This window comes from Acidovorax sp. GW821-FHT10A04 (assembly GCF_059415825.1).
The window spans coordinates 1-56,094 of sequence record NZ_JBWKNZ010000004.1 but is presented as its reverse complement, the minus strand read 5'-3'; the positions used below and the strand labels follow the sequence as shown (position 1 = coordinate 56,094).

The window sequence follows — 56,094 nt, the reverse complement described above, 5'->3', positions numbered from 1 at the left end:
AAAGCCATAGGTGTTGAAGGCCACGTTGCGGTAGATGAGGCGCGCGCCGGCGTCGAGCTCGCTGGCCGCCATCAGCGGATCGAGCCCGGCCCAGGCGTCCACGCGCCCCTGCTCCAGCGCCACGCGGCCGTCGGCGTGCTGCAGACCCACGTGCTCGATGTCGCTGCGGCGCAGCTTCACGGTCTGCAGCGCGCGCAGGAGGAAAAGGTAGGGGTCCGTGCCCTTGGTGGCGGCGACCTTCTTGCCCTTGAGGTCAGCAAGGGAGCGGATCGGCGAATCCTTGCGCACCACCAGAGCCGTCCACTCGGGCCGGGAGAATATATAGGGTGTGCGGATCGGGTTGCCGTTGGCACGCGCGAGCACGGCAGCCAGGCCGGCGCTCGAGCCGATGTCGATGCTGTTGGCGTTGAGGTATTCGAGCGCCCGGTTGCTGCCGGCGCTGAGTACCCATTTGACATCGATGCCGTCCTTCTTGAACTCCTGCTCCAGCCAGCCGAAGCGGCGCAGCACCAGGCTGGTGGGCGAGTAGTAGGCGTAATCCAGGCGCACTTCCTTGAGTGCATCGGCTGCGCGCACCACGGCAGGCAGGGCAAGGGTGGTGGCACCGGCAGCGGCGGCGTGGAGAACGGAACGGCGTTTCATGGAAGGGCTCCAGCAAGCAAGGGGATGAAAAAAAAGCAGCACAGGCCCCGCCTGGTGAGGGCGCAGGGCCTGTGGCCACGCTCGGAGGCGCTTTAGAAGGCGGGAACCAGCGAGCCGTTGAACTTGGTCTCGATGAAGCTCTTCACCTCGGGCGATTGGTAGGCCTTGACCAGTTGCTTGGCCCAGGGCTTGTCCTTGTCGGCGCGGCGCACGGCGATCAGGTTGGCGTAGGGGCCCTGGGGCGATTCCTTGATCACGGCATCCTTGGCCAGGGTGAGGCCGGCCTTTTCGGCGTAGTCGTTGTTGATCGAGGCGATCGTCAGGTCATCGAGCGAGCGCGGCAGCTGCGCCGCGTCGAGCGGCACCAGCTTGAGCTTCTTGGGGTTCGAAACCACGTCCAGCGGCGTGGCATTGTTGTTCTTCACGGCCTCGGGCTTCAAGGTGATGAGCTTGGCCTCCTGCAGCAACAGCAGGGCACGGTTGCCGTTGGACGGGTCGTTCTGGATGCCCACCGAGGCGCCTTCGGGCAGCGCGTCGATGCTCTTGATCTTGCGCGAGTAGAAGCCCAGCGGCGCGGTGATGGTAAGGCCCACGGGCACGATGTCGAAGCCGCGCGCCTTGTTCTGGTTGTCCAGGAAGGGCTGGTGCTGGAAGGCATTGGCATCCAGGTCACCGGCCGCCAGGGCGGCATTGGGCAACTGGTAGTCGTTGAAGACCACGACCTCGATGGCCAGGCCGTCGCGGGCCGCGACCTTCTTGACGACCTCGAAGATCTGGTCGCCGTTGCCGACGGAGACGCCCACCTTGAGCGTCTTCTTCTCCTGCGCATGCAGGGCGCCATGGGAGGCGAAGAGGGCGGCAGAGGCCAGCGAGACGGCGGTGATCACCGCGGTGCGGCGGCGGAACATATTCAACATGGTGTCGGCATGAAAGGGTGAAGAAGCCGCCGACTGTGGCCGCGCAGCGCGCATTCCCCAACGAAGAAATGCGCGCAACCTTATGCGCGCACCACACAAGCGCGCCGCTGTGCAGCCGCTCTTACTTGAAATCCGCATATGCACGCGCCGAATGCGTCGTTCCCTCCGGCGCCGCGCGTTCCCATACTCGAGAGCTTCGATGTTCCGCCCCTTCCCGGCCTGCATGCCACCCGCGTGCCTGCCGACGGGCCATTCCCCTCCATGACTGCTGTCACCCCCCTGCATCCCCCGGCGCCCGGCACCGTGCCCGTGATCCGGCTCGAATCCGTCCAGAAGTCGTTCACCCTGCCCAACGGCGAGCGCTTCGACGCCGTGCGCTCCCTGTCCCTGGACATCCACGCCGGTGACATCTTCGGCCTGATCGGCAAGAGCGGCGCCGGCAAGTCCACGCTGCTGCGCCTGATCAACCTGCTCGAGCGCCCCGACGCCGGCCGTGTGATCGTGGGCGGGCGCGACCTGACCACGCTGTCGCGCAGCGAGCTGCGCGACACGCGCCAGAGCCTGGGCATGATCTTCCAGCAGTTCAACCTGATCCAGAACGCCACGGTGGCCGACAACGTGGCCTTCCCGCTCAAGATCCACGGCCACCATTCGCGTGCCGAGATCCACGAGCGTGTGCGCGAGTGCCTCAAGCTGGTGGGGCTGGAAGAGAAGATCGACAGCTACCCCGCCCAGCTCTCAGGCGGCCAGAAGCAGCGCGTGGCGATCGCCCGCGCGCTCGCCCCGCGGCCCAAGGTGCTGCTGTGCGACGAGCCGACCTCAGCCCTGGACAGCGAGACCACGCAGGAGCTGCTGGCCACGTTGCGCGACATCAACCAGAAGATCGGCGTGACCATCGTCATCGTCACGCACGAGCTGCCCGTGGTGGAGCTGCTGTGCCGCCAGGTCGCCATCCTGGAGCAGGGCGAGCTGATCGAGCAGTTTGCCGTGGACGCACCGCCCGCGCAGCGCCTGACCGCGCTGGGCCGCGAGATCGACGCCCTGGTGCGCCGCCGCGCGCGCGATGCACGTGAGGAAGCCACCGCCGCAGGCTATGCCGCGCACGCCAACGGAACGCAGGGAGTGGCCTATGCCTGAGAACATCGTCGCCATCCTGCCCGAGCTGGGCGTGGCCATCGGCCAGACCTTCTTGATGCTGGCCATCGGCCTCAGCGCCGCGCTGCTGATCGGCGGGCCGCTGGGCATCCTGCTGTTCCTGCTGAGTCCGGGCCAGTCGCTGGCCAACCGGCCGGTGTTCCTGGTGCTCAACTGGATCGTGAACACCGTGCGCTCCTTCCCGTTCATCATCCTGCTGGTGGCGCTGGTGCCGTTCACGCGGCTCATCGCAGGCACCTCCATCGGCCCGCTGGCCGCTGCGGTGCCGCTCTCGGTGGCGGCCATCCCCTACCTGGCGCGCCTGGTCGACCAGTGCCTGCGCGAGGTGCCCCGGGGCGTGATCGAGGCCGCGCACGCCATGGGCGCGAGCGAGCTGCAGATCATCTGGCGCGTGCTGATCGTCGAGGCCCGCTCCGGCCTGGTGCTGGCCTTCACGGTGCTGTCGGTGAGCTTTCTCTCCTACTCGGCGATTGCCGGTGTGGTGGGCGGCGGCGGCATCGGCGACCTGGCCATCCGCTATGGCTACTACCGCTTCCAGACCGACGTGATGGTGCTCACCGTGGCCTTGCTCGTGGTGCTGGTGCAGATCCTGCAGTTCGTGGGCACCACGGCCGCACGCCGGCTCGACAAGCGCTGAACACTTCTTTCCCCAGTTTTCTCCCGTATTCCCATGAAAAACGCATTGCTCCGCCGTTCCGTCCTCTCCCTGTCGCTGCTGGCCCTGTCCGCCGGCGTGCTGGTGCCGCTGCAGGCCAGCGCCCAGGCGGCCAAGAAGGAGCTGACCATCGGCGGCACCGCCGGCTCCAACATCGACCAGCTCAAGCAGGGCATCGTGCCCATCCTGGAAAAAAAGGGCTACAAGGTCAAGCTGGTCGAGTTCAACGACTACGTGCAGCCCAATCTGGCGCTGGCCCAGGGCTCGCTCGACGCCAACTTCTTCCAGCACCTGGTGTATCTCAAGAAGTTCGCGGCCGACCAGAAGCTCGACATCGTCGAGCTGGTGCAGGGCCCCATCGCGCCGCTGGGTGTCTACTCCACCCAGCGCAAGACCCTGGCCGAGGCCAGGGACGGCGACCGCTTCACCCTGCCCAACGACCCGAGCAACCTGGCGCGGGCCCTGGTGCTGCTGGAGCAGAACAAGCTGATCACGCTCAAGGCCGGGATCGACCCGATCCGCGCGTCCGAGAAGGACATCGAGCAGAACCCGCGCAAGTTCAAGTTCATCCCCCTTGAAGCGGCCCAGCTGCCGCGTTCGCTGGGCGATACCGAATACGCCATCATCAACGGCAACTTCGCGATTTCCTCGGGCCTGAAGCTGACCGAGGCCGTGGCGCTGGAGAAGACGCCCGACCACTACCTCAACGTGGTGGCCGTCAAGCGCACCGACAAGGAAGCGCCTTGGGCCAAGGACCTGGTGGAGGCCTACCGCTCCAAGGACTTCCAGGCCGTGGTGGACAGCAAGTTCCGCGGCTACGCCAAGCCAGCTTTCCTTCAGTAAGGGCAGGCACGCGATGGGCGCCCTGGTCGCATTCGACGTGCACGGCAGCTGGGGGACCACCCATGTCTGCGACAGCCTGCTGAAGCTGCACCTGCGTGCCCTGGGCGCCGATTTCGGCCGCCAGGACGACAGCAGCCTGCCGCTGCCCGAAGGCGCGCGGGGGACGGACTCCGCAGAGTCCATCCGCTTGCCGCTGCAGGCGGGTTCCTGGCAGGCCCGGTGGGGCGAATGGGGCCGCCACCAGGCAGATGGCAATGGCGTGCTCGTGCTCCGGGTGGTCGAAGGCAGCCTGCTGGTCTACCTGGAGTCGGGGCAGGGCCACAGCGCCGTGTTCTGCGAAGCCGGGGAATGGCTGGCACTGCCCGCGGGCCTGCCATTCAAGATGGATGCGGGGGAGGCACCCGAGCTCGAACTGCTCGTGCTGCCTGCTGCGACGGCCCGCCAGCCGGTGCAGGCGCCGCGAGCGGTAGCCACGCGCCGCAAGGCACTCCCCTCCCACGATGCGTTTGTCGCCACCCTGCTGGAGCTGACGGGCTATGCCGCCGAAGACTAGCGGCGATGGGACGCGGTTTCCTGGCCTGGGGTGGGTCGCCCTGGTCCTGCTGGCACTTCCTGTCCACGCGATTCCGAAGGACGACCGCCAGGCCTGCGAAGGCTATCGGGATCTGGTGTTGACCATCGCCCAGAAGGCCGATGCCGGGGTCAGTGAACAGCAGATGAAACGGCTGATGGCCGCCCAACCCGACCTCTTGCCGATGGTGGAGCTCATCTACGAGCAGAAGGCCCGACGCTCCAACAGCAATATTGCCGCCTGGCACTATGCGGCCTGCATGGCCGACGCGAAGAAAATGCGCCGGGGTGCCGGCGGCGGGGCCAACGGTTGATCCATCATATGGAGGGTCCTGGTCCAGCAGCTCCAGGCGAGCCACCACGGTGCGGGGGCGCACCAGGGCCCCGGGCGCAATCACCGAATTGGCGCCGATCCGGGCGCCGTCCCCGATCAATGCGCCGAACTTGTGCTTGCCGGTGGGGTGAAGCACCCCATTGCTGAGAACCCGGACTTCGGGGTCCGCGCGCTCATTGCGGAAATTGCACACCACGCTGCCCGCCTCGAGGTTGACACCGCTGCCGATCAGCGAGTCACCCACGAAATTGAAGTGCGCCAGTTTTTTCTGCGCGAACAGGAACGACGACTTGAGTTCCGTTCCCGGCCCCAGCACACAGTCGTCGCCCACCCAGTTGCCTGCGCGCAGGTAGGCACCGGATGCCACCAGGCACCGGGCGCCAAGGACCAGCGGGCCTTTCAGCACGGCGCCATCCTCCACCCTGGCGCTGCGGTGGCAGGCGATGTCTCCCTCGATGGCGAATTCATCGCCTGGCAGCGCCGCAAGCAAGCCCTGCACGATCTCCTGGGCTTGGCTGGTCCATTCCCAGGGGGGAAGGCCTTCCAGGTGCGCCAAGGGAGACGACGGGAGCGCCTGGACATAGTCGGCAAGGTGCAGCGCGAAGGGCATGGCATGGGCACTGGCAGGGTGCCAGGCCGTTGTCCTTTGCTTACTTCGAGAAATAGTCCGGCAGCCGGTAGCCTGCCCAGGTCGGGTTGGCCTTGAAGACCTGCTGGAATGCCGCCGACTGGTAGGCCTGGGCGATGTCCCGGGCGAACTTGGCGTTCTCGTTGCCGCGCTTGACGGCCACCACGTTCACGTAGGGCAGGGTCATGTTCTCCTGCTTGAGCGCATCGGTCAGCTTGAGGCCGGACGCCACGGCGAAGTTGCCCTGCACGGCAGCCAGGTCCGCATCGGCCAGCGAGCGCGGTGCCTGCGCGGCGTCCAGGGGCACCAGGCGCAGCTTCTTGCGGTTGGTGGCGATGTCGCGCTCGGACACCGTGATCGGGTTCACGTCGGGCTTGAGCTCGATCCAGCCGATGGCGGCCAGGATGTTGAGCGCGCGGGCGGCATTCACCGGGTCGGCGGGCAGGGTCACGGTGGCGCCGTCGGGCACCGACTCCAGTGTCTTGTGGCGCTGCGAGTACAGGCCCATGGGCGGCGTGGGCACGTGGATCACGGGCACCAGGTCGAAGCCCTGCTGCTTGTTGGTGGCGTTCAGGTACAGCGAGTGCTGGAAGATGTTGGCATCGATCTGCCCGCGCTCCACCGCATCATTGGGCTGCACGCCCTGGCTGAACTCCACGTACTTGATGGTGTAGCCCTGCTTCTTGAGCAGCGGCTCGATGCCCTTCGTGAACGCATCGCGGTACGGGCCGGGCATGAAGCCGATGCTCAGGTCGGCGGCACTGGCCAGACCGGTGAGCAGCAGCGACACCGCAAGGCCACTCAGGCGAAAGAGGGTGCGCGCACCGGGCGTGCGGGAGGAAGACAGCATGGGGACAACTCCGGAATCTGGAAAGTGACGGGTACGGGCAATCTACGGTGGCGGGGCACCCCGGCCAACGAAGATTTGTGTGCATGCTTATGTGTTGCATGCACTAGCCAGAGCAGGTCAGCGGGTGGTCTCGTGCACCGTCCGCCCAGCCACCAGGGTGAGGTCCGACCGGATCAGCGCGATCTCTTCGTCGGGCACGGCCAGGGGGTCGGCCGACAGCACGGCGACATCGGCCCACTTGCCGGCCTCCAGCGTGCCCTTGGCGCCTTCCTCGTAGCTGAGGAAGGCCCCGTTGCGCGTGATGGTCTGCAGTGCCTGCAGGCGGGTCAGCCGCTGGCCGGCGCCGATCACCCGGCCGGTGGTGCGCTCGCTGCGCACCACCGAGGCCCAGGCCGCGCTGAAAGGGGAGATGGGGATGTTGTCGCTCCCCGCTGCAACCGCGATGCCGGCCTCCAGCAGGCTGCGCTGGGGCAGGAAGCCGTTGCCCCCATCGGGTTCGTCGAGGTAGGTGGCGCCGTTCTTCCAGAGCATGTACATGGGTATCGTCGTGACCTGCAGCCCGAGCGCGATGATCCGGGGGATGTCCGCGGCCTGCACGCGCCCGATGTGCTCCACCACCCACCGCCGTCCGGCCAGGGGAAAGCGGGCATCGATGCGCTCGAACACGTCGAGCACCTCGGCCAGCCGGTCCACCACCACGCTGTGCACGCGCAGGTCGTGCTCGGCCGCCAGCCAGGCCTGCTCGCCAAAGTCCTCGATGCGGTTGGCCCACTCCACGAAGCCCGTCCAGCCGGTATTGGGCAGGGCGCGCCGCACCGCCTTGGCCGTGGCCGCCTGGCCGCCCAAGCCCAGGTAGATGCCGCTGATGGACAGCCAGGGGTCGCCACTGCCCTTGCCCCGGGCGTAGGAGAGCCAGTCGCGCATGGCCAGCTTCGCCTCGGCCACGTTGCCCCAGGTCGGGCTCACGCACAGGCGGGTGCGCATGCTCAGGCCGCCTTGCTCCCAAAGCGCGCGGTAGACGGCAATCGTCTCGGGGGCGGAGCCATGCCCCTCGTAGATGCTGGTGGTGCCGCAGGCGTGGTACAGCGGCAGCGAGCGGCGCAGGCCCTCCAGCCGGTCGGCGAAGGAGAAGGGCGGCACCTGGGTGAGGATGGAGAACTCGATGGCCGGGCGCTTGTTGGTCTCGACGATGACGCCGTTCGGCGCACCGTCGGGGCCCAGCACGATGTCCAGGCCCGCGCAATCGGGGCAAGTGTCGGCGGTGATGTGGTTGCGCTGCAGTGCCAGGGTGTTGAGCGCGCTGTGCCCGGGCGGAACGCCCCAGTTGCCGAACAGGCCGGGGATGTAGACCGGGTGGTCGGGTGCCGCCGCATCGAGTTCGTGCCGGTCGGGCATGCGCCCTTCGGCCAGGGTCGCCGGGCCGCCGAAGTAGTAGGGCGGCTGCCCCACCGGCATGGTAATGATCCATTGCCCCCGGGGCACCTTGCGGGCCTCGCTGCGCACCACGGCCAGCACGTCGGCAATGCTGCGCGCATGGGCCAGGCTGGGGCGCAGGGTCTTGAGCCCTTCGCGCTCCATGTGGGCGTGGGCATCGATCAGGCCCGGAACAGCCGTGCGCCCCTGCAGGTCGATGCGTCGCGTGCCCGGGCCCTGCAGGGCCAGGACCTCTTCGTCGCTGCCCACGGCCACGATGCGATCGCCGGCAATCGCCAAGGCCTGGGCCGGCGCGGCGCCCGGCACCATGCTGAGCACATGTCCGCCGGTCAGGACGAGGTCGGCCACGGTGGCCGAGGAAACGCTGCTCACCGCCGCGCCTCCGCTCCGTACCAGGGGAACAGCCGGTGCAGCAGCCAGGCGAAGAACTGGTCGGCCACGAAGCCGATGGCGCCCAGGTAGATCAGGCCCACGAACATGATGTCCACGCGGAACACCAGGTGCGCAAACGAAATGAGGAAGCCCAGGCCCTTCTCGGCACCCACCAGTTCCGCCGCCACCACGACCACGAAGGCCACCGAGGTCGCGTGGCGCAGCCCCGCAAACACGAAGGGCAGGGCGGCGGGCAGGGCCACCTGCGTGACGGCGGCCAGGCGGCTGGCACCCAGGGAGGCGGCCGAGCGCATGAACACCGGCGGAATGTCGCGCACGCCGATGAAGGTGTTGAGCCACACCGGGAAGAAAGTGCCCCAGGCGATCAGCGCCACCTTGGACACATCGCCCAGGCCGAACCAGACGATGGCCAGCGGAACGATGGCAATCGCCGGGATGGAGCGCAGCCCGTGGATCACCGGATCGCTCAGGTGCCGCAGCAGCCTGCTGCGGCCGGTGGCCACGCCGGCCACGATGCCCAGGGACGAACCCAGCAGAAAGCCCCACAGGGCGCGCTGCAGGCTGGCCCCCACATGGGGCCAGATCTCGCCGCTGCCCCAGGTCATGTCGGCAAACACCGAGGCGATGTGCGAGGGCGGCGGAAACATCTTCGGGTTCACGCCCGGCACGATGCGCGGCGCAATCTCCCAGACGGCCAGGAAGAGCAGCACCCCGGCGATACCGAGCAGCACCTGCCAGCGCAACGCGTTCAGGCGCCGGCCGCGCTCGCGCGCGATGAAATTCCGTTCGGCCTGCTGCTTGTCGCCAGGGGCTTGCGCGGCACGGCGGGGCACGGTTGGAGCCGTGCCACTGGGGGCACGCAGGATCGTTTCGGGCAGCGCGCTCATGCCGTGGCCTCCTGGGCGATGTCGGCAAAGGCTTCGTGGATCTGTGCATAGACGGCACCGAAGGCCGGGTCGCCGCGGTCCCGGGGGTAGGGCAGATCGATCTCCACGATACGCTGGATGCGGCCCGGGTGCGGGCTCATCACCACCACGCGCTGGGCCAGGAACACGGCTTCCTCGATGTTGTGGGTGATGAAGAAGACCGACAGGCCCAGTTTCTGCCAGATGCGCAGCAGCTCGTCCTGCAGGCTGGCGCGGGTCAGTGCGTCGATGGCGGCGAAGGGCTCGTCCATGAGCAGCACCTTGGGCTCGGTGGCCAGTGCGCGCGCGACCGCCACGCGCTGGCGCATGCCGCCCGACAGCTCGAAGGGAAAGCGGTCGGCCGCGTGCGACAAGCCCGTAAGGGTCAGCAACTCGTCCGCCTTCCGGCGCCGCGCACCCCGGTCCAGGCCTTGCTGCTTGAGGCCGAACTCCACATTGCGGCGCGCCGACAGCCAGGGGAAGAGCGCGTATTCCTGGAACACCACGCCCCGGTCCGGCCCCGGGCCCTGGATGGCCTGGCCGTGCACCTCGACACTACCCAGCGTGGGCTGCAGGAAACCCGCAATCATGTTCAGCAAGGTGGTCTTGCCGCAACCGCTGGGGCCGATGGCGCAGACGAATTCGCCGTCGGCAATGTCCAGGCTGACGTCGCTCAGCGCCCAGTGGATCTGGCCTGAGGCCGAGGCGTACAGCTGAGATACCTGGCGGATGCGCACCGCGGTGTCCGTCATCACCGCGCTCACTTGGAGAGGCTGACGCGGTCTGGCGCGGCGGCGCGCAGTGCATCGGGATAGACCAGGCGCTTGTAGAGCTGTCGCAGGTCCTCCTTGGGGCGCTGCGCCAGGCCGGACTCGATGGCCCATTCGCCGTTGAGAACCAGGTCGTCGATCAGCCGGTCATCCAGGCGCACGCCGATCTGCACGTTGGCGAGGCCCTCCTTGGTCGTCTCGACCGAGGTCTTGGTGCGCTCTGCCACCAGGCCAACTGCGTCGGCCGTGTTGCTGCGGTAGAACTTTTCCGCGTCCAGCAAGGCGCGCACGGCGGATTCCAGGAGTTTGGGGTCTCGCTTGACCAGCTCTTCGCTGGCGCTGAGCACATAGTGGCTCAGGAACACCTTCTCCAGACCGTCGGCCGGCAACTGGCGCACCTTGCCGTCACCGTTGGCGATGGCCTGCTGGCCGGCGTCCCAGCCCCAGGCAAAGGCATCGATGCCGCCCTGGGTGATGGCGGTGACGGCATCGGGCCCGCGCAGGTTGACCAAGGTCACGTCCTTGAGCGTGAGGCCGTGAAGCGAGAGATAGCGCGACAGGAAAAAGTGGCCGCTCGATCCCAGTGTGGTGGCCACGCGCTTGCCCTTGAGCTGGGAAGGCTTGTCGATGCCGCGGTCGGTGCGGGCAACCACCACCATGCCACTGGACAGGCGGGTGAATTCGGCCACGATGACTGACTGCACACCGTTGGCGCCGGCCAGGCCCACCACGCTGTCGGTGGTGGTGGCGAACTGGGCCTTGCCGCTCACGGCGGCATCAAAGGCCAGGCGGCCCGAGGTGAATTGCAGCGTGCTGGCGTCGATGCCGTAGTTCTTCCACAGGTTCTTGCTGGAAACCAGGTAGGGAATGGCCCAGCTGAAGCCCTGGCTCTCGGCGATGACGATCTTCTGCGCGGCAGCGGCAGACAGGGGGGCCGAGCCCAGGGCCAGGCCGGAAAGGCCGAGGCCCAGGTTGAATTGGCGGCGGTTGATTTGCATTTTTTTGAGCGGTTGGGAAAGGTGACGGGAAGGCGGGCCAGGACCTGCGCGGTTTCAGCCGTAGCCGTAGGGATCGGGCACCTGGCCCGTGAGCAGCCAGTGCCCGACCGCCTTCTGGCGGTAGTCGAGCGGGTCGTGCAGGGTGTGTACGCGCACGTTGCGCCAGTAGCGGTCGAAGCCGTACTGGCGCGCGGTGGCGCGGGCGCCGACGAGCTCGAAGATCTGCGAGGTCACGGCCAGCGCCGTGCGGCCTGCCTGCACCCGGGCCGCGGCGATGTCGATGGCCAGCTCGCCGCGCTGCGCCTCGGTGAGCTGATCGCCCGCGTCCCAGGCCGCCTGAAAGCGCTCCAGCGCCACATCGGCCAATGTGGTGGCCGCGCGCAGCTGTATCCACAGGTCACCGGCATTGAGCTGCAGTACCGGGTCGTCCGCCGCCGCTTCCACGCCGGCCATGGCCCAGGGCTGTACATGGCTGGCGACATATTCCACCGCGTTGCGCAGCGCGCCCTGGGCATTGCCCAGGTAGATCTCGGTCAGCACCAGCTGGCCGATCAGGTTGCGCAAGGTGGAACGGGCCGAGGAGGCCACGCCGGGCGGCCCCAGGATCTCGTCGCGGCGCGCGACCACGTTGTCGAAGTGCACGGAGCCGCTGTCGGTCTGGCGCTGGCCCATGTTGTCCCAGTCGTCGTTGATCGTGATGCCCGCGCGGGCGGTAGGGACGACGGCAAAGATCCGGTCGGTGGGGTGCTGGCCCAGGGTGACGGACAGGTTGAGCACGTCCGAGTCGCGCGCGCCCGAGCAGAAAGCCTTGATGCCGTCGAGCACGTAGCCATCGGGGTGGGCTGCCACCGCCAGGCGGGTGTCGCGCGCGTTCACCGCATTGCCCCAGAACCAGCGCTCCTGCACGGCCGTGCGCAGGTAGTGCTCCTGCTGGGCTGCCGAACCGAACAGCAGCACCGATGCCACCTGCAGGTGCTGGAAGCCGAACAGGTGGGCCAGCGAGCTGTCCACCGCCGCGATGCTGCGCACCATGCGGTGGATGTCGGGCCAGGGCAGCTCCTGGCCGCCGAAGCGGCGCGGAATGGCCAGCGTCAGCAGGCCGCTTGCGCGCAGCAGCTGGCGTTCATGGAGTGCGGAGCCGCCGGCCCGGTCGCGCTCGGCGGCAGTGGAAGCCAGGGTGGCGATGAGCTGTTCGAGCTCGGCGATCCAGGGGGCGGTGGTGGCAGGGGTGCTGGAAAGGTCGGTCACGGGGCAGGTCCGTCAGCGCAGGGTCAGCCCGGCGGTCTTGATCGCGCGCGAATAGCGGGGCTGCTCGGCCTGAAGGCTGGCCGCCAGGTCGGCGGCCGTGCCGCCGGCGATCTTGAAGCCCAGGTCTTCGAGCTTGGCACGCACGTCGGGGGCCTTGAGCACGGTCTGGATGTCCTGGTTGATCTTGGCCACGACCTCGGGCGGAGTGCCCGCCGGGGCGAAGTAGCCCTGCCAGCTTTCAACCGAGAAGCCCGCGGGGCCGCCGGCCTCGGCCACGGTGGGCACGTCGGGCAGCGCGGCGGAGCGGTAGCTGGTGGTGACGGCCAGTGCGCGCAGTCGCCCGGCGCGCACGAACTCGGTCACCGCAGCCAGCGTGATCAAGGTGGCATTGGTGTGCCCGGCCAGCACGTCCTGGGTGGCCGGGCCGCCGCCGGGATAGGGGATGTAGTTGACCTTGGCGCCGGTCTCCTGCGCCAGGATCTCGTGCGCCACGTGGGCGATGCCGCCGTTGCCGGGCAGGCCCAGGCTGATGCTCTCGGGCTGCGACCTGGCACGCGCCAGGTATTCGGCGAAGCTGTTCAGCCCGGTGCCGGGGTTCACCACCAGGATCTGCGGGTTGACCACGGCCTTGATCACGGGGGTGAAGGCCTTTTGCGTGTCGTAGGGCAGCTCCTTGAACAGGATGCCGTTCAGGGTGATGCCCTCACCCTGCTGCAGCAGGGTGTAGCCGTCGGGCGCGGCCTTGGCCACGCGCGCCGCGCCGATGGTGCCGCTGGCGCCGGCCACGTTCTCCACCACCACGCTCTGGCCCCACAGCACGCTGAGCTTTTCCGCCAGGGTGCGGGTGAGCTTGTCGGCGCTGCCACCAGGGGCCACGGGCACCACGATGCGCACGGTCTTGGAGGGGAAGCTCTTCACGTCGGCGGCATGGGCCAGGGGCGCATGCAGGCTGGCAAAGGCCGCAGCGGCGGCAGCGGTGGCGCCCAGGGCGCGCAGGAGGTGGCGTTTGTTCATGGCAATCGGGTGGGGCAGGGTGGGGAGGCGAGCGCCGGCGATGGCACTGCGAAAAGGCTCCGCCGCAGGGGCAGATGGAATGGAGCGAGCGTAGGAGCCCAGGCCCCGGCCGTGAACGAAGCTTTCCGAATATCGATAGTCGGCAGCTGCTCGGCAGCGCGGCGCCGGCGCCAGTGCATATCCATAGGCGGTTTGCTTCGTTGCCGGGCGCGTGCCCTGGCGCCTAAGGTGGGGCCACCCTTCTCACCCCACCCGCCACGCATGCGCGGGCCACCCCCATGACACAGACCGACATCCGCCTCGACTTCAGTGGCAGCGACCTGGCCAGCCAGCGCGGCCATGCCGTCGCGGGCTTCATCCGCACCGCCCGCCGCCTGCTGCCCGACCCCGTGCGCCCCACGGCAGAGCAGTTGCGCGCCGTGGCCGTCGCCCTGCAGGAGCTGGGCCTGCAGAAGGGCCTGTTCCCTGCGGACCACTTCCCGGTGTCGGCCGAGCGCCCGGCGCAGGTCTACCGGCTGTTCGAAGACCTGGACGGCCACTTTGCGCTCTACGCCTCGGCCGCGCTGCCCGGCAAGTTCCAGCCGCCGCACGACCACACCACCTGGGCGCTGATCGCCGGGGTGGCGGGCAACGAGCGCAACGTGTTCTACCGCCGCGAGGTGACGAACGAGCCCGGGCGCGACCGCCTGAGCGCAGAGCGCACGGTGGACGTGGTGCGCGGCGTGTCCGTCACGCTCTCGCCCACCGACGTGCACACCATCGAGCTGGTGGGCGACGAGCCGGGCCTGCACCTGCACTTCTACGGCCTGGGGCTGGACCGCCTGCACGGCCGCGTGGTCTTCGAAGGCACCGAGGGCGGCAGCTACCGCACCTTTCCGCCACCGGCATCGATCCGCCATGCGGCCATCACACCGCCCGCGCTCAAGGCGGCATTGGCCGACGGCGAGGAGATCGCCGTGCTGGACGTGCGCGAGGCCGGGGTCTTCGTGCGCCGCCACATCCTGTGGGCCGCGCCTGCGCCGCTGTGGCGGCTGGAGGGCCTGATCGACCGGCTGGTGCCGCGGCGCGGCACGCGCATCGTGCTGGTCGATGCCGACGAAAGCCTGGCCCACCAGGCGGCGCTCAAGCTGCTGCGGCTGGGTTGGGCCAACCTATCGGTGCTGCAGGGCGGCACCGATGGCTGGGAAGCCGCGGGCTACGAGGTCTTCAGCGGCAGCAACGTGGCCAGCAAGGCCTTCGGCGAGGTGATCGAGGTGCAAAAGCACACGCCCAGCATCGATGCCGACGACCTGCAGCAGCGCATCGAGCGGGGCGACGACCTGGTGGTGGTGGACAGCCGCACGCCCGAGGAGTTTGCCGACTTCAGTCTGCCGTTCGCGCACAGCCTGCCGGGCGCCGAGCTGGTCTACCGCATCGGCGAACTCGCGCCCAGCCCGGACACCCTGGTGGTCGTCAACTGCGCGGGGCGCACGCGCAGCATCGTGGGCGCGCAGACGCTGATCGATGCCGGCATTCCCAACAAGGTGGTGTCGCTGCGCGATGGCACCATGGCCTGGCTGCTGTCGGGGCGGACCCTGGCGCATGGCCGTGCGCCCTCCCTGCCGGAGCCGGCCGCCCAGACCGTGGCCGAGGCCCGTGCCCGTGCCGAGCAGGTGGCGGCGCGGGCCGGCGTGCGCCGCATCGATGCGCTGGACCTGGCGCTGCTCGAGGCCACCGCGAACGAGCGCACGCTCTACCGCTTCGACGTGCGCACCCGTGAGGAGTATGCGGCAGGCCACCTCGAAGGCTGGCGCTGGGCGCCCGGCGGCCAACTGGTGCAGGCCACCGACGAGTACCTGGGCACGCGCCGCGCCCGCGTGGTGCTGGCCGACTGGGACGGCGTGCGCGCGCTGACCACCGGTGCCTGGCTGGCGCAGCTCGGTGGCCTGGAGGTGCTGGTCTACAGCCCGCCCGCCGGCGCCACGGTGGTCACCGGGGCCGAGCCCGTGCGCGTGCTGCGCTCGCAACCCGCAGCGCCTGCCGTGTCGGCCCACCAGGCTGCCCGGCGCGTGCAGGTGGGTGCCCTGGTATTCGACGTGGAGCGGCGTGCCGCCTTCGAGCGCCTGCACATCGATGCCGCGCGCTTTGCCGTGCCCGACCGCCTGCAGGAGTTCCTGGCCCAGGAGCCCGCTGAGCGCACGGTGCTGCTCACCTCTTCCGACGGGGTGCTGGCCCAGAGCGTGGCGGATGAACTGAAGGCGCGCACCGGGCGCGACGTGCGCGCCATTACAGGCGGCACCCAGGCCTGGGTGGCCGCCGGCCTGCCCATAGCGCGGGGCCCCGAGGGCGTGCTCACGGGCGAGGACGATTATTGGTTCAGCCCCTACCACCACCGCGACCTGGCCGCACGCGACGCGGGCTTTCGCGCCTACCTGGCCTGGGAGCTGGGCCTGGTCGAACAGCTCGAGCGCGAGGGTGACATCGGCATCCGCCTGGTGCCCGCCGCGGCCTGAGACGGACCTTCAAAACAGGGGCATCGGACGGCTACCATCTCGACCGTGGCTTTCGGTCCGGCCTGGCCTTCATGCCGGTGGACCGACGACAGCCCGATTTCTCTTCCCAGCCCATCCGATATGTCCGAGCCCTCCGCCTTCTTCGACGACATTTCCCCCGACGCGGGTGCCGATGCACCCGTGCCCCTGCACCTTCTGGAGCCCGCCGGGCTGGCCGGCTTCTGGGCCACGCAAGCACCTGCCCATGCAGCCTGGGCCCAGGCCCACGGGTTTGAAGCCCAGCCGGGCCGGGCCCTTTGGCTACCCGGCACCGATGGCCGCCTGGCCGCCGTGCTGGTGGGCGTGGAGGCCTCTGCGCCGCTGTGGCAGCTGGCGGCACTGCCGGCCAACCTGCCCGCCGGGCGCTATGCCGTGGCATCCGGGGCGGATGGCGAAAGCACCGATGCCCAGGCGCTGCGCGCCCTGGGCTGGGCCCTCGGTGCCTTGGCCGCTGGCAAGGACGCCGCCCAGGCAACCCGCCTGGCCCTGCCGGCCACCGTTCGCGAGGCAGTGCAGCCCTTGGTGCGCGCGGTGGAACAGGTGCGCCGCCTCGTCAACGCGCCGCCCAATGTGCTCGGCCCCACAGAGCTGGCGGGAGAAGTGCAGGCCCTGGCCGGGCGCCATGGCGCGCAGTACCGCCAGTGGGTAGGCGATGAGCTGTCCGAAGCCGGCTTCGCCCTGGTGCATGCCGTGGGCCGCGCCGCGGCCGAAGCGCCGCGTGTGGCCGAGCTGCAATGGGGCGACCCGGCCGCGCCGCGTCTGGTCATCGTCGGCAAGGGCGTGTGCTTCGATTCGGGCGGGCTCGACCTCAAGCCGCCCGCCGGCATGCGCTGGATGAAGAAGGACATGGGCGGTGCGGCCCATGCGCTGGCCCTGGCCGAACTGGTCATCGGTGCGCAGCTGCCCGTGCACCTGACACTGGTGGTGCCCGCGGTGGAAAACGCCGTGGGCGCCGGTGCGCTGCGGCCGGGCGACGTGGTGCGCGCCGGCAACGGCACCACGGTGGAGATCGAGAACACCGATGCCGAGGGCCGGCTGATCCTGGCGGACGCCTTGCACCACGCCTTGCGGCCCGAGGCGGGCGCAACGCCGGCGCTGGCGATCGACCTGGCCACGCTCACGGGCGCGGCGCGCGTGGCACTGGGCCCGGACCTGCCCGCCTACTTCAGCAACGACGAGGCACTGGCCCAGGCCCTGGCCGCAACGGCGCAACAGGTGGCCGACCCGGTGTGGCGCCTGCCGCTGTGGCAGCCCTACCGCTCCATGCTCAAGTCCGGCAGCGCCGACCTGGCCAATGCCGCCAGCGCGCCGCTGGCCGGCGCCATCACGGCGGCGCTGTTCCTCGAAAGCTTCGTGCCCGCGGGCACGCCCTGGCTGCACCTGGACCTGTTCGCCTGGAACCAGGAGGAGCGCCCCGGCCGCCCCAAGGGCGGCGAGGCCCAGGCGCTGCGTGCGGTGTTCGCACTGCTGCAGCAGCGCTTTGCGCCACCGGCGTGAGCGCCGCCGGCCAAGCATGAACTTCGTGTTTGCTTAGCCGGTTTTCTGCGTTGCCAGGGCGGGTGCGCCCCGAAACAATGCACGCACCGCAGGCCATCCGCGGCCTGCCACTGCATTGTCGAGAGGACTTTTCCCCATGATCCGCCCCCTGGCCCTGGCCATTGCGCTGGGTACCGCCGCCTTGGCCGCGCCCGCACTGCTGCACGCCGAAACTCTGCGCTGGGCGCGCTCGGTCGATGCCTCCACGCTCGACCCGCACGCGCTCAACAACGGCCCCAACCATGCGCTGCTGCACCAGGTCTACGAGCCCTTGCTGATCCGCGCGCCCGACGCTTCGCTGCAGCCCACGCTGGCAGAGTCGTGGAAGCCCACGGCCGATCCCAAGGTGTGGGAGTTCCGGCTGCGCAAGGGCGTGAAGTTCCACGACGGCAGCGTGCTCACGGCCGACGACGTGGTGTTCTCGCTGCAGCGGGCGCGCGCGCCCACCTCGGACATGAAGTCACTGCTGGTGTCCATCACCGGCGTGGCCAAGGCCGACCCGTTCACCGTGCACATCACCACCGGCGGCGGGCCCAACCCGCTGTTGCCCAGCAGCCTCACCAACATCCAGATCCTGAGCCAGGCCTGGGCCCGGGCCAACGGGGTGGAGCAGCCGCAGAACGCCTCGGCCAAGGAGGAGACCTACGCCACGCGCAATGTCAATGGCACGGGACCCTACACCCTGGTCTCGCGCGAGCCCGATGCGCGCACGGTGCTGCGCAAGTTCCCGGGCTACTGGGGGCGCGGGCAGTTCCCGCTGGGCATCGACGAGCTGGTGTACCTGCCCATCAAGGCGCCGGCCACCCGCGTGGCGGCACTGCTCTCGGGCGAGGTGGACTTCGTGCAGGACCTCCCAATCCAGGACATCGCACGCCTGCAGGCCGACAGCAAGCTGCGCGTGACCCAGGCGGCCGAGAACCGCACCATCTTCCTGGGGCTGAACGTGGGCGCCGAGCCGCTCAGGTACTCGGACGTGAAGGACAAGAACCCGCTGGCCGACCTGCGCGTGCGCCAGGCCTTCCAGCTGGCCATCGACCGGGCTGCGCTGCAAAAGGCCGTGATGCGCGGCCTGTCGGTGCCGGCCAACATTGTCTCGCCGCCCTTCGTGCACGGCTACGACAAGGCCTTCGACGTGGTGGGCAAGGCCGACGCGGCGCAGGCCAAGAAGCTGCTGGCCGAGGCCGGCTACCCCAACGGCTTCGGCATCACCCTGCACTGCACGAACGACCGCTACATCAACGACGAGGCCATCTGCCAGGCCGTGGCGGGCTTCCTGGGCCGCGCGGGGGTCAAGGTCTCGGTGGTGGCGCGGCCGCTGGCCATCCAGTCGGCGGCCATCAACAATCAGGACACGGATTTCTACCTCTACGGCTGGGGCGTGCCCACCTACGACGCGGCCTATATTTTCGACTACCTGGTGCACACCCGGGGCAAGGCCTCGCGCGGCGCCACCAACGCCACGCGCTACAGCAACCCCGATCTGGACGCGAAAATCCTCTCGCTGGCGTCCGAGGGCGACACCAAGGCCCGCGACGCGACCATCAAGACCATCTGGACCCAGGTGCAGAAGGACCTGGTCTACCTGCCGCTGCACCACCAGATCCTGACCTTCGCAATGGCGCGGCGCTTCGACATTCCGGTAAACCCCTCGGGCGCCATCCACTTCAAGTACTACAAGGCGGTGCGCTGAGCGGCGCGGTCCCATGCTGCAACTGCTGCTGCGCCGTGCCGGCCAGTCCGTCCTGGTGCTGCTGGCCGTCTCCTTCATCGCCTTCCTGGTGTTTCGCCACATCGGCGACCCCACGCTGAGCCTGCTGGGCGAGGACGCCTCCCTGGCCGACCGGCAGGCGGTGCTGGCCGAGTTGGGCTTCGACCAGCCCGTGGCCGTGCAGTACCTGCGCTACCTGGGCCAGGTAGGGCAGGGCGAGTTCGGCATCTCCTACCGCTTGAAGCGCCCGGTGACGGCCGTGATCGCCGAGCGCCTGCCGGCCACGCTGGAGCTGGCCCTGGTGGCCGGCCTGCTGGCCGTGGGCGCCGGGGTGGCCCTGGGCGTGTACACCGCGATCCGGCGCGAAGGCTGGCTCAGCCGCGCGCTGATGGCGGTGTCACTGGTGGGGGTGTCGCTGCCCACCTTCCTGATCGGCATCGGCCTCATCTACCTGTTCGCGGTGGAGCTGCGCTGGCTGCCTTCGTTCGGGCGCGGCGACACCGTGGCGCTGGGCGGCTGGAGCACAGGCTTTCTCACAGCGTCGGGCTGGGCCTCGCTGGTGCTGCCGGTGTGCACGCTGGCGCTGTTCAAGCTCACGCTCATCATGCGCCTGGTGCGCGCCGAAATGCTCGAGGCCCTGCGCAGTGACTACGTGCGCTTTGCGCAGGCCCGGGGCTTGCCGTGGCGCAGCATCCATCTGCGCCATGCGCTGCGCAACACGCTGGTGCCGGTGGTCACCATCACCGGCCTGCAGATCGGCTCGCTGATCGCCTTCGCCATCGTCACCGAGACGGTGTTCCAGTGGCCCGGCGTGGGCCTGCTGTTCATCTCGTCCATCCAGGCGGTCGACGTGCCGGTGATCGCCGCCTACCTGCTGCTCATCGCCGTGCTCTACGTCGCCATCAACGTGGTGGTGGACCTCGTCTACCTGCTGGTGGACCCGCGGCTGCGGCGCCAGTGAATCCTCTTTCTGGTGACATTTCCATGAGCACTCCGCTTTCCCTGCCCCGGCTGCGCACGCCCTGGCGGAATTCCGATTCGCCCGTGCTGCGCGCGCTGGCGCGCTCGCGCACGGTGCAGCTGGCCCTGCTGGTGCTGGTGGCCCTGCTTTTGGCAGCGGTGTTCGCTCCCTGGCTGTCGCTGCACAACCCCTTCGACCCCGCGGTGCTGGAGCTGCTCGATGCCTTCACGCCGCCAGGGCAGGCCGGGCCTTCGGGCATGGTCTACCCGCTGGGGGCGGACGACCAGGGGCGCGACATGTACTCGGCCATCCTGCACGGGCTGCGCAAGTCGCTCTTGGTGGGCTGCGCCGCGGTGGGCCTGTCGCTGGCCATCGGCGTGCCGCTGGGCCTGGTGTCGGGCTATGTGGGTGGCTGGTTCGACACCCTGGTGATGCGCGTGGCCGACGTGCAGCTGACCTTTCCGGTGCTGCTGGTGGCACTGCTGATCTTCGGCGTTGCACGCGGCGTGCTGCCGGAGAACTACCGCGACGACATGGCGGTGTATGTGATCGTGCTCTCGCTGGGCCTGTCGGAATGGGTGCAGTACGCACGCACGGTGCGCGGCGCCGTCATGGTCGAAAAGCACAAGGACTATGTGCTTGCCGCGCAGGTGATCGGGCGCTCGCGCAGCGGCATCCTGGTGCTGCACATCCTGCCCAACCTGCTGGCCCCCGTGCTGGTGATCGCCACCATCAGCTTCGCGCTGTCCATCGTGGCCGAGTCCACGCTGTCCTACCTGGGCGTGGGCCTGCCGCCCACCGAGCCTTCGCTGGGCACGCTGATCCGTGTGGGCCAGGGCTTCCTGTTCTCGGGCGAGTGGTGGATCCTGTTCTTCCCGGCCCTGGTGCTGCTGGCACTGGCGCTGTCCGTCAACCTCGTGGGCGACTGGCTGCGCGACGCGCTCAACCCCAAGCTCCAATGACCGATTCGTCGCTGCCCACCAAAGCCTCCGCCCCTGAATCACCGACCTTGAGCGTACGCGGCCTGGGCGTGGTGTTCGACAGCCACCGCGGGCCCGTCCAGGTGCTCGATGGCGTGTCGTTCGACATCGCGCCGGGCGAAATCCTGGGCGTGGTCGGGGAGTCCGGGGCCGGCAAGTCCATGGCGGGCAATGCCGTCATCGGGCTCATCGCGCCGCCGGGGCGCATCAGCGCCGGCTCGGTGCTGCTGCGCGGCGAGCGCATCGACACCCTGTGCGGCGAAGACCAGCGCGCCCTGCGCGGCAGGCACATCGGCATGGTGTTCCAGGACCCGCTGACCAGCCTGAACCCCGTGCTCACCATCGGCCAGCACCTGGTGGAGACCTTGCGCGTGCACCTGCCGCTCTCGGCCGCCCAGGCGCGCGAGCGGGCGCTGCAGTGGCTGGCTGACGTGGAGATCGCCGACCCGGCGGCCCGCATCGACCAGTTCCCGCACCAGTTCTCGGGCGGCATGCGCCAGCGCGTGGCGATTGCCCTGGCCCTGTGCGCCGAGCCTGCGCTGCTGATCGCCGACGAGCCGACCACCGCGCTCGATGTCTCGGTGCAGGCCCAGGTGATCCGCGTGCTGCGGCGCGTGTGCCAGCAGCGCGGCACGGCCGTGATGCTCATCACCCACGACATGGGCGTGATCGCCGAGGCCGCCGACCGCGTGATGGTGATGCACCAGGGCCGGGTGCTGGAGACCGGCAGCGTGCACGCCGTGCTCAACCATCCGCGCGCGCCCTACACGCGGGCCCTGATGGGCGCCATCCCCTCGCTGCAGCGACGCGTGCGGCGCCTGCCGGTGCCCGAGGTGGGTTCGGACATCGCGGCCGCCTTCGCGCCGTCGGTGGCCGAGCCCGGCGCGCCTGGCCCCGCGCCCCACCTGGCCTTGGTCGCATCCACCCCGCGGGCGACGGCCGCCGCACCGCTGCCGGGCAAGCCGCGCCCCTTGGCGCCACGCCTGCTGCTGCAGGTGCAAGGGCTGTCGCGCGACTTCGATACCTCGGCCAGCTGGCTGGTGCGCACGCTCACCCGGCAGGCACCGCGCGTGGTGCAGGCAGTGCAGAACGTGTCGTTCGACATCCCGCGCGGCACCACCTTCGGCCTGGTCGGCGAGTCGGGCTCGGGCAAGTCCACTGTCGCGCGCATGATCGCCGGCCTCACGCCACCCGCGGCGGGGCGGGTGCTGATCAACAGCATCGACCGTTGGGCCGACCCGCGCGGCGCGGACCTGCTGCGCCGGCATTTCCAGATGATCTTTCAGGACCCGTATGCCAGCCTCAACCCGCGCTGGCGTGTGGACCGCATCATCGCCGAGCCGCTGCATGTGCTGGGCCTCACCGCCAGCCGCGAGGAAACCCGCGAGCGCGTGGCCGATGCGCTGCGCCGCGTGCGCATGTCACCCGACGACGGGCTGCGCTACCCGCACCAGTTCTCGGGCGGTCAGCGCCAGCGCATCGCCATCGCGCGGGCGCTGGCCAGCCGGCCTGAGTTCATCGTCTGCGACGAGCCCACCTCATCGCTCGACGTGTCGGTGCAGGCCCAGGTGCTCAACCTCATGCGCGACCTGCAGGACGAGCTGGGCCTGACCTACCTGCTCATCAGCCACAACCTCGCGGTGGTACGCCACATGTGCGACCACGTGGGCGTGATGCAGCGCGGCCAGCTGGTGGAGGTGGGCCCGGCCGACGCGGTGCTGTCGTCGCCGCGCCACCCCTACACCCAGGAGCTGATGGCGGCAGTGCCGGACATCGGCCGCATCCTGCTGCCCCCGCCGTCGCCCACGGGCGGGCGGGTGCTGCTGTTCGCGATCTAGCCGCTCAGCGCTTGTGGTCCACGCGGCGCGCCAGCCATTCGCCGGCGAACTGGATCAGCGTGACCAGGGCCACCAGCACCACGATCACCTCGAACATCACGCGCGTCTCGTAGCGTTCGTAACCGTAGCGGATGGCCAGGTCGCCCAGGCCGCCGGCACCCACCGCGCCGGCCATGGCCGAGGCATTGATCATGGCGATCACGCTCACCGTCATGCCGCCGATGATGCCGGGCAGCGCCTCGGGCAGCAGCACGTGGCGCACGATGTGCCAGCGGCGGCAGCCCATGGCACGCGCGGCCTCGACGAGGCCCGGGTCCACGTCGTTCAGGCTGACCTGGGCGATGCGGGCGTAGAACGGGATCAGGTTGATGGACAGCGGCACCACGGCCGCCCAGGTGCCCAGCGTGGTACCCACCAGGAAGCGCGTGACCGGCAGCAGCGCCACCAGCAGGATGATGAAGGGAATGGCGCGGAACACGTTGACCGTGATCGACAGGCCCTTGTGGAAGCGCGGCCGCGGATACAGGCTTTTGGCCGCGGTGACGGTGAGCACCACGGCCAGCAGCAGGCCGACCGCGATGGCGATCACCGCCGACACGCTGACCATGAGCAGGGTTTCCAGGAACGCCTGGACGTACTTGTCAATCAGTGGAGTGGACATAGCCAAGGATCTCGATGCGGTCGGCGCCCAGCGCCGCGCGTGCGGTGTCGTCGATGTGGAAACTGCCGTCGGCGGGCACGGACACCAGCAGCCGGCCCTGGGCGTGGCCACGAATGCGGTCCAGCCCGCCATGCAGCAGCGTGGCGCCAGGCCCCAGGGCGGCCAGCGCCTGCAGCGGCAGGCCTTGGGGCCGCGCTGCGCCCGCAAAGCCCAGGCTGAGCACGGCCTGGCCGGGTCGGCCACCCAGGTCCGGCACCAGCGCGGCGGCCAGGTCGGCCGGCAGGTCGTGCTGCAGCGGCCGCAGCAGGGCCCGCGTGGCATCGGCCTGCGGCTCGCCGAACACCCGCCAGACCTCGCCCACCTCCACCAACTGGCCCTGGTCGACCACCAGCACGCGGTCGCAGACCTCGCGGATCACGGCCATGTCGTGGGTGATGAGCACGATGGTCAGGCCCAGCGTGCGGTTGATGTCGGACAGCAGCGCCAGGATGGACTGCGTGGTCTCGGGGTCCAGCGCCGAGGTGGCCTCGTCGCACAGCAGCACTTCAGGCTGGTGCACCAGCGCCCGGGCAATGCCCACGCGCTGCTTCTGGCCGCCCGAGAGCTTGGCGGGGTACACGTCGGCCTTGTCGCGCAGGCCGACCAGGTCGAGCAGGGCGTCCACGCGCGGCGCGATCTCGGCGGGCTTCACGCCGGCCACCTTGAGCGGCAGCGCCACGTTCTCGCGCACTGTCTTGGCCGACAGCAGGTTGAAGTGCTGGAAGATCATGCCGATGCGCCGACGCAGCGCCACCAGGGCGTCTTCGCCGAGGCTGTTCACGTCGACACCGTCCACGCGCACCTGCCCGCCGCTGGCGTCTTCGAGCCGGTTGATGGTGCGCAGCAAGGTGGACTTGCCCGCGCCGCTGCGGCCGATGATGCCGAAGACCTCGCCGCGGCGTACGTCAAAGGAAATCGCGTCGAGGGCCTTCACCGGGCCGGAGGTGCCCGGGTAATCCTTGTGGACGCGGTCGAAAACAATGTGCGCGCCGGCCGAAGCCGGCGCGGCGCTCTGGGGAGCAGTCATGCGAAAGGGGAAAGGGCAGGGCGGGGCGCCCGTTTCGGCGCCCTGCAGACAATCGGCGGAAGAACCGGGGCGCGTCAGAACGCGGGGATGACCGAGCCGTCGAACTTCTTGAGGATGAACTGGCGCACTTCCTCCGACTGGTAGGACTTGACCAGCGGCGCCACCCAAGGCTTGCCCTTGTCCTGCTCGCGCACCACGAGGATGTTCACGTAGGGGTTGTTCTCGCGCTTTTCCACGGCGATGCCGTCGCGCGTGGCGATCAGGCCGGCCTGGTAGGCAAAGGTGTTCACGATGGCCGAGGCGTCGAGGTCGTCGAGCGAGCGGGCCAGCACCACCGAGGCGGCTTCCACGAGCTGCACCTTCTTCTTGTAGCCCGTGACGTCGGCCAGCGTGGCCGTGCCGGCGGCCGGGTTGAAGCCGTCGCGCAGGGTGAGCACACCCTGGTCGCGCAGCACCACGAGCGCGCGCGTCTGGTTGCTCGGGTCGTTGGGGATGCCCAGGCGCGCGCCATCGGGCAGATCCTTGAAGGACTTGACCTTCTTGGAGTAGAACGCGATCGGCGAGATGTAGGTGTCGCCCACGGCCGCCAGCTTGTAGCCGCGCTGCTGGATCTGGTCGCGCAGGAAGGGGTTGTGCTGGAAGGAATTGGCTTCGAGGTCGCCGTTGTTGAGCGCCTCGTTCGGGCTGGCGGTGCCGGTGATCACGATGGGCTTGACGGTCAGGCCGTTCTTCTTGGCCACCTGGGTGACGACGTCCCAGATCTCTTCGTCCACCCCGCCGCGCACGCCCACGCGCAGGGTCTGGCTGCTCTGCGCCCATGCGGCAGCAGTGGTGGCAAGCAGGGCGGTGGCGGCAAGGGTGCGGAGTACAGAGCGTTTTTGCATATGGATGACCAGAAAATCAATGAATAGGTTCTAAAGAGGCGGAGTCTAGGCAGCAATCAGGCCCCCGGCTGCGAAGCTTTTCGAGTAAGCAAATGCCATTGCCAAGCAAGCGCCTGGCAGGGCGCTCAGCGATGGTTTTTGCATGTGCTTGGGCGAAAAACTTCGTTGGCCCTGCGGGAGGCGCTGCGGACAATACGCTCCCGACCCGATGGCTGAGCGCCAGCCTGTTCCATGACCGCCACCACTGCCTTGCCTGCCCCGACCCTGCCTGTCCTCGATCTGCGTGAATTCACCGAGGGCGATGCGCTGCAGCGCGAGCGCTTCGTGCACACCCTGCGCGAGGTGGCCCACGGGGTCGGCTTCTTCTATCTGCGCAGCCTTGGCGCTGCCCCCGGGCAGGAGGAGGCGCTGTTTGCGGCGACCCAGGCATTCTTCGACCTGCCGGCCGAGCGCAAGCAGGCGCTGCAGATGGTGAACTCGCCGCATTTCCGCGGCTACACCGGGCCGGGCCTGGAGATCACGCGCGGCGCGCAGGACTGGCGCGAGCAGATCGACATCGGCGCCGAGTACGCCGCCATTCCCCAGGGGCCCGGCGTGCCGGCCTGGACCCGGCTGCAGGGCCCCAACCAGTGGCCGGCCGAACTGCCCGGCCTGCGCACTGCGGTGGTGGACTGGCAGCAGACGCTGACCGTGGCAGGCCGCCAACTGCTGCAGGCCCTGGCCCTGGCGCTGGGCCAGCCGCAGGAGCGTTTCGATGCGGCCTTTGCGAGTGCGCCCATCCAGCATGTCAAGCTGATCCGCTACCCGGGCCGCGGGGCCGATGTATCGCAGCAGGGCGTGGGTGCGCACAAGGATTCGGGCTGCCTCACCCTGCTGCTGCAGCACCGCGAGGCTGGCCTGCAGGTGCTGGACCGCAGCGTGCCCGGCGAGGCATGGATCGACGTGCCGCCCATCGAGGGCACGTTGGTCATCAACCTCGGCGAGGTGCTGGAGGTGCAGTCCAGCGGCTACCTGCGCGCCAACATCCACCGCGTGGTCAGCCCGCCGCAAAGCCGCGAGCGGTTTTCCATCGCCTTCTTCCTGAGCCCGCAGCTCGATGCAGAGCTGCCGGCGCTGCCGCTGCCGCCCGAACTGGCGGCCCGCGCACGGGGTGTGGACCGGGATCCGCGCAACCCGCTGATCGCCCACACGGGCCGCAACCTGCTCAAGGGGCGGCTGCGCTCGCACCCCGACGTGGCCGAGCGCCACTACGCCGATGTGCTGGAGGCGGAGGGAATGGAAAAAGGCGCCCCGGCAGGCGCCTACGCTTGAAGCAGGGCAGCACCCGCAGGTGCTGCGCCAGCGCTCCTCAGGCGTATTCCGTCGAGGGCTTTTCCCAGAGGTTGATCCCGCCTTCGACCGCGTGCTGGTCGATCTCGGCGAGTTCCTCGGCGGTGAACGACAGGTTCTGCAGCGCCGCGACGTTGTGCACGATCTGCTCGGGCTGGCTGGCACCGATCAGGGCCGAGCTCACGCGCGGGTCGCGCAGCGTCCAGGCCAGCGCGAGCTGGGCCAGGCTCTGGCCGCGCCGCTTTGCGATCCTGTCGAGCGCACGGGCGCGCTCGATGTTGGCGTCGGACAGGTGCTCGGCGCGCAGCGAGCCGCCGCCGGGGCGGTTCACCCGCGCATCGGCCGGCGTGCCGGCCAGGTACTTGTCGGTCAGCAGGCCCTGGGCCAGTGGGGTGAAGGCGATGACGCCGGCGCCGATCTCCTCCGTGGCGTCGAGCAGGTCCTTCTCGATCCAGCGGTTGAACAGGTTGTAGGCCGGCTGGTGGATCAGCAGGGGCACCTTCCACTGCGCCAGCAGCGCAGCGATCTCGCGGCTCTTGCGCGCCGAGTACGACGAGATGCCGATGTACAGCGCCTTGCCCTGCTGCACGGCCTGGGCCAGTGCGGCGGCGGTTTCCTCCAGCGGGGTGTCGGGGTCGTAGCGGTGCGAGTAGAAGATGTCCACATAGTCCAGGCCCAGGCGCTGCAGGCTCTGGTCCAGGCTGGCGAGAACGTACTTGCGCGAGCCGCCGCCCTTGCCATAGGGGCCGGGCCACATGTCCCAGCCGGCCTTGGACGAGATGATGAGCTCGTCGCGGTAGGGGCGGAAGTCTTCCTTGAGCAGGCGACCGAAGTTGATTTCGGCGCTGCCGTAGGGCGGGCCGTAGTTGTTGGCCAGGTCGAAATGGTTGATGCCATGGTCGAACGCGGTGCGCAGCAGCTTGCGCTGCGTGTCGATCGGCGTGCTGTCGCCGAAGTTGTGCCACAGGCCCAGCGACAGGGCGGGCAACACCAGGCCGCTGCGGCCCACGCGGCGGTAGGCCGCGCCTTCGTAGCGGGAGGGCGATGCGGTATAGGTCATGCGTGAATGTCCCCGAATTTGAAAATAAGCAACGAAAAACGGTGTGCGGCATTAATGGGCGCCACGGGCCTCGGGCGATGGTATCTGCACTAGCCGGGGATTTGGCGAATAACGGGGGCCGTCCGTTGGATTGGTCATATCCATATGAGGTATTCAGAAATATCCATATGACATATTCAGTGCCCTTTGGAGGCAGCGCCTGGCTATATTGGTGGGACGCAAATCCCTGCGTATCCGTTCTGCGTGACATACCCCCCTGAACTGAATGGCCGCCCCTGGCGCGGCGGCGCAGCGCTGCCCGTGCCTGGGACCGCACGCTGGCCATTTCCACCGACGAAAGAAAGACACCTCCATGAGCCGCGACCGCCTTCTGCTTTTGCAACCCGGGTTCGAGGATGCCCGCCATCCGGGCGAGCGCTTCGTCTGTCCGCACTGCATCGGGATCGAGGGCCTGCTGGCCGGCAACCCTGAGCTGGCCCCGCGCCTGGACATCGAGCGACTGCCGTACCCGCGCCCCCGTCCCGTGGTCATCGCCGCGCTGGACGCCGAGCACCAGAGCCTGCCCGCGCTGATCCTGGGCGACGAGCACCCCGTGCCCGAGGACGCCAAGGCGATCGGCGCGGTCCGCTTCGTGAACGATGCCAAGCGCATCCTGGAGCTGCTGGCCGAGCGCCACGGCTATCCCAAGGTTCATTGATACGAATCTGCCTTCAACCGGCCAGCGTCGTTGGGGAGCCTTGCCGTGCTACAGCACTGTCTGCGGCTCCCCGCCTGGCTATCCGGCTGAATGCAAATCCGCAGGGCGGTCACTTCTGCCTACAAGACATTCCATGACGACTGCCATCCCACCGCGCCAGCTGCACCTGAACGTCAACATCCTGCATTCGGGCTTCCTGCCGTCGGCCTGGCGGCTGCCGGACAGCGACCCGCGCGCCTTCATCGACGCGAAGCACTACACCCGGGTGGCGCAGATCGCAGAGGGCGCGAAGTTCGATGCGGTCTTCCTGGCCGACAACGCGGCCATTGCGGACCAGATCCACCTGCGTCCTATCACCGCGATCGAGCCGACCATCCTGCTGACCAGCATGGCAGCAGCCACCTCGCGCATCGGGCTGATCGCCACCGCCTCCACCAGCTACAACGAGCCCTACAACATCGCCCGGCGCTTCGCCTCGGTCGACCATGTGAGTGAAGGCCGGGTGGGCTGGAACATGGTGACCACCGCCGACCTGGCCTCGGCGCGCAACTTCGGCCGCCAGGATGTGCCCGACCACCAGCAGCGCTATGCCCGGGCCGGGGAGTTCGCCACCGTGGTCAAGCAGCTATGGAACAGCTGGGAGGACGACGCCCTTGTGGCTGACAAGGCCACAGGGCAGTTCGTGGATGCGGCCAAGGTTCATCCCATCCTGCACCGGGGCGCGCACTTTGCCGTGCACGGCGCGCTGACTCTGCCGCGCAGCGCCCAGGGCCACCCGGTATTGGTGCAGGCCGGCGGGTCGGCCGACGGCATCCAGCTGGCGGCCGAGCATGCCGAAGCGGTGTTCACTGCCTCCACCACGCTGGACGAGGCGCTGGATTACGCCAACAGGCTGCGCGCTGCCGTGCAGGCCAATGGGCGGCCGGCCAGCTCCATCAAGGTGCTGCCCGGGCTCACCACCATCGTCGGCGCGACCGAAGCAGAGGCCGTGCGCCGGCGCGACGCACTGGTGGACCTGATTCCGTGGGAGTACAACGTCACGCGGCTTGCCGGCATCCTGGGCATCACGCCGGACCGTCTGCACATCGACCAGCCGCTGCCCGACAACATCGAGTTGCCGGCCGGTGGCAATGGCAACCACACCTTCTTCCACGCCACGCTGTCCACGGCCCGCCGCGAGAACCTGACCGTACAGCAACTGGTGCGCCGCCTGGCGGGGGGTGGCGGGCACCGAGTCATCGTGGGCACGCCCGAGCAGATCGCGGATGACATCCAGCACTGGTTTCTCACCGGTGCAGCCGATGGCTTCAACCTCATGCCCGACGTGCTGCCAAGCGGGCTGCAGGATTTTGTCGATGGCGTGGTGCCCATCCTGCAGCGCCGCGGCCTGTTCCGCACGGAATACGAAGGCAGCACCTTGCGCGAGCACCTGGGGCTGGCCATTCCCCCCCGGCACTGAGCCCGAAGCTCAGCCGCGCCGTCCCAGCGCCTGGGCCAGGTCGGCGATCAGGTCGGCAGGGTCTTCCAGGCCCACGTGCAGGCGCACCACCGGTGCCTCGCTGCGCCAGTGGCTGTGCTCGCGCAGCCGCTCGGGCGCGGCAGTGATGGCCAGGCTTTCGTACCCGCCCCAGGATGCGCCGATGCCGAAGAGCTGCAGCGCATCGACCACCCGGTCGGCCGCCGCTGGGTCGGTGCTGTCCAGCGCAAACGACACCAGGCCGCTGGCGCCCCGAAAGTCGCGCTGCCAGAGCCCATGGCCGGGGTCGTCGGGCAGGGCGGGGTAGAACACCCGCGCCACGCCCGCCTGCTGCTGCAGCCACGTTGCCACCTCGGTCGCATGGCGCTGGTGCTGGGCCAGCCGCACGGGCAGGGTGCGGATGCCGCGCAGGGTCAAGGCAGCGTCATCTGCGCCCACGGTGAGGCCCAGGGCCTCGTAGGCGTTCGATACCTTTTTGGCCAGGGCGGGGCTGTCCACCACCACCACGCCCTGCATCACGTCGGAATGCCCGGCCAGGTACTTGGTGGCTGCCTGCACGGAGATGTGGGCGCCATGCGCCAGGGGCTGGTAGAACCAGCCGCCGCTCCAGGTGTTGTCGGCCACCACGGTCAGGCCGCGCTCGCGTGCAATGCCTGCCAGGCGCGGCAGGTCGAGCACCTCATAGAGCAGCGAGCTGGGGGATTCCAGGTACACCAGCCGGGTGTTGGGGCGGATTTTGCCGGCCAAGTCGTCCTCTGAGGGTGAGAAAAACTCCAGCTCCACTCCCAGGCGCTGCAACAACAACTTGTCGATGCGGCGCAGCGGGGCATACACGCTGTCGGCCACCAGGGCATGCTCGCCAGGCGACAGAAGGGCCACCAGCACCAGCGCAATGGCCGACAGGCCCGACGGCGTGAGGAAGGCGCGGTGTCCGCCTTCGAGGCCGATCACCGCATCTTCGAGCGCGCGGTGGGTGTCCATGCCATGGCGGCCGTAGGCAGCCACGCGTTCGCCCTCGGCCCGGCGCTCGTGGTAGCGGTGGTAGGCCGCCATGCTCTCGAAGCGCACGGTGCTGGTGCGCACCACAGGCACGTTGACCGGGGCCGCGCCCTCGCGCAGCGCAGGCTGGCCCGCATGCAGCAGCCGGGTGACCGCGTTCAGGGGGGTTGTCGGTGCAGTCGCGCTCATGCCGCGGCCGTGCTGGGCTTGAACTGCGTGGCGTTGTAGTTGATCACCGCACCCGTGGCCGGGTCGATGCCGATGCGGCCCGACAGGCGCTCAAGCGGCTTGCCGTACAGGTGGAAGTGCAGCGTGGGCTCGGTGCCCACCACGTGAATGCTGTGCAGGTCGTCCGGTAGGAAGGCCACGGAGGTGCCCGGCTGCACCGTGAGCTCGCGCACCACGTGGATCTGGGCCTTGTCGGGGTTGCTGCCGTCGTCGGTGCGCTCGTATAGGCGGTTTTCCTCCTGGCCCTGCACGGCCACGATCACCGCCCAGGTGGTGTGGTTGTGCGGCAGCGTGGTCTTGCCAGGGTTGATGGAGTTCAGGTACAGCGCGATGCCTTCGTCGCCGTCGGCCGCGTTGAGGCGGTAGCGCGTGGATTCGCCCACGCCCGATGCCGGCGGCGGAAAGTCCGCGCGCGTGAACAGCGCGCCCTGCGCGGCCAGGGCCTCCAGCCGGGCGGTGACCCGGGCCAGCGTGGCACGGTCGGGCGGGCCGGCCTCTACCGTGCGGCGGATGTCGGCCAGGGCCTGGTCGATGGCCGCGCGGCGCTGGCTGGCCGTGGCGGTGGCGGGATCAGGGGTGGTGTGGGGTGTCGTGGTCATGGGGGTGGCTCCGGTCAAGGGATACGTTATGCGGTTCGGGCTCAGATGGCAAAGCGCAGCCCGCCAAACGGCGTGGCCGGCGCCGCGGGGTGCAGGGTGGCGGCCCGGGCGCGGCCGCCATCGCCCAGGGTGCGGCTGAGAAAGGCGCGCGTGCGTTCGCTCTCGGGCTGGCCGAAGATCCGTGCGGGCGGGCCCTGCTCGACGATGCGCCCGGCTTCGGTGAAGTACACGGCATCGCTCACCTCCTCGGCAAAGCGCATCTCGTGGGTCACCAGCACGCAGGTCATGCCACCCTGCACCAGCTCGCGGATCACGGTGAGCACCTCGCCCACGGTCTCGGGATCGAGCGCCGAGGTGACTTCATCGAACAGCATCAGCTCGGGCTGCATGGCCAGGGCGCGGGCAATCGCCACGCGCTGCTGCTGGCCGCCCGACAGTTCGCCCGGGTAAGCGGCCTCCTTGTGTGACAGGCGCACGCGGTCGAGCAGCTCGCGCGCCGTGCGCTCGGCATCGGCCCGCGCACGGCCGACCACACGGGTGGGGGCGATCACCAGGTTCTCCATCACCGTGAGGTGCGGAAACAGGTTGTACTGCTGAAACACGAAGCCCACGCGCTTGCGCAGCGCGATCAGCTCTGCCTCGGTGCGCAGCGCGTCCACGCGCGTGTCGCCCACCGCGATGCTGCCGTGCTGGGGCCGCAGCAGGCCGGTGATACAGCGCAGGATGGTGGACTTGCCCGAGCCCGAGGGTCCGATGATGGACACGGCCTCGCCCCGGCGCACTTGCACGTCGATGCCCTGCAGCACCTGGTTGCTGCCGAAGGACAGGTGCACGTCGCTCAGTTGCACCAGCGGCGTGCCCGCGTTCGGGGTGGAGGGGGCGGTGGTGTCAATGGTGGTCATGGCGTTGCTCCAGCGCGCGCGTGGCGCGGGCAATGGGGTAGCAATAGGCGAAGAAAAGGGCCAGCAGCGTGAAGTACACGAGGATGGTGAAATCGGTGCGGGCCACGGTGTTGCTGGCGATCTGGGCCGTGTCCACCACGTCGTGCACGCCCACCAGCGAGGCCAGCGAGGTGCTCATGGTGATGCTGGCGTACAGGTTCATCCACGGCGGCAGCATGCGCCGCAGGCACTGGGGCAGCACGATCAGCCGGAAGATGTCGCGCCGGCGAAAGGCCAGCGACTGCGCCGCCTCCCATTGCGTGCTCGGGATGGACTGGATCGCGCCGCGAAAGATCTCGGCCACGTTGGCGCTGGTAGGCAGGGCCAGGCCCAGCACCACCTTGATCCAGTCGGGAAACGGCAGGGTCCAGGACACCAGGTGCAGCTCGAACGGGAACACATAGGTGGTGAAGTACACCAGCACCAGCACCGGCGCATTGCGAAACACCTGGACATAGCAGCGCACCACCGTGCGCACCGCGCCGATGGGCGACAGCGCCAGGGCCCCGAGCACCAGCCCCACGGCCGTGCCCAGCGCCACCGCCAGCACGCTGATCTCGATGTTGACCAGCAGCCCGCGCAGCAGGGCCGGGGACCACTTCCACAGGTGCACCAGGGCCGTTGGCGTACTGCCCGTCGCGTTCCAGAACCCGAGCAGGGCCAGAACGGCCGCCGCGCCGATCAGCCACGGGTTGCGCACCAGCGCCAGCGGCACGGGGCGGCGCAGGACGATTTCATTGGCCATAGCCGGGCATCCTCAGTCGGTGTTCGAGCCAGCGGCCTGCGCGGCTCACCAGCCAGGTCAGCAGACCAAAATACAGCAGGATCAGGAGCAGCAGCTCGAGCACGTTGTCGCGGTGCGTCCAGATCATGATGGACTCGTAGGTCACGTCGCCCACCGCGATGGCCGAGGCCACGGCAGTCATCTTCACCAGGTCCACCAGGTTGTTGACCAGCGAGGGCAGCGCGAAGCGCAGGGCCAGCGGCAGCTGCACCCGCACCAGCAGCTGCTGGCGCGAAAAGCCCAGCGAGCGCGCGGCCTCCAGCGTCACGCGCGGCACGGCCTCGATGCCGGCGCGCAGGGCCTCCGCATGGAACACACCCTTGTGCAGCGACACCACGATCACCACCCACACCAGCGGCGTGAGCGGATTGCCCAGGCCGGTGCCCTTGAACTGCTGGCTGATGAGCATGTTGAGCACCAGAAAGGCGCAGTACAACTGCACAAGCGTGGGCGTGTTGCGCGTGACCTCCACGAAGGTCCGCGCCGGCAATGCCAGCCAGGTGCGGCCCGAGGTAAGCAGGGCTGCCAGAACGACGCCTCCCGCCAGGCTGCACGGTATGGTGAGCAGGCACAGCTGCAGCGTGACGCCCAGGCCACGGAGGAAGGCCTGGCGCTCACCCGCATCGAGCACGAACGCATAGTTGAGGCCTATGCCCTTGAGGGCGGCCACGCCCTGGGCCAGCCATTCGGCGCTGCTCATGCCGTGGCCAACTCTGCCGTCGCGGGAGGGCGCAAGGCACCCACCGCGCGGGAGATACGCCGTGCGGCCTCGGCCAGGGCAGCATCGCTGGCGGCGATGGAAATGCGAAAGTAGGGCGAGAGCCCGTAGGCCTGCCCATCCACCACGGCCACGCCTTCGGATTCGAGCAGCCATTCGACGAAATCGGTGTCCGATGCAATTGGCCGGCCATCCGGCCGCAGGCGGCCCAGCACCCCGGCACAGTTCACGTAGGCGAAGAAGGCCCCCTCTGGCGCCAGAAGCGACAGCCCCTCGATGGCGTTGAAGGCCTGCACCACAAAGGCCGCGCGCTGCGTATAGGTGGCACGCGCCTGGGCCACGAAGGACTGGTCGGGCGAAGTCAGTGCCGCCGCCACGGCCGCCTGGCCGATGGCATTGGCGCCAGAGGACACCTGCGACTGGATCACCGTCATCGCCTGCACCAACGCCTGCGGCCCAGCGCCCCAGCCCACGCGCCAGCCGGTCATGGCATAGGTCTTGGAGGCGCCGTTGACCAGCAGCGTGCGCTCCTTGAGGTCCGGCGCCACGCGGAGCAGATGCGCAGGCGGCTCGGCGCCGAACCAGATGTTTTCGTAGATCTCGTCGACCAGCACCCAGACTGCGGGGTGGCGCTGCAGAACCTCGGCCAGGGCCACCAGTTCGCCGGCGCTGTACACCGCGCCGGTGGGGTTGGAGGGGGTGTTGAGCACCAGCCAGCGCGTGCGCGGGTTGATGTGGGCCTCGAGCGCCGCCGCGGTGAGCTTGAAGCCCGTGGCCTCGGTGCAGGGCACCAACACCGGCGTGCCATCGTTCACGCGCACCATGTCCGGGAACGAGGTCCAGTACGGCGCGGGCAACAGCACCTCGTCGCCCGCGTCCAGCGTGGCGGCGAAGGCGTTGTACAGCACCTGCTTGCCGCCATTGGCGACGATGACCTGCGAGGGCGGGTAGAACAGCGCGTTATCGCGCGCGTACTTGGCGCTGATGGCCTGGCGCAGGGCCGGGGTGCCGGGCGTGGCGGTGTACTTGGTCTCGCCGCGGGCCAGCGCGGCCGTGGCCGCCTGCTTGATGAAGTCCGGCGTGTCGAAATCGGGCTCGCCCGAGGTCAGCGTGACGATGTCGCGCCCCTCGGCCCGCAGTGCCGTGGCCCGGGCGCTGGCAGCGGCCACGGCCGACAGGCGCACGCGCTGGGCGCGTTGCGACAGGCGCAGCGGGGCGACGTGGGTGGGGGTAGGCTGGGTCATGGAAGGCAGGCCAGGCCCATCAGGCGGGCGTTTTCTTGAATTTCTGGTGCAGCTGGTGCAGCAGCGGCGTGGGCGTCATGCCATTCTTCTTTTCCACCTCGATCAGCCAGCCGGTGCGGTGCCAGTGCTGCACGATCCTGTCGAGTGCCGCCTGGGTGTCGGCCTCGCCCTTGCGCACCCAGATCACCGAAGGCGAAGGGATCAGGTCCGCGGGCGAGACGATCTCGTAGTCCTTCCAGTCGGCGTTGTCGGCCACCAGTTCGCGCAGCGTGGGGCTCACGTGCACGGCCACGGCGCAATTGCCGCCGCGCAGCGCCAGCAGCGATTCGGGCTGGCCGCGGAAGGCCTTGATCTGCGCGCCGTACTGGTCGGCCAGCGGCTTGGTGAAGTTGCTGCCCTGCGATACGCACACCGGCTTGCCTTTCACGTCCTCCCAGCGGGCGATGCCGCTGCCCTTGCGGGCGATGGCGGCGCCGCCGACTTCCTCGAACGGCGTGGGCACGAAGTCGAGGATCTCGCTGCGCTCCTGCGTCCACTGCATGTTGGCGATCAGGATGTCGACCTTGCCCTGCTGCAAAAACTGCACGCGGTTGGAGGGCTGGACCTGCACCGTCTCGACCGCCACGTTCAGGCCCTTGGCCACGCCTTCGGACAGCTCCACGTTGTAGCCGATGTGCTTTTGCGTCGCGGGGTCGATGGTGCCGAAGGGCGGGCCCGACAGGATCACGCCCACCACCATCTTGCCGCGCTGCTTGATGCGGTCGAGCGTGGCGTCGGCGTGGGCGGGCGTCGCCAGTGCCAGCAGCAGGGGCAGGGCGGCGCTGGCCTGGGCGAAGAGGCGGTGCAAAGGGTTCATGGGTGATTCACGTGGGTTGGTGCGCAAAAGCAGCAGCCCCTGCGGGCGGCAGGGGCCGGGCACAAGGGCGGATCGAGGCGGCGGGCGGTTTAGGAGCCCTGTTTGAATTTGGCTTGCAGCTCGGGCAACAGGGGCTGCGCAGGCTCGATGCCCAGGCGTTTTTCGGTGGCGATGAGCCAGCCGCTGCGGTGCCATTCGCGCACCACCTTGTCCACGGCCGCGATGGTGTCGGCCTCGCCCTTGCGGGTCCACACCACCGACGGGGCCGGCAGCAGCTCGGCCGTGATCGGGGCGTTGTACCCGCTCCATTCAGGGTTGGTACGCAGCAGGGGGTGGATCAGCGTGGCGTCGTGCACCGCCGCCACGCAGTTACCGCCCTTGAGCGCCAGCAGCGATTCGGACGAGCTCTTGAAGCCCTGCACCTGCGCGCCGTACTCGGCCGTGAGGGGCTTGGCGTAGCTGCTGCCCTGCGACAGGCAGACCGGCTTGCCGCGCAGGTCTTCCCAGCGGCTAATGCCGCTGTTCTTGAGCGTCGCCGCCGTGCCGCCCACGCGGTAGAACGGGGTGGGCGCATAGCCCAGGATCTCTGCGCGCTCGGGCGTGAGTTCCATGGAGGCGATCAGCAGGTCCACCTTGCCGCCCTGCAGGAACTGCACGCGCGTGGCCGTCTGCACCTGCACCAGGTCGGCGTCGACGCCCAGGCCCTTGGCCAGCGCACGGGCCAGCTCGGGGTTCCAGCCCACCAATTGCTGGTTGGCCGGGTCGATGGAGCCAAACGGCCCGCCGTTGATCAGCACGCCGATGGTGACCTTGCCGCGCTGCTTGATCTTGTCGAGCGTGGCGTCGGCATGCGCGGCCGGGCTGGCAAAGGCCAGCAGGGAGGCCGCGGCAAGGGTGGAAGCGAGGAGGGAAGGGCGGGGAAGGCGAAGCGGCATGGGGGTACTACAGGAAAACCCGCATGGTGCCGCTCTGCATGTCCTCAGAAAACAAATGTTTCCAGATATCCATATCTGGATTCCGTTGCGCGTACCTCCTCCGTCCCTGGGGTTCAGGCGTGCACTGGCTCCCGCTGCGGCAGGCGGAAGACGCCCAGCTCTTCGGGCGAGCACTGGGCGATGAGGCCCGTTTCCCACTCAAGGTAGCGCCGCGCCGCGTCGAGGTTGCCGTCGTGACGGTCGTGCACAAAGAACAGGTAGTCAATGGCTTCGCCGTCGCCTGGGCTGTCGGGCGATGCCTCATGGCCCAGACCTGCGCCAGACCAATGGGCATGCGCGGTCCAGTGGACATGGCGCCAACCCGCTTCGGCCAGATCAACCGCAGCCAGTTGGGCCGTGGCCGCATCGGGCGCGATCAGCAGCACCGGGGCATCCGGCGCAGAGGCGGCCGATTGCAACGTGGCAACGATGCGGGGCCGCACCGCCCAGCGGGCGCCCGCGGGGTGCTGTCGGCGGTGCGCCACCGAGGCCTGCAAGTCCAGCAGCACGGGCTGCTGCTGTGCCACCCACTGCGCAAGTTCTTCTGCAGCCACCTCGGTGAGGGAGGGCAGGGCGGCCAGGTGCTGCACCGGGGAGGGCACGCGCAAGGCCGCGCCGATGCCACCTTCAACCACGCCAGTCTCGTGGCCCAACCGTGCAAGCCAGGCGGCCACGACCGGGGCGCGCACACCATCATCGTCCAGCAGCAGCGCACGGCCGCCACGCACGCCGATGGTCTGGTCGGTGGCCTGCAGCAACTGGCCGCCAGGTGCGTGCCGCGCGCCAACCAGCGTGCCCTTCGCAAACTCCTCGGCTGTGCGCACGTCCAGCACATAGGTGGTACGTGCGCTGTCGTCGAGCCATGCCTGGGCCTCTGGCGCGCTGAGCAGGTACACGCCCGCCTCCTGCGCCAGACGACGGGCGGCTGCCTGGTCGCCGGCATGCGCTGCCAAGGGCTGCTTCACGCCGCTGCGGTTGCTGCCGTGCTCCAGCGTGAGCCCGGCCAGGGCCCAGCCCTGGGTACCGTTCTCCAGCGCAAGCACGGGGTTGGGTACGCCCAGGCTGCGCAGGATTTGCGCGCCGATGATGCTGCGCGTGCGGCCGGCGCAGTGGATCACGATGGGCGTGGCGGCATCCGGCACCAGGCTGCGCCAGCGCAGGGCCAGTTCGCCATTGGGGACCGAGACCGCGCCCGGAATGGCCATCTTCTGGTGCTCTTGCGCCGTGCGGCCATCGAGCAGCACCAGGGGTTCGTTCGCATCCAGGCGAGCCTGCAGTTGCCGAGCGCTGATGTGGGGGGTGTCGAAGGCGTACTCCACCAACTCGCCAAAGGTTTTGGAGGGCAGGTTCACGCCCTTGAACAGCGTAAAGCCGGCCTGCTCCCATGCGGGCGTACCGCCTTCAAGGACATGCACTTGGCCATACCCCAGCGTGGCCAGCCGGCGAGCAGCCTTGTCGGCCACACCATCGCCTGCGTCCACCAGCACCACGCGCGTGTCCGGGCGAGGGACCAAATGGCCTATGTCGATCTCAAGACGGCTGTAGGGTGCGGGAATCGCGAAAAAGGGGTGGCCTTCGCCGAACTGGCCCGCTTCACGGACATCTAGCAGGGCGATTTCTTGACCATCGAGCAGCCATGTTTGGAGGGTCTTTGGAGAGATCAACGAGAAATGAGGCATGGTGGCACCCGATATCCGGCCAACTGGAGGTCGGTCAACGGGAAGAGAGTAGGAAAGCAGGCGAAGACCATAAAGCCACTTTGCCCAAGAGCTCAGAATCTATTTGAATATGCAAAGTTGTTTTCTGTTGTTGCAGCGCGGATATCTACGTTCGGTGGACGCGGACGAAGTCTCTTTCAAGAACCGAAGGCGTGGCGTTCAAGCACTAAGCCTCTGCAGGACAAAGGCCGCCAAGGACCTCAAGGAAGAGATCCGGCTGATCCATAAGCGCTAGAAGTTCGTATGGGCTTTGGGGGATTGGGGCATCGACCGAAGATGAAGATGCTTGATAGACCAATCGCCAAAGCGACCATGAGATCAAGAATGAGTACCTCGAAGCAGGGCAGGATGTAGCTGCGCTTACCAAGCAAACGCACGAAGTGCTTCGCAACGCGGTGGCTGCAAGCATGCGAGCGAAGCTTGCCTCGGTCAAAGCTGCGACCAAGGCAGCTGTTGCAAGTCATAGCACCCAGCCAGACCGCCCTGCAATGGACAGGTTAAAAGCGCTTGTGGCCGACGGTGTACGACGATCTGGCGAGCATGGGAATCATCAAACCAGAGAGCCATGGCGATTGACCCCTCCCTCCTTAGCCCACCTGAAAGGCTCCTGTGGCAGCTTGGAGTGCGGGAACCTTCTCATATCGATCTGGAGGCGATAGCGAACTACCGAGGGGCTGAGGTCATCTATCGCCGCCTTTGCGGCTGTGCTGCTCGACTGGTAGCTGCTGGCGACAAGGCGGTGATCAGCGTCGGCATTGGCAGTTACCCCCGTCGCCAGCGGTTTTCGCTCGCTCACGAGTTGGCCCACTGGATTTGCGACAAGGATCGCGGGTCATTTCAATGCGCGAATGAAGACATCGGACCTCAAAATGCCGAAGCGTACGCCAATGCGTATGCGAGCGAGCTGATTTTGCCGAGCTTCCTCGTTGTCCCCTTGAATCGCCCCGGCTGAACTAGACACCTTCGAGCCTCAAACCTGAGGCCCACTAGGAGGTGCCATGACAAAGCAGCCATATCCCGAAGAGTTCAAGATCGAAGCGGTCAAGCAGATAACGGAGCGAGGCCACCGAGTAGCCGATGTATCCGCCCGGATCGGCGTGAGCCAGCACAGCCTGTACAAGTGGATCAAGGTCTATTCGGTGCCTGCGCCAGAACGACAGATGCAGACGTCCCAGACCGAGGAGCTGCGACGGCTGAAGGCTGAACTCAAGCGCGTGACCGAGGAGCGTGACATCCTAAAAAAAGCCGCCGCGTACTTTGCCAGGCAGTCCGGGTGAGGTACGCGTTCATCAAGCAGCATGCGCAGGAACACAGCGTGCGGCGCATGTGCAAGGTGATGCAGCTACACCCCAGCGGCTACTACGCGTGGAAGGCAGCGCCGCATAGTCCACGGGCCAAGGACGACTAGAGGCTTCTGGGCTTGCTCAAGCAGGCATGGCTGGAGAGCGGCGGTGTCTACGGCTACCGCAAGCTCACGCTGGACATGCGCGACCTGGGCGAGCGTTGCGGCAAGCATCGCGTGGCGCGGTTGCTCAAGATCGAAGGCCTGCGATCGCAGACGGGCTACGTCCGCCGGCCTGGAATGCGAGGCGGCAAGCCCGCCGTGGTCGCACCAAACCATCTGAAGCGTCAGTTCAAGGTGGATGAGCCCAATCAGTCTTGGGTCACTGACATCACCTACATCCGAACCCACGAAGGCTGGCTGTACCTGGCGGTTGTGGTCGATCTGTTCTCACGCCAGGTAGTGGGCTGGTCCATGGGCAGCCGCATTGACACGAGCCTGGTCCTCGATGCACTGCTGATGGCGCTATGGCGCCGCCAGCCGCGTACACCTGTCATGGTTCATTCCGATCAAGGCTGTCAGTTCACCGGCCACGAGTGGCAGACCTTCCTGCGCGACCACAACCTGGTCAGCAGCATGAGCCGGCGTGGCAACTGCCACGACAACGCTGTGGCCGAGAGCTTCTTCCAACTGCTCAAGCGCGAACGCATCCGCAGGCGGGTCTATGCAACCCGTGATGATGCGAGAGCGGACGTCTTCAACTACATCGAAATGTTCTACAACTCACAGCGCCGTCATTCATCGGCGGCAGGACTATCCCCTGTAGAGTTCGAACAGCGACATTCCCAACGGCTCAAAAGTGTCTAGATAAGCCGGGGCGATTCAACTCAAGGTGGTGAGGTGATGGTCGGATCGCTGGCAAACCGCCTTGCTGAACGGCGTTTCTTCCGTCTGACTGCACAAGTTCTCTGCCGTCGGACAGGTGCCACCAGCCAGATCGAGCACTGGGTGGGGCCAGGTTCAGCTCTTCTGCAGCCTGGGTACCATGACTAGATACGATGTATATTATGTTAAATCAAAGAAGCGCGATTTGAGTGATTTCTGACCAGGCATGCCAGGCCCGTCTGGCCGATCCCTCTTTCTCCCGCCCCTTGCTCTTCTTTTCGCTTCCGGGGAATTCGAGCTCCAGACAGGTCCGATCCCGTCGCCCTATGATCGCGGCCATGCTGATCTCCCACCTCCAACGGGCGCTCCTGGTGGCGGCCGTCCTTGTCTCGACCACCGTGGCTGCCCAGTCCGCCAGGGAATCCTTCAGCGTGGCCGAGTCCAAGGCGGCCATCCTCGACACCTTGCCCCATCCCAAGGGCACCAAGTTCCGCCAACTTTTCCTGTCGGAGCATGGCGACTCCAAGGTCACGCTCTGTGGCGAGATCAATGCGAAAGACCGCTCGGGTACGTACCTCGGGTTCCGGCGCTTCATGGTGGATGACCTTGGAGAATCGATGCGGGACCCGATGGACACTGCCGCGGGCTCCTGGCAGCAATCGATCTTCGACCGTGTCTACAAACGGGCGTGCTCCGACCGGTTCAGGGACGTCAAATAGTCTAGGCCCTGTTCCTGCGCACCCTCGTTTTCGGTGCAGCCCCCGGAGCGGGCGCTGGCGGCGTTGTGGGGAGCCGGTCGCGCAGTTCGTTGAGCACGGCCAGCATGTCGCCGCTGCGCGCGTCGAGCTTCGCCTGCAGGCCTTGCACCTCGTCGCGGGCGGATTGCAGTTCCTGGGACAGGCCTGCCTTGTCGATCTGCAGCGCGCCCACCTGGGCGTCGCGCTCCCGGGTCCTGTCCATCGCATCGGCCAGGGCCTTGGCTGCCTTCTTGCCGTCGCCCTCCAGTTGCAGCGCCAGCCGCCTGGATTCCTGGCGGGCGCGGTCGACCTCGGCATGGAGCCTGCGTTCCTGGGTCTGTGAGCGCTCTTCGAGCCGGGAGCGCTCGGCGTGGTGTTCCATCTCCCTGGCCTCCAGGCGTCGCCGATCTGCATCCGCTGCCTGGCGCAGCTGCACGCCCTCGGTGCGTGCGCTGTCCCATTGCTGCTGGCAGGCCTGCAGTTGCTGCTGCAGTTCCTGGGTCTGGCGCACCAGGTCGGCGACCTGGGCATCGCGGGCCTGCATGGCCACCGCATAGGCTGCGCTGCGATCGTCCAGGCGCTGCTTTTCCCGCGCCAGCCCATCCTGCTCCTGGCGTAGTGTTTCGACCTGGGCATCCAGCTCAGCGCGGGCGTCTGCCAACTGGGCGGCCGCCTGCTCATCCGCATGCTGGAGCGCCCTGCCCCACAGGGTTTTCGCTGCCCTCATCACAGGCCCCGGCAAGGGAATCCCGGCATCGGTTGCTCCTTCCACCGGGTCTGCCGGCGCCTGCAGCCGCCTGGCCAGCGAGCCATACCACCCATCGAGCATGGGGCCCACCGTATTCGGCGAGCCGCGACCCAGCTGCAGGCGCACCCGCTCGATGGTCGGCCTTTCCCCGAGCGCGAGAACGGCGTCTGCCGCGGCCCACACCTCTTCCATCTGAACGCCGCGCGGCCCTCTCGCACTTTTCGCTTGCATTGCGCCACTCCATTCCTAAAATTACCATCGATAACTGAAGATTATCGTGAGTAAATTGTTGAATTCATAGTAAACAATACATCATATGTTCGATAAATGCAAAAAATGGCCTGAAGGAGCATGAATGCGCTTGCCAGCCCTGAAAACGCATGCCGCGCTGCAGCCTGGCGTGCTCTCGGATGTGACGGCACTCGCCGTCGATCAGCTGCTGCGCGAGGGCGAGTCCGCCAACACCCTGGCCAGCTACCGGTCGGCCCTGCGCTACTGGGCTGCCTGGTTCAATGTGCGCTACGGCCAGCCGATCGCGCTGCCGTTGCCGCCAAGTGCCGTTCTGCAGTTCGTCGTCGACCATGCGCAGCGCACGACCGCCCAGGGCCTGGCCCACGAGTTGCCGGCGGCCATCGATGCGACGCTGGTCGAAGCGGGTTTCAAGGGCAAGCCGGGGCCCATGGCGCTGAGCACCCTGCTGCACCGCGTTTCGGTGCTGTCCAAGGCCCACCAGGTGCGGGGCATGGAAAATCCCTGCCAGGACGCCAAGGTGCGCGAGTTGCTGTCGAAGACCCGCCGGGCCTACGCCAAGCGGGGAGACTTGCCGCAGAAGAAGAACGCCCTGACCAGGGACCCCTTGATGGCGATCCTGGCGACCTGCGATGCCTCCAGCCTGAAAGGGCTGCGCGATCGCGCCCTCCTCCTGTTTGCCTTCGCCAGCGGCGGACGCCGGCGTTCGGAGGTGTCTTCGGCAGACATGAAGCACCTGCGGCAAAGCGGGCCGGCCGCGTTCGTCTACACCCTTGCCCACTCCAAGACCAACCAGGCCGGTGCGGACCGGCCGGAGAACCACAAGCCGATCCAGGGGATGGCGGGCGAGGCCTTGCAGGCATGGCTGGCGGTCTCGGGGATTGCCGAGGGTGCGATCTTCAGGCGTGTGCGCAAAGGCGGCAGGCTCGGTGAGGCGCTGTCGGCCGCCGCAGTGCGCGGCATCGTTCAGGAGCGTGCGCAGGCGGCCGGGCTACCCGATGGGTTCTCGGCGCACTCGCTGCGCTCCGGCTTCGTGACCGAGGCCGCGACCCAGAAGGTTCCGATGGCCGACACCATGGCCATGACCGGCCACCGCAGCGTGGCCAGCCTGCTCGGGTATTTCCGAGCCTCGGACGCCAGCCCGGCTGCGCGGCTGCTGGAAGAAGACGCCCAAGGTTGATGCGGGCGACGACCAGCGCTACGGAAGATCCTTCGCACGGACGCCCAGGCGCAGGCTGGCGCAGAAGGCCGAGAACTCGCCCGTGTTGTCGATGGGCGGGTTTTGCAGCTGCACGAGGAGGTTGGGCGCGAACTGCACCAGCGTGACCTCGGTGCTGCCCGAACCGGCATAGATGCCCGTGGACGGGGTGCGCGTGCGCAGCCAGAACATGCGCACGATGGTCTCGCCTCTCCAGGCGGGCTTGCCGCAGAACTCGCCCGCTTCGGCGGGCTGGTCACCGGCATGCGCGTTCGGCACCATCCAGCGGCCATCCTCGGCGCGCGTGAAGGACTCCAAAAGCGCAGTGCCCCCGGAGTCCGCGCGCGCCACCCGCACACTGGGTGTCGGAGGGCCGGCATCGATCCTCCAGTCGCACACCTTGTAGGGCGGCTGGCCGCCCTGCTCCTGGTCCTTGCATTCGCCGCGGGGTGCGGGTTCGGCCCGGACCTTGACGATGTCGAAGGCGCATGCGCGGCCATTGCGTTCATCCGCGGAACGTTGGGGCCGGGTGACTTTGTAGCCGGCAGGCAGATCGAATTCAAGGCCACAGGCTGCGACATGGACGGTGGCCGCCTGCTCGGCCCGGGCGGCGGGAAGGACACCCATGGAGGCCAACGCCGCCAGGAAGGCCAGGGTGCGGTGCGCGTGGCCCTTCATGCGGCTTCCGGCCGGCCATCGGTGAGCTGTCGCAGCAGCTCCGCCCGGAAATCCGCGCTGAAGCCCCAATGGCCATCCACCTGCACCAGTTCGCCGGTGCTGGCGCGCGCCTGGAACCAGTCCTCCACGAAGCCCGGTGCCCAGCCGCCAGTGCCGAAATTCGCGCTGCCCACCATCGCGATGACGCCGGGGTAGGACTGCATGAAGCCTTCCATCGAGCGCACCGGGCGGCTGTGGCTGAGCAGCAGGAACTGCGCGGCGTACATCCGGTGCGAGTTCGCGTCCGCATGCAGCGCGAAAAAGCCCTTGTCCTCCACGATGGCCTCGGCCAGGCGGCGGATGGCCGCGGGCATCCGCGGGTCGGGCCACTGGTCGCAGAGCTTTTGCAGCCGCGAGTGGAAAGGCGCGCTGCGCACATGGTCCAGCGCGTCGTTCTTCACGTCCTCGGGGTCGTCCTCGTATGCGGATTCATGCACCAGACTGCGCACGAAGGTCTCGAAGTCCGGCGCGAGCGGCGTGATGCGGTAGTCGCTCTCCTGGTCCACGTGCACTACGGCGGGCTCGCCGGCCGGCCCGCAGGCACGGTAGTCGAGCGCGATCATGTCGTGCCCGGCCGAGGGGCAGTCGCCGAAGTACACGCCGATGTCCGGGTAATCCCACTCCTCGATCTTGAAGCGGCTGCCCAGGCTGCCGCACAGGCTCCACTGCTGTGCGAAGCCAATGCCTTTGAAGGCGCTGATCGCCACATGGTCGTCGGCCCAGGAACTCGGCTGGTCGGTGGGAAAGCAGCAGCGGGCCGGAATGCCGCCGTTTTGCGACTGCATCAGCGCGATGTAGCTGGCCGGCAGCCGGTAGCCCAGCGCGGCCTCGACGGCGGCAATGGCCGCAGGCGTGGGCGGCGGCTCGACATATTCCTTGTGCGCGTAGTCGCTGTCCTCCCAGAAACCGGACAGATCGAAGCCCGAAAACGGAGTCGTCCTGGTGTTCATGCGCCCTGCCCCCCTTCCCCTTGCGCGGCCCGCGCCTTGTCCAGCAAAAATTCGATGCACAGGCGCACCGCGCGCGTCTGGTGGCGGTTGGGCATGTACAACAGGTGCATGCGGGTGCCGAAGATGCTCAGGCGGTAGTCGTCCAGCGTGGTCAGCACTTCGCCCGATTCGATGGCGTCCTTCACCACGTAGTCCGGCACCAGGCCCACGCCCAGGCCCGCGAGGATGCCCTGGCGCAAGAACGGGAAGTGCTCGGAGATCAGCGTCGGCTCCAGCAGCAGCTCCTGCCGCTCATCGCCCTGGTAGGCACTCAGGCGCAGCTGGCGGCCCGTCACGCCGGCGGTGATCAGCGGGGCGCTGCGCAGCTCGAACAACGTCTGGGGCAGTCCGTGCTGCTGGGCAAAGGCGCGCGAGGCGCAGGCGATGTAGCGCACCGTGCCCAGGCTGCGCGCCACCAGGGACAGCGGCGGCTCCTGGATCACGCGGATGGCGATGTCCACCTCGTCGCGCAGGTTGTCGGCGCGGTTCTCGAACAGCACGTCCAGCACGATGCCGGGGTACAGGCGCTTGAACTCGATCAGCCAGTCGCTCATCACGATCTGCCCATAGCCGCTGGGCACGCTGATGCCCACGCGCCCCTGCAGGCCCTGCCCCAGGGTGGCGATGGTCTCGCGCGCGGCCAGCATCTCGTTTTGGATGCTGCGGCCGTGCTCGTACAGGCGCATCCCCACCTCGGTGGGCTCGACCCGGCGCGTGGTGCGCCGCACCAGCTGCACGCCCACGGATTTTTCGAGCTGGGTCAGGTGGTAGCTGACATTGGCGCGGGACACCTTGAGCTTGCGCGCGGCCTGGCTTAGGTTGCCGCTGTCGATGATTTCGACCAGCAAGGCCAGAGAGTGGGAATCCATGAACTTATTGTCTTAATTATTTTGACAGTCTGTCAATTAGAGAAGGGATTGTTATAAATCATTGTCACCGCAAGAATCCCGGTTTTCCAAAAGCCCATAGAGGAGACATGCGCGTGACCCTTCAAGCCCCTGCTTCTGTCGTTCGGTGGACCCCGCAAGAGGGCGTGCTGCTGGTCAGCGTGGACAACCCGCCGGTGAATGCCCTGGGGGCCGCCGTGCGCCAGGGGCTGATGGCCGCGATTGCCCAGGCCGAGGCCGATGCCGGCATCCAGGCCGTGCTGATCGTGGGCGAAGGCCGCGCCTTCATTGCCGGTGCCGACATCCGCGAGTTCGGCAAGCCGCCGGTGCCGCCGGCCCTGCCCGAGGTCTGCCAGGCCATCGAAGCCTGCCGCAAGCCGGTGGTGGCCGCCATCCACGGCGCGGCGCTGGGCGGTGGGCTGGAAGTGGCGCTCTCGGCCCACTACCGGCTGGTGCTGACCGGGGCCCAGTTGGGCCTGCCCGAAGTGTTGCTGGGCCTGCTGCCCGGCTCTGGCGGCACGCAGCGCGCACCGCGCCTCATGGGGGTGAAGGCCGCAACCGAGCTCATGCTCAGCGGCAAGCACCTCAACGCCCAGGCGGCGCTGGCCTCTGGCCTGGTGGATGCGGTGGCCGAGGGCAGCGACTCCGTGGCCGCCGGTCTGGCCTATGTGCGCGAGCTGCTGGCCCGCCAGGCGCCGGTGCGCCCCACCAGCGCCCTGCCCGGGCGCCTGGCCGACAAGGCCGCGGCCCAGACCGAACTCGATGCCCTCAAGGCCGAGACCGCCAAGTCCGCGCTCGGCCTGTTCTCCCCCATGAAGATCATCGACTGCGTGCAGGCCGCGCTGGACCTGCCTTTCGCGCAGGGCATGCAGTTCGAGCGCGCGCAGTTCCTGGCCTGCCTGGACAGCCCGCAGCGCGCCGGCCTGATCCATGCCTTTTTTGCCGAGCGCGAAGTCGCCAAGGTGCCCGAGGCCAAGGCCGCCGCACCGCGCCCCATCACCGCTATCGCTGTGATCGGCGGCGGCACCATGGGCGCCGGCATCACCGTCTCGGCCCTGGACGCCGGCCTGCCCGTGACCATGATCGAGCGCGACGAGGCCTCGATCGCCCGCGGCCGGGCCCATGTGGAAAAGGTCTACGACGCCCTGGTGGCCAAGGGCCGCATGAGCGCCGAGGCCAAGGCCGCCACGCTGGCGCGCTACACCGGCAGCACGCGATACGAGGACATTGCCAGCGCCGATCTGGTGATCGAGGCGGTGTTCGAGGACATCGAGGTCAAGAAGACCGTGTTCCGCGAGCTCGACCGTGTCTGCAAGCCCGGTGCCGTGCTGGCCACCAATACCTCCTACCTCGACATCGACGCGATTGCGGCCTCCACGGCACGCCCGCAAGACGTGATCGGCCTGCACTTCTTCAGCCCCGCCAACATCATGAAGCTGCTGGAGATCGTGGTGCCCGCCCGGGTCAGCGCCGACGTGGTGGCCACCGCCTTCGAGCTGGCCAAGCGGCTCAAGAAGGTGCCGGTGCGCGCCGGCGTCTGCGACGGCTTCATCGGCAACCGCATCCTGGCCGTGTACAAGCAGGCGGCCGACTACCTGATGGAAGACGGTGCCAGCCCGTACGAGATCGATGCCGCCGTGCGCGGCTTCGGCTACCCCATGGGCCCTTTCCAGGTGACTGACCTGGCCGGTGGCGACATCGGCTGGGCCACGCGCAAGCGCCGTGCCGCCACGCGCGACCCCAAGGCGCGCTATGTGGAGATTGCCGACCGCATCTGCGAGCGCGGCTGGTTCGGCCAGAAGACCGGCCGGGGCTTTTACCTCTACCCCGAGGGCGCCCGCGTGGGCCAGAGCGACCCCGAGGTGCTGGCCATCGTTGACGCCGAGCGCGCCAGGAAGGGCGTGGTGCCGCGCCCGTTCAGCGCCGACGAGATCATGCGCCGTTACATGGCCGCCATGGTCAACGAAGGCGCCAAGGTGGTGGCCGAGGGCATCGCCCTGCGCCCGCTGGACGTGGACGTGACCTTCCTGTCGGGCTACGGCTTCCCGCGCTTTCGTGGCGGCCCCATGAAGTGGGCGGACATGCAGGGCCTGCCCCAGGTGCTGGCCGACATCCGCGAATTCGCCAAGGACGACCCGCTGTTCTGGCAGCCCGCCCCCCTGCTCGAACAGCTGGTGGCCGAGGGCCGCAATTTCGACAGCCTGAACCAAACCGCTTGAACCAGGAGACACCCACCATGCGCGAAGCCGTCATCGTTTCCACCGCCCGCACCCCGCTGGCCAAGTCGCACCGCGGCGAATTCAATGCCACGCCGGCCGCCCAGTTGGCCGCGTTCTCTCTCACGGCGGCCGTCGAGCGCTCGGGCGTGGACCCCGAGATGTTCGAGGACTTCATCCTGGGCTGCGGCAACCCCGACGGCTTCCAGGGCCGCAACCTGGGCCGCCAGACCGTGCTGCGTGCCGGGCTGCCGCTGTCGGTGGCGGGCACCACGGTCACGCGCTTTTGCGCCTCGGGCCTGCAGTCCATCGCCATCGCGGCCGGCCGCATCGTGGCCGAGGGCGTGCCGGCGATGATCGCGGGCGGGGTGGAAACCATCTCGGGCATGCGCCCGGGCAACAACCTGCCCACCGACATGGACCCCTGGCTCGTGGAGCACAAGCCCGCGCTGTACATGGCCATGATCGACACCGCCGATGTGGTGGCCCAGCGCTACGGCATCTCGCGCGAGGACCAGGACGCCTTCTCGCTGCAGAGCCAGCAGCGCACGGCGGCCGCGCAGGCTGCGGGCCTGTTCGACGCCGAGATCATCCCCTGCGCCACGCGCATGGCCGAAAAGAACAAGGACACCGGCGAGGTCACCTACCGCGAGGTGGTCGCCACGCGCGACACCTGCAACCGCCCCGGCACCACGCTCGAAGGCCTGCTGGCGCTCGAACCCGTCAAGGGCCCCGGCCAGTTCGTCACGGCCGGCAATGCCTCGCAGCTGTCCGATGGCTCCTCGGCCTGCGTGCTGATGGAGGCCAGGGAGGCCGAGCGCCTGGGCCTGCAGCCGCTGGGCGCCTTCCGCGGCATAGCGGTGGCCGGCTGCGAGCCCGATGAGATGGGCATCGGCCCGGTGTTCGCCGTGCCCAAGCTGCTGGCGCGCCATGGCCTCACGGTGGAGGACATCGGCCTGTGGGAGCTCAACGAGGCCTTCGCCTCGCAGGCCCTGTACTGCCAGCGCCGGCTGGGCATTCCCATGGAGCGGCTGAACGTCAACGGCGGCGCCATCTCCATCGGCCACCCCTTTGGCATGACGGGCGCACGCCTGGCCGGCCACATCCTGCTCGAAGGCCGGCGCCGCAAGGCGAAATGGGGCGTGGTGACCATGTGCATCGCCGGTGGCATGGGCGCCGCCGGTTTGTTCGAGATTTTCTGAGAGAGGCACGACATGGATCTCCAATTCACCCCTGAGGAACAGGCCTTTCGCGAGGAAGTGCAGGCCTTTCTGAAAGACCAACTGCCCGCTGCCCTGGCGCACAAGGTCAAGGCCGGACAGCGCCTGACCAAGGCCGACCAGGAAGGTTGGCACGCCATCCTCAACGCACGCGGCTGGCTGGCCAACCACTGGCCCGCGCAGTACGGCGGCCCCGGCTGGGGCGCGGTGCAGAAGTTCATCTTCGACACCGAGTGCGCCGTCGCGGGCGGGCCGCGCATCGTGCCGTTCGGGCTCAACATGCTGGGCCCGGTGCTCATCAAGTACGGCAACGAGGCACAGAAGCAGCACTGGCTGCCACGCATCCTGAGCGGTGCCGACTGGTGGTGTCAGGGTTACTCCGAGCCTGGAGCGGGCTCGGACCTGGCCTCGGTCAAGACCATGGCCGTGCGCGGATCGGACGGAAAGGGCGAGCACTACATCGTCAACGGCCAGAAGACCTGGACGACCCAGGGCCAGCATGCCAACATGATCTTCTGCCTGGTGCGCACCCAGCGCGAGGCCAAGGCCCAGGCGGGCATCAGCTTTCTGCTGGTGGACATGGACACCCCGGGCGTGGAGGTGCGCCCCATCCGCACGCTCGACGGCTACAGCGAGGTCAACGAGGTGTTCTTCACCGATGTGCGCGTGCCGGTCGAGAACCTGGTGGGCGAAGAGAACAAGGGCTGGACCTACGCCAAATACCTGCTGACCTACGAGCGCACCGGCATCGCCGGCGTGGGCTTCTCGGTGGCCGCGCTCGAAAAGCTCAAGGTCATCGCCGCCAGGGTGCAGCGCAATGGCCGCCCGCTGGACCAGGACCCGCAGTTCGCCACGCGCATGGCCAAGGTCGAAATCGACCTCGAGAACATGAAGACCACCAACCTGCGCGTGATCGCGGCCGTGGCCGGCGGCGGCGTGCCGGGGGCCGAAAGCTCCATGCTCAAGATCCGCGGCACCGAGATCCGCCAGGAGATCCTGTCCTTGATCCGCCGCGCCATGGGCCCTGCGGCCCTGCCCTACATCGAGGAGGCGCAGCACCAGGACCTTGCAGGCCCCTCCACGGGCCCTGCCGAGGCGGCCACGGCGGCAGCCAACTACTTCAACTACCGCAAGCTGTCGATCTTCGGCGGCTCCAATGAAATCCAGAAGAACATCATCTCCAAGATGATCCTGGGCCTGTGAGGTTGCCGCGATGAACTTTGAACACACCGAAGACCGCCGCATGCTGGCGGACACCCTGGACCGCTTCGTGGCCGGGCAGTGCCCCATGGAGACCCGCAACGCCATTGCCTATGGCGCGACCGGCATGTCGCCGGACCTTTGGGGCCAGTTCGCCGAGCTGGGCGCCATTGGCGCCCTCTTCCCCGAAGCCGATGGCGGCTTTGGCGGTGCCGGCTTCGACATCGCAGTGGTCTTCGAGGCCCTGGGCCGTGGCCTGGTGGTGGAGCCCTTTCTCGGGGCCCTGATGGTCGGGCGCGCCCTGGCGGCGGCTGGAACGCCTGCGCAAAAGGAGCGCATTGCGGGCCTGATCGACGGCAGCACCGTGGCCGCGCTGGCGCACGACGAGCCGGGCAGCCACTACGAACTGGCGCGCGCCGCCACGCAGGCCGTGCGCAACGACAAGGGCTGGGCACTTTCGGGCGCGAAGGCCATGGTTGTGCAGGGCGCGCAGGCGCAGCTGTTGCTGGTCTCGGCCCGCACCGCGGGCGCGGTGGACAGCGAGGATGGCATTTCGCTGTTCCTCGTGCCGGCCGATGCGCCCGGCGCGGAGCGCCGCGGCTATGGCCGCATCGACGGTGGGGGCGCTGCCGACATCGCCTTCAACAATGTGCAGCTGGGCGCGGACGCGCTGCTGGGCACCGAGGGCCAGGGCCTGGCCACGCTGGAGCTGGCCCTGGGCTGGGGCGTGCTGGCGCTGTGCGCCGAGGCGCTGGGCGCCATGGAGGTGGCCAAGAAGGATACGCTCGAATACCTGCAGACGCGCAAGCAGTTCGGCGTGCCGATCGGCAGCTTCCAGGCGCTGCAGCACCGCATGGCCGACCTGCTGCTGGAGGTGGAACAGGCACGCTCGGCCGTGATCAACGCCGCGGCCGCCATGGATGGCGAGCGCGTGGAGCGCGAACGGGCACTGTCGGCCGCCAAGTTCACCATCGGCCGCATTGGCGCCCTGGTGTCCGAGGAGAGCATCCAGATGCATGGCGGCATCGGCATGACCTGGGAGCTGCCGCTGTCGCACTATGCCAAGCGGCTGGTGATGATCGACCACCAGCTGGGCGACGAAGACCACCACCTGGCGCGCTACATGGCGCTGGGCTGACACCGGGCCCCCATTTTTCCGGGACACCCAAGGAGACTGAACCATGACCATCCAACAACCGTCCCAGGAAATCGACCTTCCCCTCGAAGGGGTGCGCGTGCTGGACCTCTCGCGCGTCTTCGCCGGGCCGCTGTGCGGCCAGGTGCTGGCCGACTTCGGCGCCGAGGTCATCAAGGTCGAGCACCCAGGCCGCGGCGACGACACGCGCGACTGGGGCATGCGCATCGGCAAGACCGAGACCACCTACTACAACAGCATGAACCGCAACAAGCGGTCCATCACGCTGGACCTGCAAAGCCCCGAGGGCCTGCGGATCATCCACGACCTGCTGCCGCAGTTCGACGTGGTGATCCACAACTTCAAGACCGGCGGCGCCGAGAAGCTGGGCCTGGGCTATGAGCAGCTGAGGGCCATCCGGCCCGACCTGGTCTACTGCGCCGTGGCCGGCTACGACGCGAGCGGCCCCGAGGCCAAGCGCCCCGGCTACGACCTGGTGATCCAGGGCGAAGCCGGCCTCATGGCGTTGAACGGCGAAGCCGAGCAGCCGCCCCTGAAGTTCGGCGTGGCCGTGGTGGACCTGGTGACCGGCATGCATGCCGCCCAGGCCGTGCTGGCCGCCCTGTTCCGCCGCGAGCGCACGGGCAAGGGCCGGCTCATCGAGATGGCGCTGTACGACTGCGGCATCATGGTCACCGGCTACTACGGGCTCGACGCGCTGCAGCTGGGCCGCGACCCGGCGCGCTACGGCAACGCCCACCCCTCCATCGTGCCCTACGGCATGTTCGAGGCGGCGGACGGCCCGCTGATCATCGCCGTGGGCAACAACACGCAGTTCGACAAGTTCTGCCGCCAGGTCATCGGGCGGCCGGACATCGTCGAAGACCCGCGCTTCGCGACCAATGTGGAGCGCGCCAAGAACAGGCCGGCACTGGTGCCGCTGCTCAACGGCATGATCCGCTCACTGCCGCGCGATGTGCTGCTCGAACGCATGGCGGCCGCCGGCATCCCTTGCGGCCGGGTTGCGGGCCTGCACGAGGCCTTGACCAGCGAGCGCACCCGCGCGAGCGGCCTGGTGCAGGACATGCCCCACCCCGTGACCGGCACCACACCGGTGTTTGCGCCGCCCTATCGGCTGGACGGCCAGCGCCTGCCTGTGCGCAATGCACCACCCACGCTGGGCGAGGGCACGCGCGAAGTGCTGCAGCGCCTGCTTGCGCTGGGCGAGGACGAGCTGCAGCAACTGCAGCAGCAGGGCGTGCTGACCCTTCCGACCGCCTGACCCCACCCATGCAAACCGACCTTCACAACACCGAGACAAGACCATGAGAACCTCTTTCAACCGCCGCACGGCCTTGCAGGGCCTGGCCGCCCTGGGCAGCGCAGGCCTGCTGGGCAGCAGCCTGGCCCAGCCCGCCAAGGATGCCTGGCCTGCCAGCCTGATCAAGCTGATCGTGCCCTTCCCGGCCGGCGGCCCGACCGACACGGCCTCGCGCATCGTCGGGCAGAAGCTGGCCGAGCGCCTCAAGCAGGCCGTGGTGGTGGAGAACCGCCCGGGCGCTTCGGGCTCCATCGCCGCGCTGCAGGTGATGAAGGCCGAGCCCGACGGCTACACGCTGATGATGCTGGCCACCCCCACCCTGCTGGCGCCCCACCTGTACAAGAAGGCGGGCTACGACACGGTGAAGGACTTCGCCCCGGTGGCCACGGTGTACGACCTGCCCATCGTCGTGGTGGTCAACCCCACCCAACTGCCGGACGTGACCGACCTGCGCAAGCTCATTGCCCACGCCAAGGCGCAGAAGACGCCGCTCAACTACACCAGTTCGGGCGCGGGCAGCTTCGGCCACCTGAGCATGGAGCTGCTCAAGCAGATGGGCGGCTTCGACATGCAGCACGTGCCCTACAAGGGCGGCGTTCCGGCCATCACCGACACCATCGGCGGCCAGGTGCCGGTGATGTACGCCGACCTGGTGGCCGCCCTGCCCCACATCAAGGCCGGCAAGCTGCGCGCCATCGCCATCGGGTCGCCCCAGCGCGTGGCCATGCTGCCTGATGTGCCGACCATCGCCGAGCAGGGCTTCAAAGGCTATGACGCCGTCTCCTGGGGCGGCCTGCTGGCCCCTGCGGGTACGCCCAAGGCGGTGGTGGAGCGCATCGCCGGCGAGGTCCGCCAGATCCTGGCCGACAAGGAGATCCAGGAAAAGCTGCTGCATGCCGGTGCCATCGCCCGCTTCCAGGACCCGGCGCAGATGGGCCAGCACCTGCAGCAGGACTATGCCAAGTGGGGCCAGCTGATCCGCGAAAAATCCATCGCCACGGAGTGACACCGCCATGAAGACACGCATCACCGAACTCTTCGGCATCGAGCACCCGATCATCCAGGGCGGCATGCACCACGTGGGCCTGGCCGAGCTGGCGTCGGCCGTCTCCAATGCGGGTGGCCTGGGCATGGTCACGGGGCTGACGCAGCGCACGCCCGAGCTGCTGGCGCGCGAGATCGCGCGTTGCCGCGCCATGACGGACAAACCCTTTGGCGTTAACCTCACTTTTCTGCCCTCGGTCAACCCGCCCGACTACCCGGGCTACGTGAAGGCCATCATCGACGGCGGCGTGAAGGTGGTCGAGACCGCGGGCAACAACCCGCAGAAGTGGCTGCCGGCGCTCAAGGAGGCCGGCATCAAGGTCATCCACAAATGCACCTCGGTGCGCCATGCGCTCAAGGCCCAGGCCATCGGCTGCGACGCGATCAGCGTCGATGGCTTCGAGTGCGGCGGCCATCCGGGCGAGGACGACGTGCCCAACTTCATCCTGCTGCCGCGGGCGGCAGAAGAGCTGAGCATCCCCTTCGTCGCCTCGGGCGGCATGGCCGACGGCCGCTCGCTCGTGGCCGCGCTGGCCCTGGGCGCCGAGGGCATGAACATGGGCACGCGCTTCATCGCCACACAGGAGGCTCCGGTGCACGAGAACGTCAAGCGCGCCATCGTCGCGGCCAGCGAACTCGACACGCGCTTGGTCATGCGCCCGCTGCGCAACACCGAGCGGGTGCTGAGCAACGCCGCCGTGGAGCGCCTGCTGCTCAAGGAGCGCGAGCTGGGCGCGGCGATCACCTTCGAGGACATCCTGCCCGAAGTGGCCGGTGTCTACCCACGCATCATGCAAAGCGGCGAGATGGATGCCGGCGCCTGGTCCTGCGGCATGGTCGCCGGGCTGATCCACGACGTGCCCACGGTGCAGCAATTGATCGACCGGACCATGGCCGAGGCCCATGCCCTGATCCACGAACGCCTGGCAGGCCTGGCCCGCTGAGCCTTCCACCCACTCCAGAAAGAATTCCATGAAAGCAATCGTCGCCGTCAAGCGCGTGGTGGACTACAACGTCAAAGTCCGAGTCAAGTCGGACCAAACCGGTGTGGACATCGCCAACGTGAAGATGAGCATGAACCCCTTTGACGAAATCGCCGTCGAAGAGGCCGTGCGCCTGAA

The 56,094-nt window shown here is 68.3% G+C and carries 50 protein-coding genes and 2 pseudogenes (1 of these 52 only partly in view); 26 read left to right on the top strand and 26 right to left on the bottom strand.

The window, feature by feature from the left end:
* On the bottom strand, window positions 1-642 hold the 5' portion of the coding sequence (locus tag AC07PF_RS10465) for an aliphatic sulfonate ABC transporter substrate-binding protein (protein ID WP_494611789.1). The gene continues 348 nt to the left of window position 1, outside the view; only the first 642 of its 990 coding nucleotides appear in the window; the start codon lies at window positions 640-642; its stop codon lies beyond the left edge, outside the window.
* Window positions 643-734: 92 nt separating this feature from the next.
* Window positions 735-1,559: a MetQ/NlpA family ABC transporter substrate-binding protein gene (locus tag AC07PF_RS10460; protein WP_494611788.1), complete on the bottom strand. Its 825-nt coding sequence runs from the start codon at window positions 1,557-1,559 to the stop codon at window positions 735-737.
* A 261-nt stretch (window positions 1,560-1,820) separates the two neighbouring features.
* Here AC07PF_RS10460 and AC07PF_RS10455 point away from each other — a divergent pair, with 261 nt between their 5' ends.
* From AC07PF_RS10455 to AC07PF_RS10435, 5 genes are read left to right on the top strand one after another with little or no spacing between them, the layout of a single operon-like run.
* The gene (locus AC07PF_RS10455) at window positions 1,821-2,696 is read left to right on the top strand and encodes a methionine ABC transporter ATP-binding protein (RefSeq protein WP_494611787.1); all 876 of its coding nucleotides are present in this window, start codon (window positions 1,821-1,823) and stop codon (window positions 2,694-2,696) included.
* Window positions 2,689-3,351, top strand: coding sequence for a methionine ABC transporter permease (locus AC07PF_RS10450; RefSeq protein WP_494608803.1), 663 nt, complete (start codon window positions 2,689-2,691; stop codon window positions 3,349-3,351). Before AC07PF_RS10455 ends, AC07PF_RS10450 begins: the two co-directional genes overlap by 8 nt.
* 33 nt (window positions 3,352-3,384) lie before the next feature.
* On the top strand, window positions 3,385-4,212 hold the full coding sequence (locus AC07PF_RS10445) for a MetQ/NlpA family ABC transporter substrate-binding protein (RefSeq protein ID WP_494611786.1): 828 nt from the start codon (window positions 3,385-3,387) through the stop codon (window positions 4,210-4,212).
* 13 nt (window positions 4,213-4,225) lie between these two features.
* On the top strand, window positions 4,226-4,765 hold the full coding sequence (locus AC07PF_RS10440; RefSeq protein ID WP_494611785.1) for a hypothetical protein: 540 nt from the start codon (window positions 4,226-4,228) through the stop codon (window positions 4,763-4,765).
* On the top strand, window positions 4,749-5,096 hold the full coding sequence (locus tag AC07PF_RS10435; protein WP_494611784.1) for a hypothetical protein: 348 nt from the start codon (window positions 4,749-4,751) through the stop codon (window positions 5,094-5,096). The genes AC07PF_RS10440 and AC07PF_RS10435 overlap by 17 nt, the downstream gene beginning before the upstream one ends.
* Window positions 5,097-5,766: 670 nt before the next feature.
* On the opposite strand, the gene AC07PF_RS10430 is transcribed toward AC07PF_RS10435, so the two are convergent.
* The 7 genes from AC07PF_RS10430 to AC07PF_RS10400 all read right to left on the bottom strand — a co-directional run bounded on the left by AC07PF_RS10430 (window position 5,767) and on the right by AC07PF_RS10400 (window position 13,356).
* A complete protein-coding gene (locus AC07PF_RS10430) occupies window positions 5,767-6,594 on the bottom strand; it encodes a MetQ/NlpA family ABC transporter substrate-binding protein (RefSeq protein WP_494611783.1) in 828 nt (275 codons plus the stop codon).
* Window positions 6,595-6,711: 117 nt separating this feature from the next.
* Window positions 6,712-8,400, bottom strand: a complete 1,689-nt coding sequence (locus AC07PF_RS10425; RefSeq protein WP_494611782.1) for an amidohydrolase — start codon at window positions 8,398-8,400, stop codon at window positions 6,712-6,714.
* On the bottom strand, window positions 8,397-9,308 hold the full coding sequence (locus tag AC07PF_RS10420; RefSeq protein WP_494611781.1) for an ABC transporter permease: 912 nt from the start codon (window positions 9,306-9,308) through the stop codon (window positions 8,397-8,399). Before AC07PF_RS10420 ends, AC07PF_RS10425 begins: the two co-directional genes overlap by 4 nt.
* Window positions 9,305-10,078: an ABC transporter ATP-binding protein gene (locus AC07PF_RS10415; RefSeq protein WP_494611780.1), complete on the bottom strand. Its 774-nt coding sequence runs from the start codon at window positions 10,076-10,078 to the stop codon at window positions 9,305-9,307. Before AC07PF_RS10415 ends, AC07PF_RS10420 begins: the two co-directional genes overlap by 4 nt.
* An 8-nt stretch (window positions 10,079-10,086) precedes the next feature.
* Window positions 10,087-11,094 (bottom strand): ABC transporter substrate-binding protein, encoded by a 1,008-nt coding sequence (locus tag AC07PF_RS10410; protein WP_494611779.1) that lies wholly within the window; start codon window positions 11,092-11,094, stop codon window positions 10,087-10,089.
* A gap of 54 nt (window positions 11,095-11,148) precedes the next feature.
* Entirely contained in the window at window positions 11,149-12,342 is a 1,194-nt protein-coding gene (locus AC07PF_RS10405) for an acyl-CoA dehydrogenase family protein (protein ID WP_494611778.1), read from the bottom strand.
* 12 nt (window positions 12,343-12,354) lie between these two features.
* On the bottom strand, window positions 12,355-13,356 hold the full coding sequence (locus AC07PF_RS10400; protein WP_494611777.1) for a tripartite tricarboxylate transporter substrate binding protein: 1,002 nt from the start codon (window positions 13,354-13,356) through the stop codon (window positions 12,355-12,357).
* Between the two features lie 278 nt (window positions 13,357-13,634).
* Between AC07PF_RS10400 and AC07PF_RS10395 the strand changes: the two genes are divergently transcribed.
* The 6 genes from AC07PF_RS10395 to AC07PF_RS10370 all read left to right on the top strand — a co-directional run bounded on the left by AC07PF_RS10395 (window position 13,635) and on the right by AC07PF_RS10370 (window position 22,910).
* Entirely contained in the window at window positions 13,635-15,848 is a 2,214-nt protein-coding gene (locus AC07PF_RS10395; RefSeq protein ID WP_494611776.1) for a rhodanese-like domain-containing protein, read from the top strand.
* Between the two features lie 120 nt (window positions 15,849-15,968).
* On the top strand, window positions 15,969-17,384 hold the full coding sequence (locus tag AC07PF_RS10390; RefSeq protein WP_494611775.1) for a leucyl aminopeptidase family protein: 1,416 nt from the start codon (window positions 15,969-15,971) through the stop codon (window positions 17,382-17,384).
* Window positions 17,385-17,520: 136 nt separating this feature from the next.
* Complete coding sequence (locus tag AC07PF_RS10385) at window positions 17,521-19,113, top strand: ABC transporter substrate-binding protein (RefSeq protein ID WP_494611774.1); 1,593 nt, start codon at window positions 17,521-17,523, stop codon at window positions 19,111-19,113.
* 13 nt (window positions 19,114-19,126) lie between these two features.
* Window positions 19,127-20,092, top strand: coding sequence for an ABC transporter permease (locus tag AC07PF_RS10380; RefSeq protein ID WP_494611773.1), 966 nt, complete (start codon window positions 19,127-19,129; stop codon window positions 20,090-20,092).
* Between the two features lie 23 nt (window positions 20,093-20,115).
* Window positions 20,116-21,054, top strand: coding sequence for an ABC transporter permease (locus tag AC07PF_RS10375; protein WP_494608819.1), 939 nt, complete (start codon window positions 20,116-20,118; stop codon window positions 21,052-21,054).
* Window positions 21,055-21,101: 47 nt separating this feature from the next.
* Window positions 21,102-22,910, top strand: a complete 1,809-nt coding sequence (locus AC07PF_RS10370; protein WP_494611772.1) for a dipeptide ABC transporter ATP-binding protein — start codon at window positions 21,102-21,104, stop codon at window positions 22,908-22,910.
* Between the two features lie 4 nt (window positions 22,911-22,914).
* Here the strand turns inward: AC07PF_RS10370 and AC07PF_RS10365 are convergent, their stop codons facing one another.
* The 3 genes from AC07PF_RS10365 to AC07PF_RS10355 all read right to left on the bottom strand — a co-directional run bounded on the left by AC07PF_RS10365 (window position 22,915) and on the right by AC07PF_RS10355 (window position 25,521).
* Complete coding sequence (locus tag AC07PF_RS10365) at window positions 22,915-23,571, bottom strand: methionine ABC transporter permease (RefSeq protein WP_494608821.1); 657 nt, start codon at window positions 23,569-23,571, stop codon at window positions 22,915-22,917.
* Window positions 23,552-24,637: a methionine ABC transporter ATP-binding protein gene (locus AC07PF_RS10360; protein WP_494608822.1), complete on the bottom strand. Its 1,086-nt coding sequence runs from the start codon at window positions 24,635-24,637 to the stop codon at window positions 23,552-23,554. The genes AC07PF_RS10365 and AC07PF_RS10360 overlap by 20 nt, the downstream gene beginning before the upstream one ends.
* Before the next feature lie 74 nt (window positions 24,638-24,711).
* Entirely contained in the window at window positions 24,712-25,521 is an 810-nt protein-coding gene (locus AC07PF_RS10355; RefSeq protein ID WP_494611771.1) for a MetQ/NlpA family ABC transporter substrate-binding protein, read from the bottom strand.
* Between the two features lie 231 nt (window positions 25,522-25,752).
* Here AC07PF_RS10355 and AC07PF_RS10350 point away from each other — a divergent pair, with 231 nt between their 5' ends.
* Window positions 25,753-26,832, top strand: a complete 1,080-nt coding sequence (locus AC07PF_RS10350; protein ID WP_494611770.1) for an isopenicillin N synthase family dioxygenase — start codon at window positions 25,753-25,755, stop codon at window positions 26,830-26,832.
* A 37-nt stretch (window positions 26,833-26,869) separates the two neighbouring features.
* Here AC07PF_RS10350 and mgrA read toward each other — a convergent pair whose 3' ends face one another.
* Window positions 26,870-27,910 carry an L-glyceraldehyde 3-phosphate reductase gene (mgrA, locus tag AC07PF_RS10345; protein ID WP_494608825.1) on the bottom strand — a complete coding sequence of 347 codons (1,041 nt, stop codon included), beginning with the start codon at window positions 27,908-27,910 and terminating at the stop codon, window positions 26,870-26,872.
* Between the two features lie 352 nt (window positions 27,911-28,262).
* On the opposite strand from mgrA, the gene AC07PF_RS10340 reads away from it, so the two are divergent.
* Window positions 28,263-28,607: a DUF3088 domain-containing protein gene (locus tag AC07PF_RS10340; protein ID WP_494608826.1), complete on the top strand. Its 345-nt coding sequence runs from the start codon at window positions 28,263-28,265 to the stop codon at window positions 28,605-28,607.
* A 133-nt stretch (window positions 28,608-28,740) separates the two neighbouring features.
* Complete coding sequence (locus AC07PF_RS10335; RefSeq protein ID WP_494608827.1) at window positions 28,741-30,066, top strand: LLM class flavin-dependent oxidoreductase; 1,326 nt, start codon at window positions 28,741-28,743, stop codon at window positions 30,064-30,066.
* A gap of 9 nt (window positions 30,067-30,075) precedes the next feature.
* Here AC07PF_RS10335 and metC read toward each other — a convergent pair whose 3' ends face one another.
* The 9 genes from metC to AC07PF_RS10290 all read right to left on the bottom strand — a co-directional run bounded on the left by metC (window position 30,076) and on the right by AC07PF_RS10290 (window position 39,106).
* Window positions 30,076-31,272: a cystathionine beta-lyase gene (gene metC / locus AC07PF_RS10330; protein WP_494608828.1), complete on the bottom strand. Its 1,197-nt coding sequence runs from the start codon at window positions 31,270-31,272 to the stop codon at window positions 30,076-30,078.
* The gene (locus AC07PF_RS10325; RefSeq protein ID WP_494611769.1) at window positions 31,269-31,910 is read right to left on the bottom strand and encodes a cysteine dioxygenase family protein; all 642 of its coding nucleotides are present in this window, start codon (window positions 31,908-31,910) and stop codon (window positions 31,269-31,271) included. The genes metC and AC07PF_RS10325 overlap by 4 nt, the downstream gene beginning before the upstream one ends.
* 41 nt (window positions 31,911-31,951) lie before the next feature.
* Entirely contained in the window at window positions 31,952-32,812 is an 861-nt protein-coding gene (locus tag AC07PF_RS10320; RefSeq protein ID WP_494611768.1) for an amino acid ABC transporter ATP-binding protein, read from the bottom strand.
* The gene (locus AC07PF_RS10315) at window positions 32,799-33,596 is read right to left on the bottom strand and encodes an amino acid ABC transporter permease (protein WP_494611767.1); all 798 of its coding nucleotides are present in this window, start codon (window positions 33,594-33,596) and stop codon (window positions 32,799-32,801) included. The genes AC07PF_RS10320 and AC07PF_RS10315 overlap by 14 nt, the downstream gene beginning before the upstream one ends.
* Window positions 33,586-34,335, bottom strand: a complete 750-nt coding sequence (locus tag AC07PF_RS10310; protein WP_494611766.1) for an amino acid ABC transporter permease — start codon at window positions 34,333-34,335, stop codon at window positions 33,586-33,588. Before AC07PF_RS10310 ends, AC07PF_RS10315 begins: the two co-directional genes overlap by 11 nt.
* On the bottom strand, window positions 34,332-35,597 hold the full coding sequence (locus AC07PF_RS10305) for an aminotransferase class I/II-fold pyridoxal phosphate-dependent enzyme (RefSeq protein WP_494611765.1): 1,266 nt from the start codon (window positions 35,595-35,597) through the stop codon (window positions 34,332-34,334). Before AC07PF_RS10305 ends, AC07PF_RS10310 begins: the two co-directional genes overlap by 4 nt.
* Before the next feature lie 19 nt (window positions 35,598-35,616).
* The gene (locus AC07PF_RS10300) at window positions 35,617-36,453 is read right to left on the bottom strand and encodes a transporter substrate-binding domain-containing protein (protein ID WP_494611764.1); all 837 of its coding nucleotides are present in this window, start codon (window positions 36,451-36,453) and stop codon (window positions 35,617-35,619) included.
* Between the two features lie 89 nt (window positions 36,454-36,542).
* A complete protein-coding gene (locus tag AC07PF_RS10295) occupies window positions 36,543-37,388 on the bottom strand; it encodes a transporter substrate-binding domain-containing protein (protein ID WP_494611763.1) in 846 nt (281 codons plus the stop codon).
* Between the two features lie 113 nt (window positions 37,389-37,501).
* Complete coding sequence (locus tag AC07PF_RS10290) at window positions 37,502-39,106, bottom strand: rhodanese-like domain-containing protein (RefSeq protein ID WP_494611762.1); 1,605 nt, start codon at window positions 39,104-39,106, stop codon at window positions 37,502-37,504.
* Window positions 39,107-39,710: 604 nt separating this feature from the next.
* Here AC07PF_RS10290 and AC07PF_RS10285 point away from each other — a divergent pair.
* The 3 genes and pseudogenes from AC07PF_RS10285 to AC07PF_RS10275 all read left to right on the top strand — a co-directional run bounded on the left by AC07PF_RS10285 (window position 39,711) and on the right by AC07PF_RS10275 (window position 42,031).
* Window positions 39,711-40,097: an ImmA/IrrE family metallo-endopeptidase gene (locus AC07PF_RS10285; protein WP_494611761.1), complete on the top strand. Its 387-nt coding sequence runs from the start codon at window positions 39,711-39,713 to the stop codon at window positions 40,095-40,097.
* A 46-nt stretch (window positions 40,098-40,143) separates the two neighbouring features.
* A pseudogene (locus tag AC07PF_RS10280) lies at window positions 40,144-41,294 on the top strand (IS3 family transposase).
* A 356-nt stretch (window positions 41,295-41,650) separates the two neighbouring features.
* Window positions 41,651-42,031 carry a hypothetical protein gene (locus tag AC07PF_RS10275; protein WP_494608847.1) on the top strand — a complete coding sequence of 127 codons (381 nt, stop codon included), beginning with the start codon at window positions 41,651-41,653 and terminating at the stop codon, window positions 42,029-42,031.
* Between the two features lies 1 nt (window position 42,032).
* Here the strand turns inward: AC07PF_RS10275 and AC07PF_RS10270 are convergent, their stop codons facing one another.
* Entirely contained in the window at window positions 42,033-43,028 is a 996-nt protein-coding gene (locus AC07PF_RS10270; protein ID WP_494608846.1) for a DNA-binding protein, read from the bottom strand.
* A gap of 124 nt (window positions 43,029-43,152) precedes the next feature.
* On the opposite strand from AC07PF_RS10270, the gene AC07PF_RS10265 reads away from it, so the two are divergent.
* On the top strand, window positions 43,153-44,226 hold the full coding sequence (locus tag AC07PF_RS10265) for a site-specific integrase (RefSeq protein WP_007853810.1): 1,074 nt from the start codon (window positions 43,153-43,155) through the stop codon (window positions 44,224-44,226).
* Window positions 44,227-44,244: 18 nt separating this feature from the next.
* Here the strand turns inward: AC07PF_RS10265 and AC07PF_RS10260 are convergent, their stop codons facing one another.
* Genes AC07PF_RS10260 through AC07PF_RS10250 form a run of 3 tightly spaced genes read right to left on the bottom strand, consistent with a single transcriptional unit; the run spans window position 44,245 to window position 46,819 of the window.
* Entirely contained in the window at window positions 44,245-44,922 is a 678-nt protein-coding gene (locus tag AC07PF_RS10260; RefSeq protein ID WP_145696662.1) for a hypothetical protein, read from the bottom strand.
* On the bottom strand, window positions 44,919-45,911 hold the full coding sequence (locus tag AC07PF_RS10255; protein ID WP_494611760.1) for an SMI1/KNR4 family protein: 993 nt from the start codon (window positions 45,909-45,911) through the stop codon (window positions 44,919-44,921). The genes AC07PF_RS10260 and AC07PF_RS10255 overlap by 4 nt, the downstream gene beginning before the upstream one ends.
* Complete coding sequence (locus AC07PF_RS10250; protein WP_007853796.1) at window positions 45,908-46,819, bottom strand: LysR family transcriptional regulator; 912 nt, start codon at window positions 46,817-46,819, stop codon at window positions 45,908-45,910. Before AC07PF_RS10250 ends, AC07PF_RS10255 begins: the two co-directional genes overlap by 4 nt.
* A gap of 113 nt (window positions 46,820-46,932) precedes the next feature.
* Here AC07PF_RS10250 and AC07PF_RS10245 point away from each other — a divergent pair, with 113 nt between their 5' ends.
* From AC07PF_RS10245 to AC07PF_RS10210, 8 genes and pseudogenes are all read left to right on the top strand, one after another.
* A complete protein-coding gene (locus AC07PF_RS10245) occupies window positions 46,933-49,056 on the top strand; it encodes a 3-hydroxyacyl-CoA dehydrogenase NAD-binding domain-containing protein (RefSeq protein ID WP_494611759.1) in 2,124 nt (707 codons plus the stop codon).
* Between the two features lie 17 nt (window positions 49,057-49,073).
* Window positions 49,074-50,255: an acetyl-CoA C-acyltransferase gene (locus AC07PF_RS10240; RefSeq protein WP_494611758.1), complete on the top strand. Its 1,182-nt coding sequence runs from the start codon at window positions 49,074-49,076 to the stop codon at window positions 50,253-50,255.
* Between the two features lie 12 nt (window positions 50,256-50,267).
* Window positions 50,268-51,476, top strand: a complete 1,209-nt coding sequence (locus AC07PF_RS10235; RefSeq protein WP_494611757.1) for an acyl-CoA dehydrogenase family protein — start codon at window positions 50,268-50,270, stop codon at window positions 51,474-51,476.
* A 10-nt stretch (window positions 51,477-51,486) separates the two neighbouring features.
* Window positions 51,487-52,611 carry an acyl-CoA dehydrogenase family protein gene (locus tag AC07PF_RS10230; RefSeq protein WP_494611756.1) on the top strand — a complete coding sequence of 375 codons (1,125 nt, stop codon included), beginning with the start codon at window positions 51,487-51,489 and terminating at the stop codon, window positions 52,609-52,611.
* Window positions 52,612-52,654: 43 nt separating this feature from the next.
* Window positions 52,655-53,890, top strand: coding sequence for a CaiB/BaiF CoA transferase family protein (locus tag AC07PF_RS10225; RefSeq protein ID WP_494611755.1), 1,236 nt, complete (start codon window positions 52,655-52,657; stop codon window positions 53,888-53,890).
* 43 nt (window positions 53,891-53,933) lie between these two features.
* Window positions 53,934-54,935: a Bug family tripartite tricarboxylate transporter substrate binding protein gene (locus AC07PF_RS10220; protein WP_494611754.1), complete on the top strand. Its 1,002-nt coding sequence runs from the start codon at window positions 53,934-53,936 to the stop codon at window positions 54,933-54,935.
* A gap of 7 nt (window positions 54,936-54,942) precedes the next feature.
* Window positions 54,943-55,917 carry an NAD(P)H-dependent flavin oxidoreductase gene (locus AC07PF_RS10215; protein ID WP_494608765.1) on the top strand — a complete coding sequence of 325 codons (975 nt, stop codon included), beginning with the start codon at window positions 54,943-54,945 and terminating at the stop codon, window positions 55,915-55,917.
* Between the two features lie 28 nt (window positions 55,918-55,945).
* A pseudogene (locus AC07PF_RS10210) lies at window positions 55,946-56,094 on the top strand (electron transfer flavoprotein subunit beta/FixA family protein); the annotation flags it as partial.

Coding starts and splice junctions, on each gene's coding strand:
- AC07PF_RS10435 (WP_494611784.1), top strand. CDS start 4,749: ATGCCGCCGAAGACTAGCGGCGATGGGACGCGGTTTCCTGGCCTGGGG.
- AC07PF_RS10400 (WP_494611777.1), bottom strand. CDS start 13,356: ATGAACAAACGCCACCTCCTGCGCGCCCTGGGCGCCACCGCTGCCGCC.
- AC07PF_RS10430 (WP_494611783.1), bottom strand. CDS start 6,594: ATGCTGTCTTCCTCCCGCACGCCCGGTGCGCGCACCCTCTTTCGCCTG.
- AC07PF_RS10320 (WP_494611768.1), bottom strand. CDS start 32,812: ATGACCACCATTGACACCACCGCCCCCTCCACCCCGAACGCGGGCACG.
- AC07PF_RS10365 (WP_494608821.1), bottom strand. CDS start 23,571: ATGTCCACTCCACTGATTGACAAGTACGTCCAGGCGTTCCTGGAAACC.
- AC07PF_RS10290 (WP_494611762.1), bottom strand. CDS start 39,106: ATGCCTCATTTCTCGTTGATCTCTCCAAAGACCCTCCAAACATGGCTG.
- AC07PF_RS10275 (WP_494608847.1), top strand. CDS start 41,651: ATGCTGATCTCCCACCTCCAACGGGCGCTCCTGGTGGCGGCCGTCCTT.
- AC07PF_RS10360 (WP_494608822.1), bottom strand. CDS start 24,637: ATGACTGCTCCCCAGAGCGCCGCGCCGGCTTCGGCCGGCGCGCACATT.
- AC07PF_RS10350 (WP_494611770.1), top strand. CDS start 25,753: ATGACCGCCACCACTGCCTTGCCTGCCCCGACCCTGCCTGTCCTCGAT.
- AC07PF_RS10255 (WP_494611760.1), bottom strand. CDS start 45,911: ATGAACACCAGGACGACTCCGTTTTCGGGCTTCGATCTGTCCGGTTTC.
- AC07PF_RS10235 (WP_494611757.1), top strand. CDS start 50,268: ATGGATCTCCAATTCACCCCTGAGGAACAGGCCTTTCGCGAGGAAGTG.
- AC07PF_RS10220 (WP_494611754.1), top strand. CDS start 53,934: ATGAGAACCTCTTTCAACCGCCGCACGGCCTTGCAGGGCCTGGCCGCC.
- metC (WP_494608828.1), bottom strand. CDS start 31,272: ATGAGCGCGACTGCACCGACAACCCCCCTGAACGCGGTCACCCGGCTG.
- AC07PF_RS10420 (WP_494611781.1), bottom strand. CDS start 9,308: ATGAGCGCGCTGCCCGAAACGATCCTGCGTGCCCCCAGTGGCACGGCT.
- AC07PF_RS10250 (WP_007853796.1), bottom strand. CDS start 46,819: ATGGATTCCCACTCTCTGGCCTTGCTGGTCGAAATCATCGACAGCGGC.
- AC07PF_RS10260 (WP_145696662.1), bottom strand. CDS start 44,922: ATGAAGGGCCACGCGCACCGCACCCTGGCCTTCCTGGCGGCGTTGGCC.
- AC07PF_RS10340 (WP_494608826.1), top strand. CDS start 28,263: ATGAGCCGCGACCGCCTTCTGCTTTTGCAACCCGGGTTCGAGGATGCC.
- AC07PF_RS10325 (WP_494611769.1), bottom strand. CDS start 31,910: ATGACCACGACACCCCACACCACCCCTGATCCCGCCACCGCCACGGCC.
- AC07PF_RS10380 (WP_494611773.1), top strand. CDS start 19,127: ATGCTGCAACTGCTGCTGCGCCGTGCCGGCCAGTCCGTCCTGGTGCTG.
- AC07PF_RS10390 (WP_494611775.1), top strand. CDS start 15,969: ATGTCCGAGCCCTCCGCCTTCTTCGACGACATTTCCCCCGACGCGGGT.
- AC07PF_RS10450 (WP_494608803.1), top strand. CDS start 2,689: ATGCCTGAGAACATCGTCGCCATCCTGCCCGAGCTGGGCGTGGCCATC.
- AC07PF_RS10455 (WP_494611787.1), top strand. CDS start 1,821: ATGACTGCTGTCACCCCCCTGCATCCCCCGGCGCCCGGCACCGTGCCC.
- AC07PF_RS10315 (WP_494611767.1), bottom strand. CDS start 33,596: ATGGCCAATGAAATCGTCCTGCGCCGCCCCGTGCCGCTGGCGCTGGTG.
- AC07PF_RS10335 (WP_494608827.1), top strand. CDS start 28,741: ATGACGACTGCCATCCCACCGCGCCAGCTGCACCTGAACGTCAACATC.
- AC07PF_RS10310 (WP_494611766.1), bottom strand. CDS start 34,335: ATGAGCAGCGCCGAATGGCTGGCCCAGGGCGTGGCCGCCCTCAAGGGC.
- AC07PF_RS10295 (WP_494611763.1), bottom strand. CDS start 37,388: ATGCCGCTTCGCCTTCCCCGCCCTTCCCTCCTCGCTTCCACCCTTGCC.
- AC07PF_RS10305 (WP_494611765.1), bottom strand. CDS start 35,597: ATGACCCAGCCTACCCCCACCCACGTCGCCCCGCTGCGCCTGTCGCAA.
- AC07PF_RS10375 (WP_494608819.1), top strand. CDS start 20,116: ATGAGCACTCCGCTTTCCCTGCCCCGGCTGCGCACGCCCTGGCGGAAT.
- AC07PF_RS10215 (WP_494608765.1), top strand. CDS start 54,943: ATGAAGACACGCATCACCGAACTCTTCGGCATCGAGCACCCGATCATC.
- AC07PF_RS10270 (WP_494608846.1), bottom strand. CDS start 43,028: ATGCAAGCGAAAAGTGCGAGAGGGCCGCGCGGCGTTCAGATGGAAGAG.
- AC07PF_RS10230 (WP_494611756.1), top strand. CDS start 51,487: ATGAACTTTGAACACACCGAAGACCGCCGCATGCTGGCGGACACCCTG.
- AC07PF_RS10440 (WP_494611785.1), top strand. CDS start 4,226: ATGGGCGCCCTGGTCGCATTCGACGTGCACGGCAGCTGGGGGACCACC.
- AC07PF_RS10265 (WP_007853810.1), top strand. CDS start 43,153: ATGCGCTTGCCAGCCCTGAAAACGCATGCCGCGCTGCAGCCTGGCGTG.
- AC07PF_RS10285 (WP_494611761.1), top strand. CDS start 39,711: ATGGCGATTGACCCCTCCCTCCTTAGCCCACCTGAAAGGCTCCTGTGG.
- AC07PF_RS10460 (WP_494611788.1), bottom strand. CDS start 1,559: ATGTTGAATATGTTCCGCCGCCGCACCGCGGTGATCACCGCCGTCTCG.
- AC07PF_RS10240 (WP_494611758.1), top strand. CDS start 49,074: ATGCGCGAAGCCGTCATCGTTTCCACCGCCCGCACCCCGCTGGCCAAG.
- AC07PF_RS10385 (WP_494611774.1), top strand. CDS start 17,521: ATGATCCGCCCCCTGGCCCTGGCCATTGCGCTGGGTACCGCCGCCTTG.
- AC07PF_RS10445 (WP_494611786.1), top strand. CDS start 3,385: ATGAAAAACGCATTGCTCCGCCGTTCCGTCCTCTCCCTGTCGCTGCTG.
- AC07PF_RS10415 (WP_494611780.1), bottom strand. CDS start 10,078: ATGACGGACACCGCGGTGCGCATCCGCCAGGTATCTCAGCTGTACGCC.
- AC07PF_RS10395 (WP_494611776.1), top strand. CDS start 13,635: ATGACACAGACCGACATCCGCCTCGACTTCAGTGGCAGCGACCTGGCC.
- AC07PF_RS10410 (WP_494611779.1), bottom strand. CDS start 11,094: ATGCAAATCAACCGCCGCCAATTCAACCTGGGCCTCGGCCTTTCCGGC.
- mgrA (WP_494608825.1), bottom strand. CDS start 27,910: ATGACCTATACCGCATCGCCCTCCCGCTACGAAGGCGCGGCCTACCGC.
- AC07PF_RS10355 (WP_494611771.1), bottom strand. CDS start 25,521: ATGCAAAAACGCTCTGTACTCCGCACCCTTGCCGCCACCGCCCTGCTT.
- AC07PF_RS10300 (WP_494611764.1), bottom strand. CDS start 36,453: ATGAACCCTTTGCACCGCCTCTTCGCCCAGGCCAGCGCCGCCCTGCCC.
- AC07PF_RS10225 (WP_494611755.1), top strand. CDS start 52,655: ATGACCATCCAACAACCGTCCCAGGAAATCGACCTTCCCCTCGAAGGG.